This is a genomic window from Neobacillus niacini (assembly GCF_031456445.1).
In the GTDB taxonomy this organism is placed as follows: domain Bacteria; phylum Bacillota; class Bacilli; order Bacillales; family Cytobacillaceae; genus Neobacillus; species Neobacillus niacini_I.
This window is the reverse complement of sequence record NZ_JAVDUQ010000035.1, coordinates 1-57,671: the sequence shown is the minus strand read 5'-3', so window position 1 is coordinate 57,671 and position 57,671 is coordinate 1. Positions and strand designations below refer to the sequence as shown.

The window sequence follows — 57,671 nt, the reverse complement described above, 5'->3', positions numbered from 1 at the left end:
TTTATCCAGGAGTTGGTGCACCTACAACCACTTATCGGGATATTATCCATAATGAGGTTTTAAAAGTAGTAGACTTTGCAAATCGTGGTCAAAAATCGGCCAACTTCCATGTCTTGCGTGAATCCTCTATGCCGGCATTATTAACGGAGAATGGATTTATCGATACTTCGAGTGATGCAGCTAAACTAAAAAACGCAAGCTTCTTAACATCAATCGCCAGAGGCCATGCAAATGGATTAGCAATAGCCTTTCATTTAACGAAAAAAACGACAGTCCTGTACAAAGTCCAGATTGGTGCATTTAGTAAAAAGTCAAATGCGGACGACCTTGCAGCCGAGGCAAAATCAAAGGGCTTTGATGCCCTGGTTATTTTAAAAGATGGCCTGTACAAAGTCCAAATCGGTGCGTTCTCATCAAAAGAAAATGCCGATGATCTTGCTGAAAAAGCTAAGAGGGCTGGCTTTAATGTGATTGTGTATCAAGAATAACTCTTTTAATGAATAAAATCCCTGTGATTATTGATCCAGGGATTTTTCTCATTTAAATCAAAAATATGAATTTTACGCTTTTAAAATAAATCAATAAGTAATAAATTGGGAAATATTAAAATTAAAGGAAAAAAGAGCTGTTGAGATGAAGAAATTAAAGGAAGTTAATAAAAGATGGATATAAAAATAAGTGGATTCCAACTATTTGTGTTAATCGTTTTATTTGAAATGGGAAGTGCCATTCTTTTTGCACCTGGATCTGAATCAAAGCAGGATGCGTGGATCAGTATTTTGCTCGGGTTAGCGGGGGGGTTATTACTCTTTCTTGTACATTACCGATTATATCTGTTTTATCCGGATTTGCCTCTAACAAGTTATATTCGAAAAATTACTGGAAAATGGCTTGGAACGATTATTGGATTGTTGTATATCATCTATTTTTTATATCAAGCAGCAAGAATTTTGCGTGACTTTGGGGAATTATTGGTTACGACGGTTTATACAAGTACTCCACTTTTTATAATTAATTCGTTAATGGTTTTAAGCATTGTTTACGCATGTTATAAGGGATTTGAAGTGGTTGCCAGAGTGGCCGAGTTGTATTTTTACTTTATTTATCTTTTTGCAATCATTGGATTTCTGATGATTATGTTTTCTGGATTAATCCATATAGAAAATCTTCAACCTATACTTGAGAACGGTTTAAGGCCCGTACTAAAAATGTTCTTTCAACAAACCATTTATTTTCCTTTTGGTGAAATGGTTGTCTTTACAATGTTTTTACCCTACATAAATGAAAGCAAAAAAGTAAAAGTTGTCTGTCTAGGTGCAATGATTTTAGCAGGAATCAATATTGTTATTACCTCTGTTGTTAATATATCTGTTCTTGGGGTTGAACTTTTTACACGATCTAATTTCCCTCTTTTCTCTACCGTAGGAAAAATTCAAATTTCCAGTTTCATTCAAAGACTTGATCCTTTTTTCTTGATTTATTTAATTATTGCTGGATTTTTTAAAATCACTCTATTTTTTAATGCAGTATTAATAGGAATAGCGGATATCTTTAAATTTGAAAATCACCGGAAGATCATATTTCCTACAGGCTTAATCATTTTATTTTTATCGATTACGATTGCTGCCAATTATTCGGAACATATAATGGAAGGTATAATGGTAATCCCATTGTATTTACATTTGCCCTTTCAAATTATTATTCCCTTTATTCTTCTCATCATGGCCTACTTCCGTAACAGGCGACAAAAACAGATTAAAGAATATAAAAATGAGTGAAGAAAGTCATTTTGTGCCTGCCCCCTGCTGCGTTGCTTTAAAGTACCGGGGGTCAGACCCCAAATCCCCCTAATGAAACAAGATTGTCCCAAAAGCGTTACAAATTCTACATGGTATTTTATTCCTAGGTCTGTTAATATCAAAAAGGAAGATAAATACAGTTCCATTACGTATGGATTATTTCTATAATACGAATTTGATAAATATGTATTCCATTAAACTATTAAAAAGGCAGGATTCGAACAATGGATAAAAAGATCATTTTATTATCTGCTTGTTTTCTTACGTTTATGGCAGCTCCGATTGCGGCAAATGCTGAAACTGCCCGCTCTACCCCTCCAACAGATACACAAAAACAAATCGAAAGCGATTTATCAGCGATTAAACAACAAAAGCTTCTAGTCCAGGAAGAAATAGAAGTGACTGCAAAAAAAATAAAAGCCCTTGATCAACAAATCACCTCATCAAAGGAAAAAATTCATATAAAAGAAAAAGAACTAAATGAAATTCAAAGAAAAATGGACCATCTTAACAAAGAAGAAAAGAGAATCACCACCCTACTTAATAATAGAAAAGATGAATTTAAGGACAGGGTCGCTGCCTATTATCGAACAGATGGTCAAATGTCATTTTTAAATGTGATTTTATCTGTTAATAGTTTTGGAGAGTTTATCGATCATTTTTTTGCCTATGATAAAATCGTAAATGAAGATAAGAGATTTATTGAAGAATACATCGCTGACCAAAACGAAGTAGCAACCATCAAAGAAAAGGTTCAAACATTACAAGACTCCACATTGAAAGAAAAAGAAGAATTAGAATCGATAAAAGCCAACCAAGAGAACAATAAAAAGGAAAAAGAAAAATTATCCCGGTTCCTTGAAAAGAAGAAAAAACAATTAGAAAAAGAAGAAAAAGAAAAAACAATCGCACTTGAATTATTACAGGAAAATGGCGAGGCAATCCTTGATTTGATCAATCATAATGGCAGCCAAAATCAAGGAAATGTGGAAAAAATCAATTCGATTATCGTCCCATTCGTCCCTGATTCCCAAAAACTTGAACAGGAGAAAGGTGTTCCCGCTTCTATTACTCTAGGTCAAATCATCTTAGAAAGTTCGGGTCGTTATAACGGCTTATCCGGGCTCGCTTATAAAGCCAAAAATCTATTTGGAATAAAAGGAACAGGAACAGCGGGATCGGTTAAAGTGAAAACAACAGAATATGTAAAAGGTGAAAAAATCGAGGTAACCGCCGAATTTGCCAAATATGAAACCTACTATGATAGTATGCTAGATCATGCAAATCTATTATTAACACCAAGGTATCAAAAATATTTGAAGGATGTTACCAATATTGTAGATTACGCACATGGCATTCATGACGCAGGATATGCTACTGACCCAGAATATGCAGATAAATTACTTAAGATTATCTACCAGTATGACCTATGGAAATTAGACCAATTGAAATAAAATCACCTTTTGAAAAGAGGTTTGAGCAAATTGATTCAATTTCAAGAAGTAACAAAAGTATATCCGAATGGTGTACATGCCCTAAAAAAGATTAACCTCCAGATTTCAACTGGTGAATTTATCTTGATTATCGGCGAAAGCGGTGCAGGTAAATCCACCCTCAATAAATTAATAACAAGAGAAGAAAAATTAACGGGCGGTGAATTAGTTGTAAACGGAATCAACGTATCGACGATAAAAGATAAGAAAATCCCTCAGTTAAGAAGATCCATTGGGATGGTTTTTCAAGACTTTCGTTTGTTATCGAAAATGACCGTTTATGAGAATGTCGCTTTTGCACAGGAAACTATTGGGGTACCGATAAACCTGATCCGAGACAATGTTTATCATTCACTAAAAATGGTGGGGCTTGAATCGAAAGCAAATGATTTCCCAAAGGAATTAGCAGGAGGAGAACAGCAACGGGTTGCCATCGCCAGAGCGATTGTCAACCACCCGAAAATGATTATCGCGGATGAACCAACTGGTAATTTAGATAGTAAAAATGCATGGGAAATCATGAAAGTTTTTGAGTCCATCAACAAACTAGGGACTACAGTTATCATGACCACTCATAATAAAGAATTTATTGAGCATTCAAACAAACGAGTCATTTTAATCGGCAATGGAAGCATTCTTCATGATCATCAAAGGAAGGTGCGAACAAGTTGAAAGAGAATACTTACTTGAATCGGCATATCAGGGAAGGAATCAATAATTTTAAAAGGAATGGCTGGATGACCGTTGCTTCCGTCAGTTCTCTAACTTTGATGATTTTCCTCATAGGGGTTACCTTCTTGCTATTGGTAAATTTAAACCATATGGCAACGAAGGTGGAGAAAAATGTAGAAATACATGCCTATCTGAAAAATACGAATTCTGATGATGTGAAAATTTTAACCAGCACCATTCAATCCTATGACCATGTCTCGTCTGTTACGTTCATCTCAAAACATGAAGGTCTTCAAAGTTTTATGAAAAACTTAGGAGATGAAGGAGCAGCCTTTCAGACATTAAAAAACGATAACCCGTTAAATGATGAATTGGTAATTAAAACAGAGCAGCCGAAAGATGTAGCCGGTGTCGCCAAAAGAATAGAAAAATTTGCACAAGTGGATAAAGTGGCATACGCTAAAAACGTCGTTGGTCCCCTGGTTACCTCAACAAAAATAGCCCGTTTGGCAGGGACCATCTTTATTATTTGTCTCACGTTGGCTGCTGTTCATTCTATAACGAACACGATAAAAATAACGGTATTAGCAAGAAAAGAAGAAATTCAGCTGCGAAAATTAATTGGAGCCACAAACGGTTTTATCCGTCTCCCTTTTTTTATAGAAGGTTCGTTCATCGGACTTTTGGGGGCGTTCTTGGCAAGCTTATTTACCGGGATTGGGTATTTCTTTGGTTATGCCTATTTTAGCAAGTATATAAACATTGACTTTATCGACTTGCTCTCCCCTCTTCCGCTCATTCCCATTTCCTGTTCAATTCTTCTTCTTTTTGGGGTCTTTATCGGAATTTGGGGAGCAACATCATCATTAAGACGGATATTAAAAGTTTGAGTTTATTTTCCCTTTGGAGGTGTCATTCTGGCCCCCCTCTCTAAAGTGATTTTTTAAATGTATAATTCCAAGAGTTGAAATCAATGATATAAACAGACGAAAAACGGATTTCAAAATTCTGCGATTAAGCACCCAAGGTGAATGCCAATAAAAGGTATATTTATACACATACAATTTCAAAGGGTCACTTTACAATCCTACGGTACTGAAAAGGGATCGCCTTTTCATGACGATCCCTATTTTAAAGATTACTTTTCTTTCAGTTATTTGTTTTTTGATCCTGACGACTCACAGCTCTTTCCTTTGCATCTTGAGAAACTTGCTGTCCATGGTTGGTCGTTGCTGTTGGATTTGAAGTTGCCGGCGGAGTCGTGGTATTGTTTTTCTTGCTCGTCGAGCCTGTTGTCTTTGCATTTGAATTCATAGTAGTGTTAGTAGCAGGTGGTTTTGTGCTGGCAGTTTTTGGTTTTATACTGGCAGTGGTATACGTAGCCCGAACTGTCGTTGAATTCTTTTGAGTTCCCGTATTGACTTTGCCGTCCTTGTTTCCATTTGTTATGGCCGTTTTAGAACTGGCAACATGATTAGTACGTGTACTTGGCACGTCTTTTGCTTCGGTTGTAGATGTTAAATCCTTCACCGATTTTTCCGTTTGATTTACGGCATACGCCATTTGCTGTGGTTGAACCTTCTCCGTTTTTTCCGCTTGGTTCATGTCATCTTCTTTTTTGTGTTTTTGAACTTTCCCCTTTTTTTCTGCCGGTTTCATGTGATCGGTTGGTTTCTGAAATCCGGACTTGATAAAATCTCCTTGCACGATTTGTTTTAAGGTATCTTTAGGCAGCAAGGCGTTGGCAACAGAAAACGTAACGGCTCCCACTAACACCATGGTGAGGGCTCCTTTGGTAAGTTTGTTCATTTGTTTCTCCTCTTGTCTTTTTACGCGCGATTACCTTACAAAATTCGACTAACCTTAACAGTTTGTGGGGGTTTAAGGATAGTCATATTTTCTTATTTTACCCATCTTCTTTAAGACAATAAAAACCAAAAATATAGGCCGATCACATCAAAAAAATAAAATTATCTTCCCCCACCCCCATAATCCTACAACGACTATCTAAGTTTTTAAAGGTAGTCATTTTTTGTCGAAAAATCACTGTCCGCTGAAGGCGGATATTTCTCTCAAAAAGTCAACAAACGGTGCCTGTCACCTAAAAAAAGGAGGAGTTCTATGAATCGAATTTTTAGGTGGATGGTTCGATCATTGTTTGCGCCTGTCACGGGAAGTGGCGGTGCAGTCGCGAGTACACTTGGTTTTTTCTTGGGTTTTTTACCTTTATATAGTGCCAGAATTCCATTATTGCTTGCAGTTTCTCTCTTGTTTCGTCTAAATATTATCGCTTTATTCTTTGGAACCTTGATTACCATCTTTATTCCGATGGTCCGTCATTTACCGTTCCTGAATTTAGAGGCTTGGGAAGGATACATGAATGAGTGGTTATCCTCTACTCTAAAAACGAAAATACAAGTTTCACAATCCATTACAACTGGAATTCTAGGAGGATTAATTGGTCTTGTTTGCTTCTTTTTCTTCCATTGGTTCTACAACTTAGGGTTGAAAAAAAGCGAACGAAATCAAGAACATGTTTTCCTTGACTCGGCCAAAAGACGCTGGTCTATTATTATCCGAATGACGACAGGCTTCAGTGTGTTCATTCTTTTAGTCTCGATGATTTTTATTGATAGCCTTTTTTCGGATCCGATTTTTCCTGAACTGCACCTGAATCAAACTGCCAAAACGAGCGGGATTGTGCCAATGAATCAACCACTTAATGAAAAACAGCTTGCCACGCAAGTTCCAAAAACGAATCCTACTCCGCTCATGCAAAAAAGTAATGTTCAAGGAAAGGAATTGAAAAGCAAACAAGAAGTCTATGGTTATTACGTAAACTGGGACGAAAATAGCAAAACTTCATTCAAAAAAAATATTGATTCGATTACAACTTTAATTCCGGAGTGGCTCCAGCTAACTCCCGACCTTAGTCTAAAAACCAGCACGGACCCATCCATTACAGCAGAAGCAAAAAAACACCAGACAAAAATTCTGCCGTTAGTAAATAACTTTTTTCATAATAAATGGGACGGTGAAATGCTTCACCGGTTATTTACAACTCCATGGGCTGAGGATCGTTTTATTCAACAATTGTTGGCTTACGTCAGAACCAATCACTTTGACGGGATCAATATTGACTTTGAAGAAATCCAGCCAAGGGACAAAGCGAATTTAACTGATTTTATCGATAAAGTCTCGAAAGTATTTCATCAAAACGGTCTAATGGTCACAATGGATGTTCCGCCAATGAACAATAATTTTGACTATGCATCCCTTGCAGCTGATGTTGATCGGATGATGGTCATGCTTTATGATCAACACAACTCCACGAGTAAACCTGGACCTGTAGCACCAACAGATTGGCTAAACGAGAGTATAAACCAGCTCCAGTCCGCTATCCCTTCTGAAAAATTAATTGTGAGTTTGGGAAACTTCGGTTACGACTGGCAAGAAAACTCGAAGTGGCCTGCAGAGACGCTTACCTTTGGGGAGATCATGGAGCTCGGAATGGGGACGAACCTGCAAATCCATTGGAATAAGCAGGCAGGCAACCCTTATTTTCGTTACAAACTAGACGGTGAAAACCATATGGTTTGGTTTTTAGATGGTGCAACCTTTTATAATCAAATGAAAGCTGCAATGGCAAGCGGTTCAAAAGGGATCGCGGTTTGGCGCCTTGGCTCTGAAGATCCTGCCATCTGGAATTACATGAATCAGCCAAAGAAAATAGACAATCCAGCCAATGCGATAAAAACTATCGTCAGTCCTGATCCTGTTCAATATACAGGGGATGGAGAGATTTTAAAAATTGCTTCACCATCACAAAATGGAAAAAGAACGATTGTAGCCAATTCACAGGGTTGGATCCAAAATGAAACCTATTCGCAACTACCAATGCCTTTTGAGGTAGAGCGTTATGGCAATGTGGAACGGAAGAAAGTCGTCCTTACGTTTGATGACGGACCGGATCCAAAATACACACCACAAATATTGGACATTTTGGATAAGAATCATATAAAAGGGGCCTTCTTTATCGTTGGTCAAAATGCATTGCAACACCCGGAACTGGTGAAAAGGATGTATAGGGAAGGCCATGAAATCGGCAGTCATACCTTTACCCATCCAAATGTTGCCTCCACTTCACCTACACAAACAAAAATGGAGTTAAATGCAAATCAACGGCTTTTTCAGGAAATTACAGGCCATTCTATGAATCTTTTCCGTCCGCCGTATGTGGCTGACGCTGAACCGAGCTCAAGGAGCGAATTGCTGCCGATCCTGCGGGCGCAGGAAATGGGCTATACTATGGTCGGTGAAACCATTGACTCTGAGGATTGGCAAAGACCGTCCAGTAAAGAGATTGTTAACCGGGTATTAGAGCAGCTGCCGGAAGGAAATGTGATTTTGATGCACGATGCCGGGGGTGATCGCTCCAATACAGTAAAGGCCCTGCCGATGTTGATTAAAGAACTTAAACAACGTGGCTATACCTTTACCACGATTGCTCAGCTGATCGGAAAAAGTAATCAGGAGATTATGCCCCCTGCGGATGAAGACCGTCCTTATTTTGTTTATGACAAGGCGATATTTATGCTCGTTCAAGGCTGGAGACTGGGGTTAAGCATCCTGTTCTACTCGGCGATCGGACTCGGGATCCTGCGCCTCGTGGTCTTTGTTTTCCTTTCGAGGAAACAAGTAAAAAGGGTTAAAAAAACGGTGATTGACCCAAGCTTTACCCCTTTTGTCAGTGTCGTGATTGCGGCGTATAACGAGGAAAAAGTTATTTGCAAAACGATTGATTCGATTTTATCGAGTGACTATGCAAACTTCGAGGTGCTGGTCATTGATGATGGCTCAATGGATCTTACCGCTGGTATTGTTGAAAAAAACTATGCCAACCATCCTCAAGTACGATTAATTAAAAAATTGAATGGTGGTAAATCTTCGGCGGTGAATCTTGGGTTTCGAGAAGCAAAAGGAGAAATCGTGGTGGCGCTTGATGCAGATACAGTCATTGCGGAAAATGCCATCTCCCTACTTGTGAACCATTTTAAAAATGAGAAGGTTGCCGCTGTTTCAGGGAATGTGAAGGTCGGGAATAAGGGAAACCTTCTGACAAACTGGCAGCATATCGAATATGTGACCGGATTTAACCTGGAAAGAAGAGCTTTTGCCACCCTCAACTGCATTACGGTTGTACCTGGGGCAATTGGTGCCTGGAGAAAGGCAGCGGTGGAAGAAGCAGGATACTTTCAAGAGGATACTCTGGCAGAGGATACTGATATCACTCTTACCCTTTTACGCCAAGGGAAAAAGATTGAATTTGAAGAAAGGGCCTATGCCTTTACAGAAGTGCCGGAGGATCTGAAAAGTCTGGCGAAACAGCGATACAGATGGGTTTATGGCACCCTGCAATGCCTTTGGAAACATCGAGGTGCCTTATTCAATAAAAAACATCCTTCATTAGGATATATCGGACTGCCAAACATGTGGCTTTTCCAATATCTTTATCAAACCATTTCGCCTATTGCGGATCTCTTGTTCATTGTCGCCCTTTTTGGTGAACACCCTGGCAGAGCATCCATTGGATTTATCCTGTTTTACTTACTGGATTTTGCTACTTCTCTTTATGCGTTTCGATTGGAAAAAGAAAGTCCTAAACCGCTTGCTTCCTTGTTCCTGCAGCGCATCCTGTACAAGCAACTGATGACATACGTCGTAATCAAATCGATTTTCTCGGCTATTAAGGGCGTTACAGTTGGATGGAATAAACTAAAGCGAAATGGTAGCGTAACACAGGAAGCGTATATGACGAAGGTTGAAGAAAATATGTAATGGAATCATGATACAGGTCCTTCCCGTTTTGGGAAGGGCTTTTTTCTTGGAAAAAAAGCAGGAAAGGCTCTCCAGGCGGCAAATTCCCCTGCTCCCATTAACAAGTACAATAAACACCACATGATGTTACTCGATTTATGCATTTTTTCTTCGAATCCATCCAACAACCAACAAAAGCAAGGGAATCCCGATCATGTTGACGGGAAATACAAATGGAAGCAAGTAAAACTTGTCAAAATACTGGCCGAATATCTGGATATTTTTAATCGACACAGCCATAACAAACGAAATAGGAGCAAGAAACCATACAACCTTTCGCCAATCCTTCAAGTGCAACCATTGCGCCGTTCCATAACAAGCAAGAAACGTATATAACGCCAGCTTAATAAAGATACTAAAAAACCAAATGATCACAATTAGAATATCCACATTTTGAATGAATTCCATTACCGATATGAACCGACTCATATCGTAAAATGGATACAAAAGCCTTGAAGGCAAACCCGGGCCGAATGTGAAAATCACCGCAAATGTTCCGATCGTTACCATGGAAACGGCCAGTCCTATTCCCCACATCGACCGTGATGGCGCTTGGTCCGGTTTGTCCATAAAAAAGACGAACATAGTCATCATGACAGACTCTCCAAAAAAAGAGGCCATAGGAGTATAGGATGCTTTAAAAATAGCAGGCAAGCCAGAATCTTGATAAATGGGAAGCATATGATGCCAATCCATATCTTTCACACCTAAAAATAGAATGACTAAAATCATCAAAAGAACCATTGGACCTACTATTTCACTTAAGCGGCCAATCCCTTCGACCCCGCCTTGGTACATGAGAAAAATCAGCAGTAATATGGTGGTAAAGACAATGACCCACAAAGGTGTCTTATGGAACAAAGCGGTAATAATGAAATCACCAAATTCACGGATGATTATCCCACACGCCGAGTACCATAGAAGTAAATAGGAAATCATCAGCAGCTTTCCAAACCATTTACCGAGAATGGTTTGACTAAATTCAATCATGGTTTGGTTCGGATACTGCGAACCGAGTGTGGCTGCGAAAAAAGTGATAGCGACGCCAACAAGCCCTGCAATCACCATCGACATCCATGCATCCTGTTTTGCCTCACGGATTGTAGCTGATATAGTCAGAAGAAGAGAATTTCCTACTTCAAATGTGAACATCATCCAAAAGATTTGCGTCCCAGAGATTTTCATTGAATTTCTCACAATCCTAATCTCCTTATTTTTTGATTTTATCTTGCTCTAACTGTAACGACGGTCCGGTCAGACCCACACGTCGAATCGTCAGGTTGGCATGGACAGAGACCTGTACCCTTCGAAATTGGCTGCCCCAATTTCCCTTTAATCCTTTCCATTTAGATGGATATTTTTGATGAATGGCTTCTCCCAAGCCAAAGATATCGGTTCCATATTGTTTTTGAACCTTTTCGATGATTTCGAAAGCTTGTTTTTCAGCCTCTTTTTCCAATAGACGTTCTAAAAGAGTAATATTTTTTGGCTGCGTAAGATCTAAATTCGTATTATTCTCTCGGATGATTCCTTCACCAGAAAGAGCTATGTCGAACTTGATGGTATGTCCTTGAATTAAGGGTATAATTTTGCTTTCAATTTTCGTCATATATAAACTGGCATTTCCATTTCCTTGCGGCACATTGGCAGTAAGTGTCAGTTTGCTTAAACGATTGACTATCCAAAGAGAGGTTGATCCTTCCTGTTTATTTAAAAATCCAATCAATTTAAGGTCTTTGTTAAAAATCGCCCCACCTACAATTTGAAATCCTTTGATACCCGTTTGATCTTGTTTATTAGAACTATGGACCAGTTCAATAACGGGCAAGATTGGGGTGATGCCGTCACTCGTGGCGGCTATAAGAAAATTTAATAATGACGTATCTCCTAATCCACCCACTTGCTTATGTTCTTTCAGCGCCCCCAGTGCAGGGATATTTTCTAAAGGGTGGGATACTTCGAGAAACTCCTTCGCCGTACTCCCCTTGACAATGAGTGCATCTGCCCGCAAGCGAATTTCAGGATCGCGGCTATAAGTATCTAACACGGAAGCGAGGCCGCGCCTGGCCAATTGTTCTCCTATCACAATGACCCGCCGGTGTCCCCGAAAGACCTCTCTTGATAATTTCGTCTGCATATCTTGTACAGCTTGCAGTGTGTCCTTTCCGGTTCCCGATTCGATAAAAAATGACTTTCCTTTTTGGCCTCCTCCTCCACTCTGACTTATTCCGAAATTTGAAGGGATGATAAATTGAGCAGTGATCCGAATCCCGTTATTCTTTGCTGCATCAAGTCCCCAGCCCAATTCTATCCCAAGGTCGTTTAACTCCGTACGATCCCAACAGCCTGTTAAGAAAAATAAGGAAGTGATCAGTATTAGACAAAGTGCCTTTTGTTGGTTCATTTTGTCTGGTCTCCTCGGTTCGGGCCGGGTTTTTGGCCATCTGGAATACGCATTTTCTCTTTTCCCGCTATCTGCATAGGGCGGTGTGTCATTTTCCAGCGGGGGGTTCGCATCAATACATCCTTCAATTCACGTGGAATCTGAGGAGCCACTGGGCTTAGATAAGGAATACCGAAAGAGCGTATGTTATTGAGATGAATGATAATCGCAAGTGTTCCACAAGCAACCCCAAAAAGCCCCAACATTCCAGCCACTAGCAGCATCGGGAAGCGTAGTACCCGATAGGCTGTACCCAAGTCGTACCGTGGAAAAGAAAACGACGAAATGCCGGTGGTTGCAACAATAATGACCATAGGTGCCGAAATAATACCAGCTTGTACAGCAGCTTGCCCAATAACAAGTGCTCCCACGATACTGACAGCAGATCCAATATGTTTTGGCAACCGAATGCCTGCTTCCCGTAACCCTTCAAATAAAAATTCCATCATTAATGCTTCTACGACTGTAGGGAAAGGGATTCCTTCTCGTGCGGCTGCAATGCTGATAAGCAAATTTGTCGGGATTAATTGCGGATGATACGTTGTAATCGCAACATAAAGAGAAGGGAGTAGTAATGAAATATTTATTAATATAAAACGAATCCATCGAATAAAGGTTGAGTAGATGGATCGTTCATAATAATCCTCTGCTGCTTGTATTCCTGCCCAAAACGTCATAGGAACAATCAAACTAAAAGGGGTATTATCTACAAAAATGGCGACTTTCCCTTCCAATAGGCTTGCACACAAAACATCCGGCCGCTCGGTATTCTGAATTTGCGGAAAGGGAGAAAAAGGAAAATCCTCGATAAACTCTTCTATGAAAGCTGATTCTAAAACTCCATCAATTTGAATTCGTTGAACCCTTTGGCGAACTTCCTCCAAAACTGAATTTGAAGCAATCCCCTCAATGTATGTAATCATCACATCTGTCTGCGTTAACTCCCCAATCGAATAGGGCTCCATTTTTAGTCTTGGGCTTCGTATTCTTCGACGAACAAGGCTCGTATTTACCCTGAGCGTTTCAGTAAACCCGTCCCGTGGACCACGAACAGAAAGTTCGGCAGTAGGCTCTTCAATATTACGTTTATCAAACCCTTTTAAATCAGAAAGTAGTGCTTGACTTTCCCCTTCTGTTAGAACAACAAGATTAGCTTTTAATATTCCTTCAATGACCTCACGAACCTTTGAAACAGTCCTTACTTGAGATAAGGCGATCAGCTGATCTTGGATGATTTCCCCTGTTGTGTTTACATTCTCTAATCGGTTAGGCAGTCCTTCAAACATCATCGGTTTCAAAACAACCTGTTCCACTATTTTTGTGTCCACTAATCCATCTATATAAATCAGAAGCATTTTGGTTTGTCTACGAACAAGAATGGGTCGGAAGACAATGTCCGAACAATTTTCAAAAACTTGTTTCAAAACCTGTTCATTTACGGATATATCCGGTGTAAGTACCTCATCTTGAATATTTAGGGGCAATACGTCGTTACTCTCCAGTTCCTGAATGGCTTTTTTTAAAGGCTTCATCTTACGAATTTTTTTCATCATATTCCCCCCAATATATGATTTATAAAATCTAACTTAAGAAAAAGCTCAATATTCCGTCGTTAAAGTGTCTCACTCCCCTTTGAAAATTATTCAATTATCTCCAAAAAATCCTAGGTTAAACCAAAACTTAAGGAATACTCTTCAAATACTGAGGATTCATATGAATTATTTATGAGGGAACGTGACAACTTTTGTGAATATTTAGGAGCCGAAAAATCCTGGAAGCATCAAGCGATTCTTTTAAATAAAGAAGAAGCCAATACAGAATTTTGTAATCGTCTTATGAAACAGGGTTACGAAGGTTTTGTAATACAAAATACACAACAGCCTGGTGACGTTAAATACTTGTACTGCTTTTTTTCGGAAGATTCTCTCCACATTGCAGATGTCATACCTGTAGATTCTTTACAGTAAAAAATAGCTCGTTTGAGCAGCCCATTTCAACAATCCATTGTCTATCTAATTCCCCGTGCTTTTTTGGTTTTGGGTCCAACCATACCATCTGCCCGTAAATGATGGTCCTTTTGAAAATGATAGACCGCTTTTTCAGTGTTTAGTCCAAATCCTTAAAACTAAAAGAAAAGAAGATTCGCCTCTTCTTTTCTTTTTAAAATTATTCACCATCATTATTTTTTCTTATTGCTCTTTTGATTATTATTTTTTGAACTATTGTTTTTGCTATTTTTATTGTTGTTTTTGTTTTTGTTATTGTTATTTGAGCTTTTTCCCATCATCATCACCCCTTCATAAAATAGAATGTAGTAATTTTACAGCGTAATATAGAGTATTCAGTTTCAGAAAAAGTTCACAAAAAAAGGGCGGGATTGTCCGCCTGTTTTTGGCCGATAGGAAAGCATTCCTATCAGGCATAAGTGCAACTGCGCCTCTGTCTTCGCCCTTAGGGGCTCGTCAGTCGGCGAGTTTTCTTTATTCTAAAATCAGAAGTAAAAAAGGACTACCTCAAAAGTAGCCCTTACATTCACCAATATTAACCTAACCGGAACACAATTCCGTGTCCGCCCTTTGGATACTCCCATTTAATATTTTGATGCGGGCATCCAATCCGGCAGCTGCCACATTCATGACAGCCCTCGTACCCAACATGCATACGGATATCTTCCCATTTATAGACCTCTGCCGGGCAAAAAATGGTACAGATTTTATCAGGACATTTCGTTAAACAAATATCATTGTCTTTTACATGAAGATGAGATTTGGTATCAGCGTTAAAGCGAACAAGATATTGCTTTTCTTCGATCGACTGAAATTTTTTCTGTTCACTCATTATTTCATCACCTTCCAGGCTTTATAAACATCACGGGCAAGTTTCATCTTTTCTTTCGCAGACCCCAGGCCTCTTATGACTTTCTTTTGTTTCTCCCATTTGGACGATCCATCAACGGTAAACATTTGACTTGCAGCTTTATTGATCATTGGAATATACTCTTCAAAATATTGCGGGAATTTATTAAAATGATGGGTTGAATCTTTATATTTTTTCATGTCCTGGCCGACAAATCCTTCATACAATTTTTCTCGATAACGGCTCAGCATACTTTCAGAAAAGTTTCCTGCTCGCATCGCTAATAGAACCGTTTCTGCTGCTAATCTCCCGGACGTCATCGCTAAATTCGAACCTTCCCGATGAATGGCATTGACCAGTTGGGAAGCATCCCCGATGACAATAACTCCGTTTCCGACAATTTTCCCCATTGAATTAAAGCCGCCCTCTGGGATTAGATGGGCTAAATACTCTTGCGGCTCACTACCTTGAATATACGGGCGGATCATAGGATGGTTTTTCACATATTCAAGTAAGTCATATGGTTTAATTTTATGTTTGATCATCCCGGATAGAAGTGTCCCGACACCGATGCTTAATGTATCTTTATTGGTATAGAGGAATCCGGTACCGAGAATTCCTTTTGTGGCATCTCCAAATAATTCGATCGTGCAGCCCTGATTTTCTTCGAGGTTGAAACGGTCTTCAATGACTTTTTTATCAAGCTTCAAAATTTCCATGGTGGCAAGAGCTGTTTCTTCCGGTTTCAGTTCCTTATGAAACCCAAGCTTTTGAGCTAAGAGCGAGTTTACCCCGTCTGCTAAAACAACGACGTCTGCATAAATATCGCCATCCGGGCGGTCCGTTCGGACACCGACCACCTTCCCGTTTTCCACAATACATTCCAAGACAACAGTTTCGTTAACTAAAATGGCACCTTGCTCGACTGCTTTCTCGGCAAACCACTGATCAAAATTGGCTCTTAATACGGTAAAGTTATTGTAGGGTTCCTTGGCCCACTCCAATCCTTTATAACTAAAGGTGACGGCAGACTCCTTATCCATCATCATAAATCGTTGTTCGACGATGGGGCGCTCAATCGGCGCTTCCTTATAAAACTCGGGGATAATGTCCTCCATCATTTTTCGATAGAGGACACCCCCCATGACATTTTTGGAACCTGGATATTCTCCCCTTTCAATAAGCAAGACATTTGCGCCACCTTTTGCTAAATCATGCGCACAAGATATCCCAGCGGGGCCTGCCCCGACCACAATACAATCAAACTTCTCCGGCATAGCTCTCTACCTCCTCTCTCGATAAAGCTTTCTTAAATTGTTCGATTAATATAGGTACAATCTCAAAGGCATCTCCAACAATTCCATAGTGACAAGATTGGAAAATCGGTGCTTCGGGGTCTTTATTAATGGCAATGATCAAACCAGAGTTTTTCATCCCGACGACATGTTGAATGGCACCAGAAATCCCTATCGCAAAATAAATTTTTGGCGTGACCGTTACCCCGGTCTGACCGACTTGATGTGGATGAGCAATCCACCCCGCTTCCACTACATCACGGCTGGCACCAACGGCTCCGCCAAGCGTTTCGGCTAAATGGTGCACTAACTGAAATCCCTCTGCACTTCCCAACCCTTTTCCCCCGGCAACGATTATGTCTGCCTCATCGATTCGGACTTTTTTTGTGGTTTCCTTCACAATTTCCAATACTTTTGTTCGGATATCTTCTTCTTTTAGGGAAATAGTTTCCTCGATGATCTTGCCTGTTCTGCCTGATTGGGGAGCCAGCGCTTTCATGACTTTGGCACGGACCGTTGCCATTTGCGGACGATATTTTTTACAAAGAATCGTCGCCATAATATTTCCGCCAAAGGCTGGGCGGCTGGCCAAGAGCAGACCGGTTTCCTCTTCTACATCCAACTCGGTCGTATCCGCCGTTAATCCGGTTGGCAAATCGGTGGCAACTGCACTCGCCAGGTCTTTTCCGGTTGAGGTCGCTCCGTAAAGGATAATTTCAGGTTTATATTTATAGGAACAATCAAGAAGCGCCTTCATAAAGGATTCTGTCCGATAATGTTTAAAAATTGGCTGGTCGTAGATATAAGCAGTATCTGCTCCGTACTCAAAAATCGTCTTTGTTAAAGATTTAATATTTTCCCCGATTAAAACACCCGCCAGCTCACAGCCGCGTTTATCGGCCAATTTCCTCCCTGCTCCTAATAGCTCGAGGGAAACTGGGGCAATTTCCCCGTCTTTTTCTTCGATAAAAACCCAAACCCCCGTATAATCCTTAAAATCCATTCCTTATCCCTCCTTGACCGTAAACAATTCTTTCTTTTCAAGAATAACGGAAATCAATTGGTCCACTTGCTCCATTGGTTTGCCTTCTAGCATTGTTCCCCCGGCTGGCGACGGCGGGGCCCAAACTTTCGAAACAATCGTTGGGGATCCTTTTAACCCAAGCTGTTTAATATCCACACCCTCCAAGTCATCAACAGACCAAATGACCGGCTCGTATTTCGCTGCTTTTAACATGTTCGGAAAAGAAGAATATGGCACATCATTGATCGTTTTTTCAACAGAAAATAAGCAAGGTAGAGTAGACTTAATCACTTCATATCCGTCCTCCAATTTTCGGTTGACAATGGCATACCCCTCCTCTTTATTAATTTCGACCACTTTGTTCACCGAAGTAAGCGGCGGTATTTCGAGCCGTCTTGCAATTCCTGGTCCGACTTGTCCCGTATCTCCATCAATGGTCATCTTTCCGCAAATGACGAGATCGACCGGATTGGTTTTTGAGATTTTCTCCAGTGCCTTTGTCAGAGCATAACTGGTTGCTAACGTATCCGCTCCGGCAAATCTTCGGTCTGTGATTAAATACCCTTCATCAGCTCCAATTTCAATACATTTTTTAATCGCTTTTACCGCTGGTGGCGGTCCCATCGTTAAAACGGATACCGTTCCTCCATACCTTTCTTTTAGCCGGACCGCCTCTTCTACCGCATGGGCATCATAAGGATTTAAGATGGCAGGAGCCGTCCTCCGGTCCATGGTGTTGGTTTTTGGATTCATCTTAATGATTTTCGTGTCAGGAACTTGTTTAATACAGGCCACAATATGTAGCATCGAATCCCTCCTTATCGTTAGAAAAGCTCAAGGCATTGTGTAAGTGGCCAATAATGGAGTAGCTGCCTCTATGCTTTTCGGTTTTATGGATGTCAAGCTTAAATGAATCACTTGATCACATTAACCCTCGTGCGGCTTGATGCCTGATTCTGTTCTATATATGCTTTTTATGAAACTAGAAAACTTGTACCGATTTGGACATATAAAATGGCTATTCCCTTTTACTATATTAAAGGACCTGTACTTACATTCGGATTTTTGTAGATAAATATCTTGTTATTACTATTAATTTGTATCAAGCAGATTTTTTAGGCGGTTTACGGAATGGTTATCGCAAACTGGTTTTCTGAATTTCCTCATGCCAACAAAAACCGCACAGTAAAAATCACTGTGCGGTAAATTAAGTATTTAAAAAAAGGAATGCAGGATCTTAGAATTAATTATTCTTGCAAACAACTAAGCGATACCCATGTCCCACCTAGCTATGCAAACTTCCTTTTAACCAGGCACGGGGAAGGTAAGGACCCACAGGGATTTGGATTAAGCTCGTTTTTCCTTTCGAATTGATTCTGTAAAGTTCATCACATTGGTTCACATCGAATCCCAGCAGTGGATGCCCCCCCATTCCTAAAGCACACGAAACCAAGATCAGTCGTTGCAGGAGAATGCCTGCTTCCATCTGTTGAATCCGATATCCTCTATACCCAAATTTCTCTATGAGGTGATTTTTGTCTCCAACTACATTCAGGCAGAGCGGCACTTGAAACAGATTTACATTAGGCATTGTTAATCCATATTGTAAATACTCCCGATAATCCCCCTGTGTTATTCTGCAAAGTCTATGAGCGCATTTGTCATAGGAGTAAGCACCATCTGGAACACCCTCCACATTAGTAAAGCTGCCGTACAAAAAAACACGAGTCTCAAGCACCCCATGTGTGTCGCCAAGGTCATTTTGATAAGATAAGGAAAAAGTCTCCTTTAATAAAGTGGATAGTTGTGTTTGACTGACTTTATCCATCATAAAATCAATATCAGGGCAATGCCTCTCTCTGCAAATAGCTACAAGATCGTACGAAAAGGTCTCTGTAAATGGCAGCATAATGAATTCCGTACCTTGGGATGGCCAAGCACGACGATCTTGTATTATCTTTACAAATGACTGTGTTGTTTCAAGCATTGATGCCTCATTCATCTCTTTTAACACCGGGTAATCAATGATTCTCTTTGAACGGTTATAGGTTTCATGCTTCAGCAATGGCACTTCCTGGGATAATTCAACGGCAGAAACATTTTCCTCTTGATTATAGTCGTCAACACAATAGATGGATGGATGAATGGATAGTGGCATGACAGCATATACACTTTCATCCTGTTCGGATAGCCCAAGTAAATGATTGATAGACCGATCAAGAAATTGGTAGCATACCCGTGAAGAGAAGCCTATCCGACCCGCCACTTCTAATGCTTGCCCAATGACCACACCGGCATCTAACCCTTGAAGCCTATAGGAAAAATTATTGTATTTATAGAAATTTTTCCAAAAGAGTGTTGAGACAAAAACCGTACAGAAACAGTCAGAAAAATCAATGCTTTTTCCAAGGCTTCTAAATAAGTAGGAATCGTAATTTCCTTCTCTCAGCAAGAAGAGGCGATGATGTGACACGTCGTAATGGTAAATTCCCGTTGGTACATCCGCAAGCTTTACATACACATATAATTCATTGGGATACAACGCCCCTCCCGAAGGAACAAATCTGCGAAATAACTGGGCATAGCTAACATCAGCTTTTTCATTGGTGACATCGATGAAAGCGGATTGAGCGTAATGGGTAAGGCCGTATACATACCATAAGAAAGACCCGAGCTCCTCTAGTCCGGGTTCTGCCTGAGCCTCTCGTCCAGTGAGAGTTAAAGGAACATCTCCGGATAGTGGAATCTCAGGCAATCCGCGGTACAGTTTATAGGGAAGCGGTGCGTCCTCCCAATCTACTTCCCAATCTGGCGGAGCCAGTTTTTCCGTATCAAAGTGAAGATTATGCAGAAATGTTTCTAGGTTCAATCTTACACCTCCTACTTTTCATTATGGGAATGGGTGAGGATATGGATTAAGCTGTTCATACGACAACGGTCGTTTGGCATATCCAAGCTTCATTGGTACTTGAAGGACCCTTTCCAGCCCTTGGACCCGGGTAAGGTGATGTCCGAATGTCATCGGCAGCATACCAGGAATCAATATCTTTACACAGAATAAACCGTTCCGTTTGGTGATTGGTGTCGTTTGGTCCACCACAATGACCTCGAGGTCTGATTGCCGGAACTTCTGAAGAAGATCCAAAAGATCATCCTTCAAATCGGTATTCGCCGGAGGCAGTTTAAATTCCTCAGCAAACGTGCGTAATGGCCGCTGATCATCCAATAAAAAGTTCAGCCTTTCCTCTGCTTCCCTTAGTCCGTAGAGGAGACCATGGTCCTCCATGTTACGGACTGCAAATGGATCTTTTAGCATTTCTTCATATTTCTGCCGGTCTGCCTCCAATATTTCGTCGTGCCTAACCATCATTCCAGCGAGCTCGTAAATCGAGCTTTTTACAGCTCTTACTGGATCAGGATTAGCACCTGCTGCACAAATAAGGTTCACTCCCTTTGATCTTCTATTTTTTGCCACTGCCCAAACGCTGGGAATCTCCTGTTCCAATGTCGAATTGTAAAAATACAGGTCATATCCCGCCACCTCACGAATACGGTCGACCATTAGCTCTAATTCTTTATCGTTAGCAGAACGAGGATCAAGACGCGGAAGGGGCAGCTGTGCATACCATGTCATCAAGAACGAATCGCGCTCGACAACCTCCATAATCCCATGAAATATGGCTTCCTCCAAGCTCCCTCCTAATGCACAGCCGTTGGAGGTTTCATAAACAAAGCCCTCTCCATTACCTAAACTGTAGTATGCGAGTAACTCAGGAACCAGTATCGGACGTTCTTGAATTAACGAATAACCCCAGACCCAATTCATTGGGTGATCAGGATGAAACGGTTTAAACGGAAAATGAGGCTTTGCATATTGATCCTGGTCATGCAACCCTACGCTTGTCGGATTTAATGCTATATGCTTTAAATTATGGTAACTATCACAAACCATCTTCCTTTTTCCTTGAGGCTCGATTCCGCAATAACGCTCCAACCCCTCCAAAATCGCCGTTAGCTCACTCATTTCATAAGAATTAGATCGGCCGGCTACCCCCTCGTTTCCACCAAACAACGGCATGTTAACCAAAACATCTGCAAACGGGAGCCTGAAATCCGCCATTTTTCCATTCATGATTCCAGTTTGAAAATCCAGATAGTCTTCTACCAGCACTGTTTTCAATTCATCCATCGAACGGCAGCGATAGCCAGCACCATTTAATTTAGGACTGGACTCTAACTTAATTTGAGCTAATTCCGGTGTGTCTTCAGGTAATGGACTGCAAATCGGGCACAATGGATCAGGCAAGAAAAGATGACTGGAATTCGTTAACGTTTTCAGATTGGTAATGAACATCTTTTCTTCTAAGGTGGAGGATTCTCCTTGAAGAACTTTCTCCACTTCGTTCCTGATGAAGATGGCCATTTGTGATAGTCCCGAACGCGTTGACCATGCATCACGCGTAACACCTGCTCCGGCTGTCAATCTAGTGTGAATCTCCGACATTTCAAGGCGGTCAGGTCCTGCTAACAATCGCCGTTTGTCAGCACAGCGAGAACATCCAGGCGTGGCGGGCCTTACGAAAGGACCAATGATTCCCTCACCAAACGAAACGAAACCTCGAAGCCAAGGGATCCCGGCGGTCCTGAATCTCTCATCCGCTTTTCGATGTTTGGTTGGATGCCAAGCATCGTCGAGCACCAGAGCCAATTCTGTTTCTTCGGGAATCTCATCAAAAATGCTTTGACGTCTTACTAGATAGTTAGTGGACAATTGATTACAGACATAACCTGCTAATAAACCGTCTCCGTCAATAAGGATCTGTGCAGTCATTTGGAATCCCCCTCTCGTACCTGCACACCGTACACCCCTGCCAGCCCTTCTTTTAAAAAAGGCTCAATCGACAGATCATAGACGAATAGCTGTTTGCTATTTTGATTCAAGACCTGAATGGAAGATTGGAAAAGATCCAATTGTGTCATTTCCTCACAAGAGGGGACCTCGAGTTTGGTTTCCTTTTTTTCCAGATAAATCATCGACTCCTTCTCTTGTTTCTCTACGAAATTTTTCTGGTTTTGAGCATACAAAAGTGCTTGCTGCAATGTATTTCGCAAGGCCAATGTTGTATTTAAACCTGTCCCAGTGTACCAACAGCCATTTGATCTTACCCATACCACAGGAAAGCCCAAAATATCCTCTTTTAAACCAATGGCCGGTGAACCGTTCAAGGTAGTCAGGGCATTTAAGTAAAATCGGCATCTGTTATCTTCTATGGCTCCCATTGGCACACCAAAAACTGTATTCAAGTGATCTCCTTTTCTATTTTTCAATTCTTCATCCAAATAGGCTTGCAGCCCTCGACAAACAGCCTCTGCGATGGTTTCCCCTGAACCAATCCCAATAAATCCCTCTGGAAGATTTGCTCCAACTTTATCTGTCTGATTTTTGAAGTCATAAACATGAGAAGGATATATCATTTTTGAAACATACATTTCAATGCCCATCAATCCGGCATTTCTTCTGGCTTCTTCATGTGTCAGGCCCAAACAGACAACTTCCGGCAGCAGTTCTGCCGGCCCCCTTGACACTGGGTTAACGGACTGAACATAGCACTGGGAAAGAGGAAGCTGTGGCAAATTTCGTTCCTCCCAGGTATGGAAAATACCGATTTCTTCTGAAGTTAATCGACTGAAATATTCAAGTAAATCCTTTTGCTCATTCCTGTCTGATTCTTGCTTCAGTCTTACATCAAGATCTTCAACCAGTTCGGGTTTACCACTTTTAGACATTACGGAGGGATGTGGAATGAATGAAAGCCAGTCACCTTCCATCGTTTCAAGATTCAGCAGATAAATTTGATTACTTTGGTTTGAACCTGCGATTCCTGTAGCCTTCTTGAAAAATTCGAAGACAGACACATTTGCCAAAATCGCTCCTGATGTGGAAGAGAAAGACTGAGGTTCCCCATCGGCTTCCACGACTGGTTGATGAATTCTGCGCCATGCAGACTCGAAGCATCCCTCTGATTCTGGATGCGTTAACGGACCGAAGAATCCCAATTTTTCTAAACAGATGGCAGGGAGAAATGCCTTCTTTTCTTCTTGGCAAACCTGATTTAATTTCCTTAATTCATTTACATTTCCATCCTGAGATACATACAGAATCCAATCATAGGGCTGAACTGCTTGTTTCCAAAAATTTTTCCCCGCCCCTTTATGATAGGGCACTTCCTCCAACTCAACATCGGAATCAATTTTCCTCGCATTTTGCACCAATTCATTAAGCCGCAGCCTATTGGTTGGAATTGGTTCTGTTATCACGACATTTAATTTGGGCAATCCCGATTCCATTAGGGCGGAAACCAACGAGATCAGGAAGGGGCCAGATCCGACAGCCAGAACCTTAGCCTGACGATATTCTTGAAATTGGTAAGCACCCGATTCCACAAAATTCTCGATGAATTCAATTTGTGATGCAAATTTTTCAAGAACTTGACGATTTAATTGATGGGGAATATCTTTGCTTACATCGCGAACAAACCCATTCTTGTACAACGTTTCTGCGATCTCATATACCCTGTCACGGTACGGTCCGGTTAATCCCTCTGTTAAAGCTTCTAATGTTTGCTCCCCATTAAACATCGGCAGCAATTTTTCAATCCACTGATAGATGGTTTGGCCTTCCAATCGGAATGAGCTTACATTATTTCTAAAATAAACACCACCCTTTGGATCAGGGAGAAAAAAAGTATCCCTTTTAGCCTTCAAACGTGAGGATGAGGTAAGATTTGTCATTCAGCTCCTCCTTATTCCTAATCTTTACTACTTGCGCACTATCAGTTTATGTACGACTTTTTGTCCAATATGATAAAGTGAAACTTCAATCAGTGGGGGTTTTTTCATTCCCCACTGATTGTTAGTCCCTTTCTACTGTCTCTAATATCAAGGCTGTCGCCTTGATAAAGAGACAGTACGAACCCGATTGGTTCAACTAAGCCTCCGCTCACGCTCTGGCAAGTTTCACTGTATCTCACCAATCGGGCTTTTACGGGCAGGTGATCCCCCACTTATGCTTCCTGTTTCCACTAAGCCTTGAAGTGGGGGGCTTACTGCCCGTTAATACGGGATAAACGTAGTAAAGAAGTGCCCCTGCGGCACAGGTACATGCAGGGGCACTTTGTTTCACAAAATCATATTTTTTAGCAAATTCCCAGAATCCAAACCCATTAAATAAATCCGAAACCGATGCCAAAACAGCTAAAACCAAAACAGCCAAAACCAAATCCAACGCAACCAAAGCCACCACAGCCGCCACAGCCGCCACAGCCGCCACAACCGAAGCAGCCTCCACAACGAAAGCCAAAGCCTCCACAACGAAAGCCAAAGCCACCACAGCGACCAAAACCTCCACATCGACCAAAGCCACCACAGCGACCAAAGCCTCCACAGCGAAACACGCGCGGATCCTGGCTCTGTAGATTCATTGGAACTAACTCACCAACTTGATAAGGATCGATTCCCAACCCTTGCAGTTCATTATGAAAATTCAGCATTTTTTCCTCCCCTTTGTACTTATAATCAGGTTTAAGGACACCTGAAACCAGAGTTTAACGAAGTGTAATTTGTCAGTTTTGTGTAAATGGAACCAACCAATCCTACGTGAACTCTCTTCAACAAATTATGATTCTTTTTAGGTTGCTGTTACTGATTTAAGCGCCTATTTCACGTTGTAAAAGCCTAAAGGATGTTTTTTCATTCAGTAGGCACTTATGGTGGAATAACTCTAGCCTGTTATAAATCTCAACGTAAGATTTCTTCCAATGGGGAGATTTAATAGGATAAAAGTCAAAAGCTTTTTTTAATACAAAATAAAGACCCGCCAACCATAATGGGTGAGAGTCTTTGAAATGGTGATAAATAACGTTTTGAGAGAACATTTAAATCCATTACTCCAATTTTTCACGTTTAATTTGTTGTTGTAGATAAATAATATCACTATCATTATTTATTTTTTCAGGAACGATTTCCTCATCCCCTGGCATCAACCTCCACCCTTTATTCAGAACAAAGCGGAGCCAAGAACCTGCAAGCCAAGAAGTAATGAGGGCTAACATAACGAGAATGCCAAAGAAATCTTGATTAATAATCCCTGCTGAAAATGCAACAGTGGAAAGAACAATCCCCGGACCTCCACGTGCATTCATGGCCATCGCAAAGTTCATACTTGTGATCCGGTCCTGACGAATCAACTTACAAGCAAGAAATACAATGATGGATTGTGCAAGTGTTGCAAATAACAAATATTGGATAAAAAAGATGGGATCAAAGTGTTTCGCCAGATCTAATTTTAGTCCTACAACTGCAAAATAAACGGGAATAAACCACGAAAATGAAATGTGGAGGACAGACTGCTCTAATCGTTTGAACAACGTAGGTGGTAAAGCCATTTTTGCCCCGATCCCGGCTAAAAGAGCTCCAAAAATGGTATCAATATTCAAATAACCTGCAACAGAAGAAACAACAAACATGATAAATAAAAAATATCCTACATGAGAGGCTCTAAATAAAAAATTCCCGTTTCGAATGGTTAGATTTTTAAACAAAAAGCGGAGAGCAATAATGGTGACAAGTATGAACCCCACTGTAATACTGATGCTCTTTAAAATTGTACCAGCTGTAACGGGTCCCCCATGCCCCGCAACAGCAGTAGCTATTCCCAGAGCTACCCAAAGCAATGTATCATGAACACCAGCAATGGCGATTACAAGCTTCGCAAATCTTGAATGCATGATTCCCAAGTCATTGAAAATTTTAGAGATAACAGGTATCGAGGTGACAGCAATCGAAATGGCAACAACAATCTTGATGGCAAATACATTATTGGCTGGACCAAGAAACTGACCAAAATCAATTAAATAAGATGCTAACCAACCAAGGGCAAATGGTAGAATGGTCGATGCAAGAACAATAACAGTAGTTATTTTTCCATCACCTTTTTTAAATTTCGTGTGGAATTTTAAGCCTGAACAGAACATAAGTAATGTTAAACCAATTTGATACATTAGCCCAAACATGCGATCTTCCTGCGGAAACCCGGCAAACAGCCAAGTAAAAGTATGGGGATAAAAGTAGCCAAGCAATGTTGGTCCCAAGATAATTCCTGCTGCCACTTCACCAATCACTCGTGGAATCATTAACCGCTCAGCAAGAAAGCCGAATAAATGGGCGAATGCTAACAAGATGGCAGTGGCCAACAAAAAGTGACTAAGTTCTATAGAACTAAAATCAAACAACCCTAAACCCTCCTTAAATTTTGTACTCAACATAACCTATGTGATGTTGTACAAGTTTGTGGAGGCAAATGACACGGACAAGACAAACTCTTTTAGACATCTTCTATCTATAAAATGTAAAAAGGTAAAATATTGATGATTGAAAAAATGGTTGATTTTTTAAAATTGAGGATTAAAGTAATACTCTGTGGTTTTGCAAATGACTTAAAAGAGGATGAATGAGATAATTCGGTCTTGTTGCATCTCCTGGTGAAACAGGAATGCGGCTCTCAGTACTGAAAATGAAAAACAGCCAAGTTCTGGCTGTAAGTCTAATGGAGCTTTCAATTTTTATTCCTTATCTCCCACGATTGCCTCTTCAATTTTAGGTTTAGTTAGTTGCTTTGACTTATTCGTTTCCCTTTCGAATCCAGGTTCCGTAGTGCCGGTTGACATTAAAGGCTGTTGAACAAGTTCTTGATCTTTATCATGTTTGGTCATTCTTTTTCTCCTTTCAAAGATTATTCAGGAAAATTGGATGAACTTTGCTCTTCTACATTTCCATTACCCGCCTCAGACTTTCGCTTCGTTGTTTCCGGAAAACTTTGATGACCGAGCTGAGGATAAACGGGATCATCTTTCATAACCGCTATCAACTCTGGTGAAAAAGGATTGTTTACATTTGGTTGGTTATTCTTCTTCTCCTGCACGATTTTTCACCTCCAACCTCTATTTTCTTCTGTAACAGCTTTTTTTATTTATTTCTTGCAATGCCTAGATTCCTCAGAATGCAACACGCAAAGATATTCAAAACTTTGTTTATAATTTTCATGCTTGTCCATTCCGACATAAATCGACTTTGAATATATTATAGTAGCTTAAATAGACTCTCGGAATAAATAAGCAATTCATCGAGAGGCTTGTAAAAATTTTACTGGGAATTCTGTCCGAAATATCTGATGTAATCATCGGTTTCATTGTATTTTTAAAAATGTGTATGCCAAATAAACCTACATCTATCATTTTTAAAAAAATCGACTAGGTGAAGGCTGTTTTCGTAAACTTTGTTGCTTTTAGAGAAGTGGTTGATTTCACAAAATCCATTGATCAATGGATGAGATTTCAGGTAATCTCATCGTCATTCATCTTATTTTTTAAATAGTAATCTAGCAATTCCGGATAATCAATTATTTCTTTTATTCCCATATCACTAAGACAATAGGTCCCTCTTTTTATTCGATGGAACCAGCCATAGTAGTTTTTTGTTAAGATGGATGAGGTTTTATCCCCCGTCCCCATTTGAATAAGAGCCTTTGGTGATAAAGGGCCATATTCCCGCAGGTAACCGGCAATTTGAATACAATTTTCTTTATAAGCGGTCATAATTTTTGTCCGATTACTTCCGCCGATATTAAAGTCTGCACTCCGACCGTTAATTTCTTTCAGAATTGCTGCTCTCTTACCCTTATTTTGCCCCCTGCTTTTCTTAGTCTGAAAGGGTGTTGGATGAAAAATAAGATCAGCTTTTAAGCCTTTTCCTGAGGGAGAAACAACAATAAGACCCAACTCCAGCCTTCGAATAAAATGGCATTTATCGGCCCAACGCTTAGAATTTAATCGATACTTAGGTTTGGGGATTGCCACGTAAACCTTTTCCGTTATGCGTTGCCGTTTTGCTGCTTGGATGAGTAAATCAACACTAAGCGTGAGCTTTAACTCAATAATCGCCAATTCATCCTCTTTCATAGCAACCATGTCACAGTCTTTGACTTCGCCGTATACATCATATCCCTCTCGTGAAAAATATCTTTGTACGGGTTTATATAAATCCTTTTCTTGTAACTTTTTACCTTCATTCATGATGGAGTCACCATTTCTATTTTCTATACCTATCATTCTAACATCGAAACGTCAAAAAGCATCCACAATTTTCTGTGGACGCTTTTTGATTATATCTGAATCATTTAAGGAGAACACATGAATGAATCACAAGGAATGTATTCACCGACTGTTTGACTATTAGCGGACTTTTTCAGTGGATTCACTTTATTCCGTTCAAGGTAAAGATGTTAAACAGTTGCTTAGGCGAAGCAAGGATCATTAAAATAAATAACCTCGGTAAGAATCTTACAACCTGAGATTTTCTTAAAAGTTTCTCGTGCTAATTCTTCTGAGTCAAATTCAAACATTTTCGTGTTTTCTTTTTCATAGACAGTGATTATCCACATCTAAAATTCCTCCAAATTAAAAGATACTTTTATTATTTACTATACCTTCGCACTTAAATAATTAGTTTGTCAGCATCATTAGTGATTTGCCGTTAAAAACGCGGCTAGTTCTTTACTTTTTTGTTTTCGTTCTTTTCGAATTCTTGCTCGTTCTGGTGCGGTTTCATATAATTTTCTCTCTTCCACTGTTTCAGGAATAACTTGTGGAATTCTTGCTGGTCGCTTTTGTTCATCAAGTGCAACAAACGTTAATAATGCCGTCGCCGCAATTTTACGGTCACCACATTTTAAGTCTTCCGCAATGATTTTTACAAACACTTCCATCGATGATGTACCCGTCCACGTCACATACGATTCAAAACAGACGGCATCTGTTGTTCGAATCGGGTGTAAAAAGTCAACAGAATCAGTTGAAGCCGTTACACATTCTCTTCGGCTATGGCGTGCTGCAGAAATAGATGCCACTTGATCCACATCACTCATTAGCCGACCGCCAAATAACGTATTATGATTGTTTACATCATTTGGGAACACACGGCTTGTTCGTATTACTCGTGATTCTCTGCAGTATTTTGTTTCCATAATCACCACTCCTATAGTCCGATAATGCTTTTTACCCTTCTAATAATAAAGTTTCAGGATCTTCTAGTAGTTCTTTTACAGTGGCCAGGAAGCTAACTGCTTCTTTTCCGTCAACGATTCGATGGTCATAGGACAAGGCGATATACATCATTGGACGATTTTCCATTCGTTCTGCATCAATGGCAATTGGTCTTGTTTGAATTTTATGCATACCCAGAATACCGACTTGCGGAGCATTCAGGATTGGCGTTGACATTAACGAACCAAAAACACCGCCGTTTGTAATGGTGAATGTACCCCCTTGAAGCTCTTTTAACGTGAGTGCATTGTCACGTGCTTTTTTACCAAGGTCGCTTATTTCCCCTTCAATCTCTGCAAAACTTTTTTGATTTGCATCACGCACAACCGGTACAACTAAGCCTCCAGGAGCCGCAACTGCGATTCCGATATCATAAAACTTTTTAAGAATGATTTCATCATCATGAATTTCCGCATTTAATAACGGGAATTGTTTTAATGCTGCTACTACAGCTTTTGTAAAAAAGGACATAAATCCGAGACGAACTTCATGTTTTGCAAAAAACGCATCTTTCCTTTTAGTCCGTAAATTCATAATCGCTGACATATCAACCTCGTTAAAAGTCGTTAACATGGCTGCTGTATGTTGAACTTCCACAAGACGTTTGGCAATGGTTTGACGACGCCTGGACATTTTGATGCGTTCAACAGGCTTTTCAAACTCCACTTGAGTTTTGGCTGGTACTATACTTGGAACTGCTTTTTCAACTTTTGGTTCATTTATAACTGGTTCCTGCGTATGTGCTTTTACATCATGTGGTCTAATTCTTCCAAGCGGATCGCTGCTGCTTACTTGTTGTAAATCGACACCTAATTCTCTTGCTAGTTTTCTAGCTGCTGGAGAAGCAATTGGTCGCTCTGATTTTGGAAGCTCTGATGTTGACTGGATATTTGCCTCCTTTGGCGTTTCAGCTTCTGCTTTTTCTGGAACCTCTGTTGATACCGCAGATGCGGCGGCAGCTGCCGCTGACTCATTTTCCTCTAAGATCGCGATTACTTCGCCTACTTCAACCGTATCACCTGGTTCTTTTAAAACCTTTGTTAATACACCTGTAAATTCTGCACCAATTTCTAAGTTAACCTTATCTGTTTCTAGTTCAACTACGCCTTCCCCTTTGTTTACTTTTTCACCAATATTTACAAGCCATTGTAAAACCGTTCCTTCAGAAATCGACTCTGCAAGTTCTGGTACTTTAATTTCAATCATGTTCGATATCCTCCCTGATCTATGAAAACGTACTAAAATTTCAATTCATGTAATTTTTTAACTATGGCTATTTTCGCATAGATTGTTGTTTTTCGTATAAGTTCATCAACCCGTATAACTATATGCTTCGTGGCATCTTTTCGTATGAATATTTGCGAAAATTGCCTACAAACTTAGTAAATGAACCTTATTAAGCTCCAAAAGCAACAAAGTTTACGAAAAGAGCCTTAACTATACACTAAAACTTTCTCATCTTTCTCTTTGTCTAGTAATGGATTTCGATTCAATGCTTGTTGAACGATTTGCTCTTGTTCTTTTTTATGAGCAGCCGGATCTCCACCTGCAGGACTCGAACGATCCGGACGACCTATATAGGAAACTCTTAGTCTTCCAGCAGCAAGTTCTAGTAGAATTGGCAAGACAAAATGCCATGCGCCCATATTCCGTGGTTCTTCTTGCACCCAGACAATCTCTTCTAAGTTCGGATATCGTTCTAAGATTACTTCCACTTTTTCTTTTGGAAATGGATATAATTGCTCAATGCGAATGATGTGTACCTCACTCAAGTTTTGATGCTCTTTCCTTACTTCGACTTCTGCTGCTAAATCAATCGCCATTTTACCTGTTGTTAACACTAACCGTTTCACTTTGTCTGCTGTTTTTCTAAGCATAGGCTGTTCCAAAACGGTGTGGAAATGACCTTCACTTAGATCTGTACCAATAGAAGTGGTAAGCGGATGACGCAGCAGACTCTTTGGTGTCATAAGGACTAATGGCCGGATAAAATCTGTTCCAAGGGCAAGTGCTTGGCGGCGTAATAGATGAAAATATTGAGCTGCACTTGTTACGTTTGCTACCGTCCAATTGTTCTCAGCTGCCAATTGTAAAAAGCGTTCCGGCCGGGCACTTGAGTGCTCTGGACCCTGTCCTTCATAACCGTGAGGCAGCAGGAGAACGACCCCAGATTTTTGGCCCCATTTGGCTCTTCCAGCTGAAACAAATTGATCAAATAACGCTTGAGCGGTATTTGCAAAATCACCGTATTGCGCTTCCCAAATCACAAGTGTTTCAGGAGCAAAAACATTATACCCATATTCAAAACCGACAACCGCTGCTTCTGAAAGCGGACTATTATGAACAGCAAACGAAGCACTGGCTTGCGGAAGAGATTGTAAGGATGAAAAGGTATCATTCGTTTCAGCATCATGAAGAACAATATGTCGGTGCGCGAACGTTCCACGCTCAGAATCTTGACCTGTAAGCCGTATAGGTGTTCCTTCTTTTAACAGCGTTGCGAAGGCTAAACTTTCAGCTAACGCCCATTCAATTTTTCCTTGTTCATCCAAAGCATTCCTCCGGCGCTCTAGGATGCGCTTTAATTTTGGATAGACCTGAAAGCCTTCTGGCCACTTAAGTAATTCACTATTTAATTCACGTAGTGTATCTAACTCTACACTTGTGTCAATCGTTGGAATACCATTGGCAATAACCTCTGGTACATCTATATCATGTGCGGGAGAATCCTTCTTGTCAGAAACACAGTCAAACTCTGATTGCAATGTCTCGTGGACCATATGATTGATTTTTTCGATTTCTTCTTGACTTAGAATCCCTCTCACTTGTAATTGATCCGCATAAAGCGCTCTGACCGTTGGATGCTTCACCACTTTTTTATATACTTTCGGCTGGGTGACTGCGGGATCATCCATTTCATTGTGTCCGTAGCGTCGATAACCAACCAAGTCAATTAAAAAGTCCTTCTGGAAACAAACTCGGTAACGATAGGCAAGGTTGATTGCTGCCAAACAGGCTTCTGGATCATCTGCATTCACGTGTATAATCGGTATTTCGTAACCTTTCGCCAGGTCACTTGCATATTTCGTGGTCCGAGAATCCTGACTGTCCGTTGTAAAACCGACCATATTATTGGTAATAATATGAATCGTTCCCCCTGTTCTGTATCCTTTTAAACCTCCTAGATTCAAGGTTTCAGAAACAATTCCTTGTCCTGGGAATGCAGCATCACCATGGATTAAAATCGGTAACGCTTTCGAAGCATCTCTTTTAGGGGAACCAGGTTTATTTCGTTCTTCCTGGGCAGCTCTTGTATATCCTTCAACCACTGGATCAACAAATTCAAGATGACTTGGATTATTGGCTAGTGTAATCCGAGTACGATGTGCCCCGGGCTTTTCAATGAATCGATTATAACCTAGGTGATATTTCACATCCCCGGACCAGCCTTCAAGCAACTCCGTGTTGTCTTGGATTTCGCCTGGCTGTTTAGTGGAAGCGTGTAAAAACTCAGCAAAAATCTTGTGATAAGGTTTTTCTAACACATGTGCCAGTACACTTAAGCGCCCTCGATGGGCCATTCCAATCACCACATTGTGTGCACCGTCCCTGGAGCTTTCGCGAACTACTTCATCCAGCATCGGAACAAGCATATCTACGCCTTCAATCGAAAATCTTTTTTGACCAACAAATGTTTTATGCAAAAATTGTTCAAAACCTTCAACCTCTGATAGACGTTTTAATAGCGCTGATCGCTCTTCCTTTGAAAGCACTCGATTTAGTGAACCCGTCTCCACCATCTGACGCAACCAAATTCGCTCATCATTTTGATGAATATGGTCAAATTCAAAGGCTAAAGAAGAAGTATAGATCGCATTTAATTTATGGAACGCATCCCATGCAGTTTGGATTCCGTTCGGTGCCCCTTCCCAAACTAACTGAGCAGGAATCGATTTTAAATCATTCTCATTTAATCCATATTTCTCTAGTGTCAGTTGATCTTGATCGTTTTTAGTCTCCTCTAAAGGATTGATTTTAGCGGAGAGGTGACCGTTTGAGCGCAAATCGTTCAATAGTTCAGCTGTTTTAAGTACCTTAACCATATCTTGCATAGTAAGAGAACTTATTTGTAACGAATGGCTTGTTTCTGTTGTTTCATTGGTTTCAACGGAAAGTGGGTTACCCCATCTTTCAAAAAGTTCTTTTAATTCCGAATCAATTGGATCTATTCCTTTTACATACTGTTCGTATTGTTCCATCACATAGCCAAGGTTTGGACCAATAAAATTTCCCCATGGCTTTTGTTGGTTATTCTCTTTTTCCATACCCAATACCCCCATAGTGTGTCTCTTCCTATATTTTGGGTCCTCATTTATAGATTATTAGATTGCCTATGGATAAGGATAATGTAATAATAGGAATAATAAAAATGCCAAAAAATTATAGTTACTTATAAGAAATTTTTATATGGGAAAAATAGGGTGGAGATAATGAATTACCGTGATTGGGAAATACTAAAGGTCCTTCATAGTCAAAAAAATTTAACAAAAGCAGCTAAACTTTTATATATTACACAGCCTGCATTAACGAATCGCCTAAAGCATATACAAGAGGAAATGGGTGCTCCGATCGTCACCCGTGAAAGCAGGGGAATCCATTTTACCCCCCAAGGAGAATATCTGGTCCATTGTGCGGAAGAGGCACTAGAACATTATCAAAAAATAAAAGAAAATATTTTCAATATGAGCCATAACAAAGATAACGAAGTGGTTGGTACATTGAAATTGGGCGTATCGAACTTTTTTGCGAATTATAAACTTGCCCAGATTTTGAAATTATTTAAAAGGCAGTATCCTCATGTGGAATTTAAAGTGATTACCGGTTGGAGCAGGGATGTTTCGCAGCTTATTCATAACAAAGATGTCCATCTCAGTTTTGTTCGTGGAGAATATAGTTGGCGGGGATTATTGAAACATCTCTTATTCGAAGAAACCATTTGCGTGACATCTAAGAATGAGATTAACATGACGGATCTTCCTCATCTTCCTAGAATCGATTATAGAGGGGATTATTTATTAAAATCATTAATTGATAGTTGGTGGTCAGAAAACTACACACAACCACCATTTATCAGTATCGAAGTCGACCAAATTGATACTTGTAAGGAAATGGTTATAAATGGTTTAGGCTATGGAATCTTGTCTAGCCGGACACTTACAGGAATTGATGGCTTAAATAAAATGGATTTAAAAGATGAAAAAGGGACTCCAATCTTGCGCCGAACATGGATCTATTACCATGAGGAATCTCTGCAATTAAATGTGGTAAAAGCGTTCGTGCAATTTATCAAAAGTTTAAATTGGGAAGACATATAATAAATGGTTAAAGGGCAAGGCAAATAAGCCTTGTCCTTGTATTTTATATCCCCTTCGGCCGTCGGTGATAATCCGTTTCAATTCCTTTTTTCCAGCTTCGATCAATCTTTTTACCGCTTCGAAGGTTGTTGACGGCTTCATTCACCGCTTCATAATTTAGTTGTGTTCCTAATTCGTCAGCATGGTAATCAACCTCGAAGTCCTCGGTGATTCCAAATTTAGTAGCGGTAGAGATCGCATCAATATTGGCTCCAAGGAACAAGAATTCCCAGTCATATTTCTCTCTTTGATACTGCACCATTTTTTTGATTTTATCCGTCGTGAACTCCTTGCTGGCATTTTCCATTCCATCTGTTGTAATCACAAACAGTACTTTTTCGGCACGCTCAGCCTCGCTTGTTTTCTTTTGTACATTCACTATTTTTTGTATGGTAAAGCCTAGTGCATCTAATAGCGCGGTGGTCCCGCCAACTTCATAATCTTCCTCCGTAATGGGAGATATTCCCCTTACCATTATTCTGTCATGTAAAAATTGGTAATCGTGATCGAACAATACCGTTGTAACAATGGCTTCCCCTTCTGCTTTTTGCTGTTTCTTGAGCATGGCATTAAAGCCACCAATAGTATCTGCCTCAAGACCTGCCATGGAGCCGCTTTTATCTAAAATAAACACTAACTCTGTTAAATTCTCTTTCATCATCATTATCCTCCGTTCTTCGATATACAAAGGATAACAATTTCTCAAAAAGAATGGGTCGCTTTAAAAGCGACATTTTAAGCTCCGAGCAATGGCTGGTCAAAAGCAAATAAGGCTTCATTGATTTCGTGGATATTGTATTTGTTTTGGTGAATGAAGTACTCAATAATGACATCAAACTTACTGCTCCGTGACAAGGTATAACCGGCCGCAGCCAGCAGTTCCATCGTTTCCTCAATATCCAATTGAAGTGCAATGGCGAACGCAACGGCGGTTTTCTTTTTTGGAGTATAATCCATTCATTGCGGATTTTTGAGAATAAGCGCCGGTCAAGATTCGCCCTTTTATAGGTATCGAAATCCGTCATTCCTTTTTCATCTATCAGTCGAAACAGCCGCTCGGAAAAAGATTCATCGAGGTGATCCAACAGGTCTACTAAGGAATACTCGGCTTCTTTAAATACGTCCTGCTGAAGAATTTCGACCTCTTGCCGTTGTTCCAATCTATATCGTTCTTCTCTGTTTCGGTTGAACGTATCTTCTGCTTCCTCTACATAATGCTCATCAATATATTGATGAATCGAAGTAAATAGCTTCTTGCTTAAACCAAAAGATTTTTTGTCAAAAACAACTAGATAAACGTGCATATCATGATGGATTAAAAAGGAACTGATCGTGGAAACCGCAATCCTTAATGCTTCCTCTTTTGGATAGCCATAGATGCCCGTCGAAATGAGCGGAAAGGCAATGGAATCACATTGATGATTTTTGGCCAGCTCTAAAGAATTATGATAGGATGCCTTTAACAAGGCAGCTTCTTGATGGGATCCACCTTGCCAAATCGGTCCTGGAGTGTGAATAATATATTTTGCCTCTAACTGAAAACCATCAGTGATAACAGCTTCGCCTACCGTGCATTCCCCGATTTTGTCACAAGCCTCTTGTAACTCTCTTTCGACTGCAGCGCGAAAAATAGCTCCACAAACACCTCCACCCATTTTCAGTGCTGTATTGGCAGCATTCACAATCGCATCGACCTTTATCTTCGTAAGATCATGGCGAATAATTTCTAACGGCATAATTTCTCCCCTTTTCAATAAGCGCTATTTTCTCTATTTTACCATCCAAAGAGAATGAAGGAATTTAAAATTGGACCAAAAGAAAAAAGAGCCTAAAACGGCTCATTTATATCATATAAAGTTTTAATTAAACACTCTTAACAAGCTGCTTTATTGAGTTTAATTTAGCAGAAAGCTCCAAAAACCATTCCCTATCCCCTGTTGATAATGCTAAGTCGATAAGATATAGAATTTGTTCCTTATTGATTGCTTTGGAAATGGGCAGTTTACTAGCCCGTTTACTGAAAATTGGAATGGTTTTTCCAATCATTTCATGATTGTCGCTTGATACTACTTTTACCTTCACGATTTCCTTTGGAATATCTTGTGACTTCGATTCAATATAGCCAATGAATAATTCCCCATTCCGTGAATTTCCCTTAATCCAATCCCCTATTTGTATAGTAGCATTATTTTCGGACATCATAGTTTTTCACCTTCTTAAATTATTTTGAAATACAACAAACTGTAATTTTTTTTATTACATTTTAATTAAAAGAAAATTGTCGCGAAAGCCCGCTTATTTTTCTTTATTAACCAGATCGACAACTTCCTTGATACTATAGTTCCTTAAATATTCACCCAAATGTTCTTCAGCACCTATGAAAATGTTAAAGAGAACTTTGTGCATGTTTGCGCCAACAATACACTGTTCATTTGAATCAGGACATTTAGGCTGCAAGGCACCTTCAGAAGTGATCTTGTATATATCCCAAAGATTCACTTCACTTAAATCTAGAGCGAAAATAAAGCCGCCCCCGATTCCCTCTTTCGATTTTATAAATCCATGCTTTTTTAACAAACTTAGTACTTTACGAATGCGTACCGGATGGACACCGGCACTTTCTGAAATAGCATCACTTTTTGCCATACGGTCCGGCTGCAGCGCAAGAAAAGTTAAACTATGAATGGCTAGCGTAAAATCACTGTTCATGGTCTGCCTCCTATGCGATAAAACATTTTATGTCGCTTATATTTTCTGCATCTTTATAATAACATTTGGTACTGTAATAGTAATTTTTTACAGGTTAGATTGTCATATTAATTTGCCATTTTTTGCAACTCATTGTTCAAAAACGTTCGCAGTTTACGGGGCAGAAAACTGCGAATTTCTTCGTCGTTATATCCAACCTGTATTCTTTTCTCGTCCATGATTATGGGACGGCGCAACATTTTAGGATGCTCAATGATTAATTTATAGAATTCATTAAGCGGAAGAGATTCAATATTGATATTCAATTCTTTGAAGGTTTTTGAATTCGTTGAAATTATCTCGCTAGTTCCTTCTTCTGTCAGACGCAGAATCGATTTAATTTCATCTACTGTAAGGTGATGAGTTAAAAGGTTTTTTTCAATATAGTCAATATGATGATCCTCAAGCCAAGCCTTTGCTTTTCGGCAAGACGCACAGCTGGTTGTTGTATACAAAGTCACCATAATTATATACACTCCTCTAATATATATTTGCAAACAATTGGTACCAACCCCAGCTTTGGGCGGTAACTCAATGTTTGTTTGATCAATCGTATTCATTTTTGTTACTTTCAGATCTTTAGAAATAATGTAATAAAAATAATTACAGTTTGCCAATAATACAACATAAGATATTAGAATCTGTAATTTTTCCATTTGAAAATTACTTTGATTTTCGTCTCATCCAACCCATTTTATAAAAGGCTATACTGTAAATTTAATTGTTACAGTTGATTTCGTCAATAGTTAATTTATGGTTTTACCTAATTTTTCGTATCATTATTTTTTTGCGGCCTCCAAACCAGTACAAATTAAACAAAAATATGGAGTCATTATTATTTCATTAGCTGTATTAATTCGATTAATTTTTTAAAGACAAGGCAACAAATTTTTCGGTTTGCCGATTTTACAGGGAGAATAGCCTTTTTCATAAATTATCCATACATACCTTTGCTTTTGTTTCTGGTGTTAATGGTGAAAAAGGTGAAGAAAAAATGAAATAAAGTATCATTTGTTTGGTTGGTTGTGTGCAAAATGAAATCTTCTAGGAATGGGCCCTAATGATGGTTTTTGATTTGGTGTAGCATTCAAAAATGATTGGCGTAATTGAAAAGATACAAAAAGAGCATGAGAGTTTCTGTGGCTCTTTTTGTATATACATTAAAATTTATCATATAAACGTTTGTTACTTAGCTCAAACTAACCTGTTATGAATCTCCCATTTGTTCAAAGAAAGCCTGATCCAACAGAGCTCGAGTTGACTCTCATTTCTGATTTTCATACAGATAAAAAATATAATCTGTTGGAACCCCTTTATATCCTAACTGACTTAACATCGCTGTGATGTTTCCGCGATGATAGGTACCGTGATTGGCTACATGCTGAAAAAGTTCTTCGTAGCTTGTGGTTAGTGTTCCAAAGCTTGGATGGTGGAGAGTAGTAATAGCATCCAAATTCTCAAGAGAATTCTTAAACTCTCTGAATTTGTTGCCTAATTGAAAGTAGCTGTTCTCCAATTTCTCAAGGCTTCTTTCAAGATTTTCTTCTTTTAATCGGTTGACCTCTTCGACGATTTTTTCAAAAGGGTCCCCTTTAATGGCCCCTAACCAGACAAAATCGACTTGATATAGGTGAAAAAGGGTATCATACAACGTTGGAAATACACTTTGGATTTCTTGAAAACAAACTTCTTCTGGCAGTTCTTTCAAATGTTTATAGATCAGCTTATTTGCCCACAAATGATACTCGAAAAATGAAACCTGCACAGGTTTCCCTCCCTTTTTTCATATTCGTGAAATATATGTATATTCTATATTTCATTACAAATCCCTTTATTTTAACAGAATTCGGTGGCAACTGTTTCCTCCCCCTAGATTAAAAATTGAGATAAAGTCTCATTTTCAAGTAAACGTGATTGGATATTCCACTAACCATACATTTGTAGAGGGAGTTCTTTTTTTCTGATCCCTTCTATATGTTATAAAAACTGTTATCGTTCCAAAATAAAAGAATGACTTTTCAGCCATTCTTGGGATGCTGCTATATGATGGAAGCTTAATATTCCATGTTTTTGTCCTGAATATCAATTATTTCATTATAAAACGCAGCCAATGCTGTCGAGACATAAGGAACCAACCACAAAAACCCTATTCCTAATGTAAATAAACAAAGAATAGCCCATCCAATAAAACTTAATCCTAACAAGAAATATTTCCATTTGTACCCATTCATTCTTCTTCTGCTCTCCGTTATTGCCTCAAGCATGGAATATTCGGGATGATCGCGTAATATGAAAAAAGTTTGAGAGTAAGCAATACTTTTTATAATGCCAGGAATAAACAGTAATAATGACCATAAAAACACAAAAATCCCTTGAATAATAGATACTCCGATTAGTTTTAATGACGTTTTTCCATCCTTATAGATGGAAAAAGCATAGGGAATTTCCGGATTGCTTCCCCTTACCACCGCTAAATAAAACCAATTCACGCCAATCGTAAAAGGAATGAGAACAATGGAAATGATGATACTTGCAATATCTGCACTTATTGGTGTCTCCTCTTGATTAAACCATTCAGCAGGCCCACCCTTCAATATCATTTCAATGATGGAAGGTAAAAAAAAGTTTAGCAGGAATAAAATGAACGTTAGTAATACACATAATCCCCATTTTCCATTTAAAGATAATTTTGCCTGTCGTTTGAGTTGTGAAATGCTTAAATTCAATTTTCTGTCTCCTTTTTTCTTTTATAAATTACCAAATAACCCCTTTTATTACACCTCACTTCCTATTAGTATTTTAGTCAACCAAGCTTGTAATACACAAATACCAATTTTATATTTTTTATAGAGTGTATGTAAAATTTTTTTTTTTATTCTTTAATCTTTTTTCGAGGATAATTTCCTTTTAATGGTGAATAACAAGAATTTATATCCAAGTGATAAATTTGTAAAATCACTAGAACAAAAATCACCGAATTTGATCCATACATTTCTTAATTCCTTCACACCACGATGCCGTAATAGTGCGGGTTTTGGCTTTGTTCGAAAAACTACAAACTTAACGAAAACAGCCTTACATCTTATTAATTTTGGTTGTATTCGTAAACTTTGTTTTTATTTATCCAAAAAGAAGAGTGGCTGATTTCCGCTCCACTAAGGGAAGCTTCCTAGAATTATCATCGCAGGGACAGGCTGCCTTTTGCCTGTCACGAGGATGCTCGCTTTCCGCGGGGCGGGCGGTGTGCCTCCTCGGCGCCTGCGCCTGTGGGGTCTCACCTGTCCCGCTGCTCCCGCAGGAGTCTCTCACCTTCCGCTCCGATCAACTTCTCACAAACACACCAAGTAACAGAGATGATTTCGAGCATAAAATCTATAAAGCAATATAAAAGCATTGCTCTAATTATAGGGTTTTTAATTTGGACAAAGGATTTTTAATCACCAATTAAAGCCCCTGTTACTTGAATAAAGAAACAATTTGATCCAACATCTCCCACCCAGTTAGTTTAATACTGTTATCCCATAAGGTTATAAATTAAAAATTGAAAACAATAAGCACCTAAAGAACTAATACTTGCTACTAATGTGGCAATTGATAATAAAAGATTTTGAACAGATTGTTTCCTTGAACGGAACAAATAAAATACATAAAAAATATACTAATTAAAAAATAGAAAATCCATAGTTTGTTTAGTGTAAAAAGATTAAAATTGATGAGGTAAACCACTATGTAAAAAATATTAATCAAAAGCATTATGATTAAGAAAGATTTTCTCAAAAACTATCTCCCCCATCGTTTTCAAATTTATTCAAATTACACCACTCATGGTGTGTTTTTGTTAAACTTCTTCTTTTTACTTTGTATTAAATCAGCGGGAGAAGGTGTGAAAAAAGGGGAGAATTTACTCTTAAATCGCCACCTCAAGCCATCCTAATCGTCTGTGGATGCGTGTGCTTTTTGAATTGCTCTTCTTCCACTTATAGGATTCTAAGATGACACAAACAAGAACTTGGAGAGTTTCCAAGTTCATAGTCATTTGTTATGAAACGGGAATCATTTTAATTAGTAAAGTAAAATACAGCCGAACTTTATAAATAACTTCTATAGTGATATAGCATTGCTGCAAAAGTAATGATGGTATAAGCCAATGATGTAAAAAAGGCAATATTAGGTGAAAATTCAAACTTTTCTTGTTCAGCCTAGCTTTACCAGACTCAACTAAACGCCCCTTGTCGATCTAATTCGGAATACCATCATTGTCGATATCTGTATCTAACCAAATAGTTTCGCCGTTTTTCCACGTTCGATCAAGCATATCTTGGTCAAACCAAACATCTATATTGTCAACAGCAATTAAAAATCTCCATCCTGGTGCTAAAGCAAGATACTTTTTTATATTTGGTTCCCACTCATTAATATGTGCTATATAAAGAGGGACAAAAAAATCAAGGTCTTCGGAAAATTCTTCTCCTGCCCCCGTTTAGTCAAAAAGAAAAGCTGACTTATATTGCAACTTAAACTTTAATAAATTTTTATTATTTCTAATCAGCACTTCTTCGTTTATGTTTTTCATTTATGATTTTCTTGTTAAGAATCCTTACTTTGCCAACCATTAGCAACCTCATATCTTCTACAATATACCTTGCCAGCTCTTCGTCAGAAATGTCATCTCCATCAATATCAAGACGGAATTCCTGCCCTTGAATTCCACCACCATTTGTAAATTCGATTTCAAAGTCGAATTGAACTCTTTTATCCATTTCGAATCCACCTTAAACTTAGTTTTAGAATGTTATGTATATTCTGTTATTAACAAACAAATACCTTATTCCACTCTTCCACTCCCATATAGTTCAATAAGAAAAGGTGCCTAAATGACAGCTTTATCTTCTGCAACTCTTGCACCCGTTAGTTTAAGTGAAAATCTTTACAATCTTTTTTTACCTTAACAAAATCTAATCCCTTGATGTGTAGGGGCATATCAAAAAGACGCCTTCTTACTAAAGAAAAGCGCCCGATACTTGAATAAACATTTTACTTATCTTAGCTGGAACATGCTTATTTTCTAATTTATACTTCATCTTTACTATTAATATAAGAATGTCTAAAAAACAAAAATAAAGGTAGTGCTAAAGATAATCCAACTGTAAACAGAGATAAAAGACAAATCCATTTTTCTTTAATGTTATACTTTCGTGATTCATTGAACATAAATACCAAGAAAACAACACATGAGATTATAAAATCAACTGCAAAAAAGGCCGATATCGTGTTAGTAAATAATAATTCCATTAATAAACCTAAATCAAGTCCATTATCCCTGAGGAACTGAATAAAAAAATAATACGGAAAAATAGTACCAATTAGCCCTAAAATTAAATATAATTTTTTCACTGGATAATTTCCCCTTTTTTAACAAAGTTACTATTAGATTACCATAACTAATTCTAAGATCGTTCAAAATATATATATTATTGAAGATTCCTTTACTAAACAATCTGGCCCTATCATGAAAAAGGACGCTAATCCATATTCCGGAAATGCGCCCTTTTCTTGAATAAACATGAAGCTCATATTAGTCGATATTGTGGAAGCAATTAACAAATTCTTGCTGGTAATGTTAAATATCGTAGAAGAGTGATTACTTTGGATCAACAATTGTTTGATTAAAGTTATCCGTTAGCTCAAAGAAAGATCTGTGGAAACATCTCTCGAACCTCAACAAACATAACCTTTTTGAAGAAAAAATGGATTACTCTTCTCTTGCCTATTTATAATGATACATTTTCAGAATACCAATAAAAAACATAATCAGTCATAACTGAAGAATCACCCATCTGATGTAACATAGCTGAAATATTTCCTCTATGATAGGTTCCATGATTCACAACGTGTAAGACCATTTCTGATATACTTGTTTCTCTTAATCCTGCCCATGGATTATCCAACATTATTCTCTTTTCCATATCTTCCTGTCTGTTCAAAAAGGATTTAAACCGAGATGTTAAAGTGTGAAATTCCATTTCTAAGTCTTCAATGGGCAGTTTCTCAATCTTTTCTTGAAGTTGAAATGAAGATTGCATTGCTTCATTCATACTCTGACCTTCGAGGGTATTAAGCCATCCATATTCCACCAAATAGAGATGCGATAAAACCTTTGAAACAGAAGAAAAGACACTTTTCATTTCCTTTTGATATTTCTCAGGAGAAAGTGTCTTAAGATGATCAATAATCCGTTGATTTGCCCATACATGATAGTTATATAGATTTTCTACATGATTTGCCATACAATCGCCTCCTTATCATCACATTTTTTATATTCTTTATCAGAATGAATTATTCCTTTAGATATTATTACTTATCTGATGAGATCTTCAACTAAATGGCCCGATTGTGGAATAAAGCTAATGACGATTGTTCAACTAAACTCCCTCAATAAAGAAAGCAAAATCTCCCGATTTCTCCATTTTCCTTAGATTTTCATAGTGTTTTACCTTGCGGTAATCATTTAATATTTGGGTGTACATTACTGAAAAGGATAATACTGGGCCATTTGAGAAAAAAGACTTTTAGCCCGCCAGCCAATCACTTACAGAAATTGGTGGATGAGTTAAAATATGATCGCACTGGTGGATGTCCACATTTCTCATGGAGGTCAACCCTCCCATGCCTCACAGAGTCTTTGCTCTCAAATTCCTTCGTCCAACCTTTCCATGAGGTGGATGTCAGCCATGATGCCCCACAGGGTCCCTTGCCCGTAATTTAGTTGCTTTGCCGACTAATCCGTGCTTCAAATGTACCCAAGCCTTAAAAACATGAAGCTACTATTTATTCTAAATCTAAAACAGAATCAAGCGGCTATTTCTACTTTCTTTGCTACTGACAAATGAGGAATATCCTCTAACATCTTTTCTTCACTAAATTCAAATTGCTTTTTACTTATGCTAAAGAAAATACGGATCAGTTTATTACATAAAGCAATAAGAGATTGCATCTTCTTTAATGGATTATCAGAACGTTGAGTATAGTAAGCATGTAATGCTTTAAAAGCAGAATTTTTTGCAACCAGAATCATACACACTCTGAACAATAAGGCCCTCAGTTTCTTACGGCCCCTTTTTGTAATCGTCGTTTTTCCCTTATGCTTACCAGATGTATTTTCTTTTAAACTTAAGCCAGCCAGCTTAATAATTTGTCGGGGATGAGTATAATCATTAAGGTCACCTACTTCCGCAAAGAAACCGGCAACCGTATCCCTTCCAACTCCTTTAATAGCTAACATCTGTGGTACACCTGGTATTTGATCAAGTAAAATATCTATTTTTGCATCTAATTCTTCGAATTTAAGTTGGATTAATTCATATTTATCAAGTAAAGTTTTTAGCTCCAGTTTAGCCATATCAGAGCCTTGCCGAAGTCCGATGGACTTACCAGCTGCTTGCTTTAACTCTCGAATCTTATTAAGCCCCACACTCCGGGTAACGGCTTTTCTTAGGTGGGTAAGCAGTTCTTGATCAGAGAATTTTATTATTTCATGCGGTAAAGCATATAGTTTTAAGAATTGTAAGGCTGCCTTCCCTTCCCACTTCTTAAAGACCGTTAGAAATTCTGGAAAGTACCGGTCAATCCAGTTGTGAACCTGTCCTTGGACCGTTTGTAGGTCATCCGTTAGAAGATCGCGTATTTTCTTTGCCACCCGGAGCTCGGCATACACTCCTTGCGGTATTGTAGGTTCAGAGTATCTTCCGTCCTTGACCAGCTGGGCAATGACTTTTGCGTCTTTTACATCATTTTTAGTTGGTGAATTATCATCGAGTTCCTTGCTTTTCTTTACGTGCAAGGGATTGACTACTACAAACTTAATCTTATTTTCTTTCAGAATATGTGCCAGGTTGAACCAATAGTGGCCAGTTGGTTCCATTCCAACCATCACTTTTTCCATGGCTTGTTCTCTCTTCAGTTCAGAAATCCATGTAATAAAATGCCCGAACCCCTCTTTTGTGTTTTCAAAATAGCAAGGTGATCCGAACTCCATTCCTCTAAAGTCCTGGGCACGTGCCACATGCTTGAATTTAGCAATGTCCACACCTATAATAAGTGTTTGAGAAGTTATTTGAGCGATCTTCTTATTTTGGTTATAATTCATTTTAAAGCCTCCTGGTATTTGAGTGTTGTCCTTTTCGCTGGCCAGCTTCAGGACACTCTTATTCTACCAAGAGGTTATTTTTTTGTTCAAACCTCATTTTCACTCATTACAGGAATGCTGCCCCTATAATGCAATAAGAAAAGCTGCCACAATGACAGCTTGATCTACAACTCTTGCACCCTTTTGTTTAAGAACAATATTTCACAATCTCCCTTTCACTATCCCTTTATAGTAGCAAAAACACAAGTCCTATTACTGTTAAAGAGAAAAGTAACGGGATTGCACAACCAACTCCTAAACAGCTGGAAAGCAAATTATAAATAGACCAGCGAGTTTTTTCTCCCCTGGTCGGATTTTCTTCAAACGCTTTAGGTGTATATGTCCTAATCTTTTTCATCGTTAAAATCATCCCTGTGTATTTATATACATAATAATTCTCTGCTTGTTTTAATTAACCTTCTTCATCTAAACTGACAGTTACTTCAATAAGAAAAGCTGCCGAAAATGACAGCTAATCTTTAACTCTTGCACAACTTATCTTTCAGTTTTGCTTCTTAATTGTTTTATCAGTTCAATTACCACAAAAACAAATATAATTGCTCCTAATGTACCGTATACATATCTGTGGTCTGTAAAATTCAATATTGATACAATCAAAGATAAAATTGCTGAAATCATTAACCTTATTTGCCCCATACTATTACCTCTTGTGTTTGTTTCGCTCAAGCACCCGTTACTTTAAGTATAATTCTTCACAATCTTGTTTTAAGAACACCACAAAGTTTCCACAACAAAGCTAACGGAAATCTCTAATGGAGAAGAAAAACTTAAATAATCTATAACATTTTTTCATATTTAAATAACCGAAGTTTTTCTGTAATTTGTACTTCACCTATTTTTAAGTAACCTAACTTTTCATAAAAGTGGTGATTTCTTTTGTTTAAATATGGAGTATATAAACTCCAATCTTTTATCAAAGGGAATTCCGACTCGATTAATTTGATTAACTTACTTCCAAGTCCTTTATTTTGAAATTCAATTTCTAAGAATAATTTGCTTAATCTCAATCGGCTGTCATCCAATGGTCGAATATCTATTGCCCCAATAATATCGTTGCCCAACCATATTGTGTAATGAAAAAAACGTTCAATGTTTTCTATTAATTTCTCAGCTGTTTCATTTACTGGAGTAGAGTCGTGGTCTTCGTATAATGCATAATCTTCAGCAAAAACTTCTTTCTGAATAGCTAACAATTTTTCGACTTCATCCAATTTGGTTCTCTTAATTCTAACTTCCACTTGTGATGCACACCCTTATTAGTAAATAATGTAATATTTCAAATAATAGCATAAATATCTGTGATAAAAACAAAAATCCATTCTTTTTTACCTAATTCTTGTTGAACTATCCTGCCCCGATAGTTGAACAAGAGAAACGCAGCTACGACTCTTTGCTAAACTTAAGCACCCGATAGTTTAAGAAGAAATCTTTAAAGTTGGAAGTCAAATCATTTAAAGTCCCATTCAATATTTATCTGATTTTCTCCGCCAACTCTAAAATAATTCCCTCTGGACCACGAACGTAGCATAACTTATAACTTTCTTCATATTGCTGTATCTCACTAAAGATTTCCGTGCCTTTCTTTTTCAATTTTGCAACAATAGCTTCAATATCTTCAACAGCAAAGCAAATATGTCGGATACCCAGAGTATTTGCAAAAGGTTGCTGAATATCTTTTTCATCTGACGGCGTATAAAATTTGACTAGCTCTATCCATGCCTGACCATCTGGCATCGCCAATCCTACACATGCCGTTTTAACATCATTAAGCCCAACTATTCTGTCCAACTGTTCTCCATCCAATTCCCATTCCGCTTGCACTTCAAGTCCTAAATCAAGAAAAAACGCTTTAGCCTCTGAAAGATCATTTACGTTTATACTCACATGATCTATTCTATTGATCTTCATATCTCATACCCCCTATATTCCTGTTATTTTCAATACCTGTATTCGTGTAAGGTTTGTTTGAAATTCTAATTCGCTTAAAACAGAAAATATCCTTCTTCAACAAACCTGCCATTTTAGTTCAATAAGAAAAAAAGGCTGCGTAATTAGCAGCCAGATCTTTAAGAAAACGCCTGTCCTCATAGTAAGTATATTAGTCCAGAAATCCCCAATGAAATTACTCCTGCCAAACCAGAATACAATGCTATTTTAGATCTGAAGTTTCTATGTTCTCCTGTTTCTGAATGAAAATTTGCTCTCTGTTGTTGTTCATTAGTCCATACTCCCATAAAAATTCCAGAAATAATAATACCGACTATCCCTAGGATTAAAAAAATTGAGACATTTAAACTCCCACCTTCTCATTTCCTAATTATGTATATTCTAGAAATGAATACAAATCCCTTCTTATACTAACCTGCCCTTTAGTTGAGCAAGAAAAAGGGCCGCAACAGCGACCCTCTGTTAAGCTCAAGCACCCTTTAGCTTAATAAGAATTTCTTTAATTGTTAATTATAAGAGAAAACTGGAATGGAGGATTTTTATGAGAAAAAGCCTTTTCATATTTATTGCCTGCTTAACCCTTTTCTCTTATTCACCCGTTAAAGCTGAAACCGTAACTAAAAATGATATACAGTTGCGTGATGACTTAATTCTAATTTTGCTTTATCCCTCAATTCAACAGGAATTGAAGAAGCAATATGGCGAAATTAAACAAAATTATTGTGGTAAAATAACCCAAATTAAGAAGCTGCCACAAGGCAGTTACTTATTTAATGTCACCGTGCAGGTAATAACATTTGAAGGTGCTCACGGTCCTCCCAATGATTTAGTGACGATCACTTTTAGTAATGAAAAAACCATAGAGTGGCAGGCTATTGATTTCAAAAGAAGAAGGTTAAAGCCAAATGAAACTAAATGCAGGCATCCTTTGTAAAAAGGGTGTTTTTTCTTCGGTTATATTCTCAAACTGCCCCGTTAGCTTTAGTACAATCCTTCACAATCTCCTCGATAAATACCCAATTTTCTTTTAAAACGATCCTCCACAATCTGGCCCTATACATAAAGAAAGAGCGTAATTCTAAATTCTAGAATTGTCAGCAATAGGTAAGCGTTTGATGTAATCTCCGGCTTTTCCCCTGCTCCACACGGAACGTGCAAGTTTCCCCGCATTCCGCGTTCCATCTAACGGTATGTACTAGATTATAAGTTCCATGTTACTCGTATAGTTGGGGTTATTAGATTAACTCCATTCCGCATTTTTCACGGTATTTGTTAATCTTTTGAACCATTGGCGTGGTTATACCCAGTTTAGTTATGAGTATGTCAATCGTCTGTTTGTCCGTTTGATGGATTAACTTATGTACCTCTTTATGGAGAATACGCAAATTATTGAATTTATCATTTCCACCAAGGTGTTTCGGGATATAGTGATGGCAGTGGACATCACTGGCAGAAAGGAAAGTGCCAGTGATTTCACATTTCCCCATTTTCATACTGTACCGACTTATTCGATTATCCATATATTCGACACTTCATGTCAGAATGGTCGATTTCATCAGAACAGAAATTTCACGTTGAATATCCATATGAAGCTGCTTGTGTATACATTCTCTTCCTGCTTCTGTATAGGGAGTCAGACTTTGGGTAAAGTTCATATTGTTCCTTGTTTTTACATTGGCAAGAGGAAATAGGTAAACATTAGCTACTTTAAACGTTTTGAAACTCAAACTGTAAAACTTTTTGTAGGTGGGTGGTGGGTTTGTAGGATGTTCATATTTCCCGACAGATTTAAGACGATTGTACATAAACGTTCGCAGATCGTAAGCTAAACGTGAGAACTCAAGATTGACATGCGTTGCTCGATTGAAATAATTATGGATTCCTAAAACAAAACTATTAAAGAGTAGTGCATTTTGTGCGGTCGGTGAGGCTTTCAGTTTTAGAATATGCTTTTTTGCCTCTGATTTGATTTTTTGCTTTTTATTGGCTTTTATACCTGTATGCGCTACTCGCTTTTTCCCTTTCCTATTCGCACGGATGGTGAATCCAAGAAATTCAGATTCATGTTTTCGTAGATTTATAATCTTTGATTTTTCCGGCGAAATATCTAGTTTTAGACGTTCTTTTAGGTATTGCCTCACGGCATGAACCACTTTTGTGCGGTTTTCCAATCTCGACAGAGAATTTTAAAGTCGTCCGCAAAGCGGACTAGGTACCCTTCTTTAAGTTTGGTACGCTTTTTGGCGTACCTTTCTCCTTCTCTTGTTTTGAAGAATTTATTCAAAGGGAAGAATTCCCATTGGTTCGGCTACTCATTGGTCTAAGTCATTGAGTACGACATTTGAAAGTAATGGCGATAACAAGCCGCCTTGCGGCGCGCCTTTTGTAGGTATTCCTTCACCATCAACTTCAGCTTTTAACATTTTGGAGATACACGCTAAGACCTTTTTATCTTGGATACCCAAGTTCCATAGTTGTTTTATCAGCAATGTATGGTTAATATTATCAAAGAACCCTTTTATATCAATGTCAACAACATAATGAAGCGACGCTTGATTGATGAGGTATTGTACTCTTGCCATTGCATGATGGGTAGACCGTAAAGGTCTAAATGCATAACTATGTTTATAGAATTGCGCTTCTCCTATGGGTTCAAGTACTTGTTTAAAACTTTGTTGTATAATTCGGTCGAGAATACAAGGAATTCCAAGTGGTCTCCATTTGCCATTATCTTTTTCAATAAGTTTACGTCTGACTTTCTTTGGGCGATAGTTTTTTAGTTACTTTTGAATCTCCGTTACTAATTCGTTTTCTGATATCTTTTCAATGTCATTGATGGTTTTCCCATCCGTTCCCGCAGTCTTTGAACCTTTGTTGGACTTAATGGTACGATAGGCTAACAAGATGTTTTCCCTTGATGTAATAATATCGTATAAATGCTTAAAAGATTCTTGTTTGGTGGCCTTACCATATAGGTCTGTAAAGGTTTCCTTCATGCCGTAGTAATCCCAATATCGTAGAGTTTGCACTGTGGCATCCCTCCTCTTCGAGGTGATGTTCCCACGTTCCTACCCGATCGGTGCAATACACGTTTGGAAAATAATCGTTCAATTTCGTTAGACTTGGGGCTGTTCCTCCACTCCCATTACAGGAGATTCATCAGTCGTGCCCCTACCCTCACAAGGATGAATGCATTTCAACTTATGCCTTATAGCAACCGTTTCAGGTGACAGCCCTCGTTTCAACGTTCCTTGCTTTCCAAGTCCCTTACAACGTAGCTATCCGTTCTAGACGTAGGCGCTCCCTATAAGCCTGTGAGCTGGATACCGCCATTGTTCGGTATAGCGTTTTTCAGAGGGCGCATTTTTACTCAACACCACTCACCCCATCGTTAGATGGGACATAAGTTTCCCTATGTTCAATCTTTAGACCCTTACCTTCGGAAGTTCGTCAGTTCCTATATAATGAAACTATTCTCACCGTATCTAGTTTTTCAGCCGTGCGGCATATCCGTTGGCATACCTTTTCTTAAAGAATGGCTTCAGCCTTCGTTCTGCCGAATCCACCTGTACTTCAGACCTCATAACCTGTCAGTTATAACGCATGCAGGAGTATTGACGGGATGGTTTCGGGAAACATGGTTCCGTCATTCCCATCCTCCGTTGTAAAGTTAGGATTAATCTTCGATAATCCCCTGTATTTCATGTGGCAAGACATTTATAACAGAACTTGTCGATCGGCGCCCGATTGTTGAAGATTAATCTTTAATTCCAAGTCGAATATGAAGTTTGGTTTTAGAGTATATCATCCTAATCTCTATTAAAGCCTCTCCAGCGGGGAAGTGTCCAGCACCGTGCTTCTTCATCTACCACTTAAAACTTTAACTGAGGAGTGCGGATAAGACCTCAAATTTGGCAGAGAAATGATTATGGTTCCAAGGATAATCGTCAATGCACCTATACCAGACAACCATGAAAGAGTTTCATGATAAAAAACGACTCCCAGCACCATAGCAAGAATCGGTGAAACAAAAAGCCAGGTAGAAGGGAAAACAGTGTTTGTCTTAGAGACAAGCCAGTAATAGAGACTATGTCCGCCCATTGATCCAACTACTATCAAATAAAGAGACGATCCGATTGCTGCCGGACTCACTAAAGCAGCCACTTGGAAATCCTCAGTCACAAGAGACAAAATCATTAACAGGATCCCGCCATGCATCATTTGAACGGCATTTAAAGCAATCGGGGAAATTTTATCAAACTGATTGATCACCCTTTTCGAATAAATCGTTCCTGATGCATAAAACACCTCACCTACCATAATTAAGAGACAGCCGCCAAGCACCAAGGAATTAACAAGAAAAGTAAAGCTCGGTAAAATGAGGAGAAAGACCCCCGCTATTCCTACGAAACATCCAATAAAGGAACTCGAATTTGCTTTCGTTTTTAAAATAAAAGTTTGAATCAGCAGTATCATCATCGGCCCGGTAGCTGATAAGACGGCTGCCGTTCCTGACGGGACAAACTGCTCTGCCCAATATAATGTGGCAAAAGTACCAAAAGTCAGCCCAATCCCCGTCAATAGCATCTCCATACGAAAAAACATTCTTAGTGTAGTCTTTCTTTTTAACATCATGATGGCAAATACAATCAAACCTGCTAAAAAAAAGCGAAGGCCAGCTGAGAAAAAAGGCGGCACGCCTGCATCAATCCCTATTTTTATCGCAAGAAATGTCGTACTAAAAATCAGACACATAAACAAATAACCAAACAATACCATGTCAATTCCTCCTTTTTGCTCCATTATAGGTGAAAGATAATAGAACAGATGAAAATCATTAGACCAGATCAAGGAGAAACATGCTAAAATCAAAGGGATGGGGAGGGAAAAAAATGAATGGAGATTACTTATTTAAACAAATATACGATTATGTATTACACCGAATCGAACTCAATGAATGGAAAGAAAATGAAAAGCTCCCTTCAATTAGAAATTTAGCCGCTGAGATGAAGGTTCATCGCTTAACCGTATTAAAGGCCTACCAGCATCTTAAACAGGAAAATAAAGTCTATGTCAAAGATAAATCTGGCTATTATGTCCAATCCCGTGAAATTAATTACTTAGAAAGCCTGGAAAATCCGATCGTTTCTGCATATGTGCAAAAAAATCATTTATCGGAAATCCATCAGATCCCTGTTTCCTATCAATTTTCGCAGGCATTAATTGACCCTAATCTTTTGCCAAATCGCTTCATATCGGACTATGTAAAAAAAGTTTTTGATCTCTACCCAAAGGTTCTCTCCACCTACTCCACCGTTCAAGGCGATCATGAACTGCGTCAATCACTTTCTAACTATTTTAATCAGCATTATAAAACGATTACACATCCAGATCAGCTATTAATTACGGCCGGTTCCCAGCAAGCCATTCATCTGATAGCCCAGGCATTTGTAAAATCAAGAGACACTATCCTTTTAGAGCGGCCGAGCTATAGTTCTGCCATTGATATTTTTCGAGCACAAGGAGCCAATATTGTAACCGTCGATATCCATCCGTACGGATATGATTTAGAGGAGATTGAATTCATCATGAAAAAACACAAACCTCGTCTGTTTTATCTGAATCCAACCTTCCATAATCCAACCGGATACACGGTCCCATCGGCTCAAAGAAAGCAATTAGTCCAGTTAGCCGAGCACTACCGCTGTCTGTTAATAGAAGACGATGCTTACTACGACATCTTTTTTGATCAGGAACCTCCGCCGCCCATGTATACCTATGATACTTCTGGCATGGTGATTTATATCAAAAGCTTTTGCAAATATGTATCACCAGGGTTGCGAATAGCCGTCATGATGAACGGTCAGTCTTCCGTGGTGAAATCACTGCTAGCAGTAAAATCATTGGCCGATAATGGATCACCGCTTTTAAATCAAAAGATTTTCCTGCATTACTTTTCATCTCCAAGGCTGCAGCAACATGTTGAGAAACTGCGAATTGCGCTGCAAATACGAAAGGAAATCATGGAGGAAGAACTGTCCGTTACTGATTGGCAATGGACCAGCCCAAATGGTGGCTTGAATTTATGGGTACAGCTCCCAGGCAGCCTGTCAACAGAAGACTTATTGGTCAAGAGTCTGGAGCAATCAATATCCTTTGTTCCTGGTCAAATATGTGACCCCTTAAAGGAGCCATCCTCTTGGCTTCGGTTAAGCTATTCCTATGCCAATGAAGAACAAATCTCGGAAGGACTTAGGAAGTTTATTAATTTAGTACGCTCTACTCAATAAGGTGTAGCGTCAAGAAATTGCTTTTGCTGGCAGAACCACTTATTGTTCTATCCTGCTGTCGTTAGGTGAAATCTTCAAAATCTCAAATTACTTTTTCTAATGAAATGCTAATTCTCTTTTTTGGGCTTTAGAGAAATCTTCGTAACCTTTAAAGTCCTCATACATGTCAAAATCATATGCCACATATCCGAAATATGTTGGACTTAAATCCCGGGGAGTTGGTAGAGATTCTGACCATTTCGCAATGATACTCCTAAAATTACAATACATCCTTCTTTTTCCACGGACTTTCTTTTTTCTTATCATTTTTAAAAAAGCTCCTCATTGTCATTTTTTGTTTAGCTTTTAAATTTTAGCAGTTCAATTATAAACTTGTATATATTCAAAACAACACCATTTCTTATGCAACTAACCATTTAATTCAATAAAAAAAAGTCTATTTTATTTTCCTGACACCATTCAATCGCAATTTGTTTAAAACACTCGTCTTGACATGAATACCATTGTTCTTCTATTCCAAAATCTATAATTTTGTCCTTAAATCTTCTAAAGGCACCCTTTCCCCTAATTGCCCTTAATAAGGATTCTTGCTTTCGTTGTTCACTTACAGTTAGGCAAAAGTTTTCCATTATCTCATATTCATTCACATCATATTTAGTAGGTAATTCTATATAATTTTCAAAGTTTTCAACCACATCGATTGCAACCATTCTATTTTCACGTTCCCATTCAGGTAAATGATCAAACGGTTTTTCGTCTTCAGCAGCTCTCAAGTCTTCCGATGTCACTAACACTATTTCACCCGTTTTAATATTTAGTAAGAACGTGATTCTTCAAACTGTATTTCCATTTCCTCGATAATATCTTTCAGTTTGACTTGTATACCCATAATTAGATCACCTTTTGATATTTTTTACTAATGCACCCAGTTAGTGAAATAAGGCTTAAACCTCTTCCTGATATATCTCCGAACTTATTGGCTTTAAATTTAAAGGTATATTAAACTCCTGAAGGTTTTCTATATGATTAAAAAAAGTATCTAAATCATCATAATCCATTGACCATTCTGTTGCCTCTAACATTTTTAACTCTTCGGTAGGTTTAAAATAAAATAAACAGTGAAGTTGTTCCATATGGTCGTACTCGTCTTCTTCAAAGATAGAAAACTGACGTACAAAACCAAAATGAAATAGTTCTTCTCCAGTAAAATCATAAATACCACATTCAAATAGAATTTCCTTATCTTCTTCCCCCTCTACGGGTTCTTTACAAAATCCCTTGAAACATCCCAAATTTTTTTAATATCATCAGTGTCGTCACCAATCTTATCTTTAAGGTGACTCTCAGCATTTCTAACCGTAATCATTCCAACACCTCCGATATTAATATGTATGTAACCCTTCTTAAAGAAAACTTGCCCTTAGTGCAATAAGAAAAGCTGCCACAATGACAGCTTGATCTACAACTCTTGCACCCTTTAGTTTAAGTGAGATTCCTCACAATCTCTCCTTAAGGAAAAAGACTGTCGTTCACATTTGTCTTTTTTTGTGAAATTTCTATTTGATAAAAGTTTAATTTGGTGTCTTTTTCCCAATAATCTCCTGTTTGTTTATCAAAAATTATTTTGTAATCATCCGACATTTTGATAAACTGATAACGATTTTGTTCCTGATGTATCTTAACAACATCATTTTTTTTGAATCTTAAAGATTGTGAAATAGGCCGAGAACCGAAAACAATACATAACCACAAAAAAAGAATTGAAAAAGACATTATGTTTTTATTCATAATTACGCCCATATTTTTCCTTTAATTATCTTTATTCTAGAACACTAATAATTAATCCTTCTTCCACGCCCCGATAATGCAGTAAACATAGTTTCACAAATGTGTATAAATATTAGCGTTTTCACAGTTTTTACTTGAGTATTGATTCATTAAGATTAATAAACATCGCAAAATTTGCCTGCCCCTAATCTTTGCCTCCGAAATGGATACCCTCACTTTATGATATTGTTAAAACACAAATAAAAAACGCTAAACTCCAATTAGATCGAGTTTAGCGTTTTTCGCTTTTTGTTCTATGTAATAGCCCACACAATTTCACCAGTTATGGCTGCTGCGTTCCCGCCCTGACCCGTTCTCAGTGTCCTTGTTGGACTTAAGTTCCGTTAAGAACTTACAAGACAAATATATCATCTATCTAAATTGGAGGATAGCTGTAAATTTTGGTAGTCCAAAAGAAACTAAAAATTCAATGATGGGGTTTATTCATTTTTTATCATTCATTGAAATATAATACTAGAAAGCAAAAGTTTCATAATATATAAATTTTGCTTTCGGGGGTGGATTTTTGTTCATGAAGAAAACGGCATTAACAGTCGCTGCTTTATCAATTGGAATATTATTAGGGGCTTGCAGCCATGATACGACCATTGATGATACGATCGATTCATTTGGTAAAAAAATAAATAGTATGCAAGAATTCTCAGCCGTATCTGAATATAAAACAGCTGCATATGATAGAACCAATAAAGAAATTCATCGGTTAAGTTCTAACAGTACATTAAACACGATGGTGAATTTTAAAAATAAAGAGGGTTATGTAAAATCCATTAGTTCAAAAAATACCGAGCATATTGACCCAAACTCTGTAATGTATATCAAAGACAAAATGATGTATTTAAAATCTTATGATAGTTGGTTAGCCCATCCTGTCCTAGACAAAGAATTTTCGGAGACATTAAAAATAAACGATTTAGCCTCTGTTTACTCCCAATTACAGCAAAATAAAAAGTACCTAGAATATGAAAAATCAGGAAAAAGGATCATATTACAAACAAAAAAACAAACGAACCCCTCTCTTAATAACAAAGAAATAAGTTCGATTTACGGTCCAATTTCCGACTCAGGTAAGGCGAAAGTGAAGTCTTATTCCCTTAAGCTTATCCTGGATTCTAGAACGTATTTTCCGGTATCTCTTGAAAGGAATATTTCTGTTTCGATCAATAACGTTACATATAAAAATAAAATCGTTACCCATTATCAACAATTTAAAAACGTAAATATAAAAATTCCAAAAGTAGCCTACGACACTCCTCGTTATGAATAATTTAAAATATATTTTTATTAAAAAACTCACTTTAATCAGCGAGTTTTTTTTATTCTTTCAACACAAGGATTATAATTTCTTGAACCTCTCATGACTGAAGTCACGAGATTCCTGCTTCATTGGGAACTGCACCACACTATGTAACGTCTTACACTCCCTCCATTGCCCAAAAGCTCGACAAACAGCATCTTGAGATGCTGACAGGCACAACCCGTAGTTCCTACGGTGAGGAAAAAATACAAATGTTAATTAAAAATTAGGCTACTTCTGAACTAGCATATAGTTCGTTTAAAATACGAATACCTTCTTCTTTAATATTTTTTGCAGCATTCACATC

General features: G+C 38.5%; 49 protein-coding genes and 3 pseudogenes (1 of these 52 running past the window's edge). 11 read left to right on the top strand and 41 right to left on the bottom strand.

What is annotated here, in order from left to right; all coding sequences use genetic code 11:
* From J2Y67_RS22450 to ftsX, 5 genes are all read left to right on the top strand, one after another.
* A protein-coding gene (locus J2Y67_RS22450; RefSeq protein ID WP_310177628.1) for an N-acetylmuramoyl-L-alanine amidase crosses the window boundary here: on the top strand, positions 1 to 488 show its 3' portion. It extends 274 nt beyond the left edge of the window; only the last 488 of its 762 coding nucleotides appear in the window; its start codon lies off the left edge, out of view; its stop codon occupies positions 486 to 488.
* Positions 489 to 662: 174 nt separating this feature from the next.
* The gene (locus J2Y67_RS22445) at positions 663 to 1,778 is read left to right on the top strand and encodes a GerAB/ArcD/ProY family transporter (RefSeq protein WP_310177627.1); all 1,116 of its coding nucleotides are present in this window, start codon (positions 663 to 665) and stop codon (positions 1,776 to 1,778) included.
* A 245-nt stretch (positions 1,779 to 2,023) separates the two neighbouring features.
* Positions 2,024 to 3,253: a glucosaminidase domain-containing protein gene (locus J2Y67_RS22440; RefSeq protein ID WP_310177626.1), complete on the top strand. Its 1,230-nt coding sequence runs from the start codon at positions 2,024 to 2,026 to the stop codon at positions 3,251 to 3,253.
* A 30-nt stretch (positions 3,254 to 3,283) separates the two neighbouring features.
* The gene (ftsE, locus tag J2Y67_RS22435; protein ID WP_310177625.1) at positions 3,284 to 3,964 is read left to right on the top strand and encodes a cell division ATP-binding protein FtsE; all 681 of its coding nucleotides are present in this window, start codon (positions 3,284 to 3,286) and stop codon (positions 3,962 to 3,964) included.
* A complete protein-coding gene (ftsX, locus tag J2Y67_RS22430; protein ID WP_310177624.1) occupies positions 3,961 to 4,854 on the top strand; it encodes a permease-like cell division protein FtsX in 894 nt (297 codons plus the stop codon). Before ftsE ends, ftsX begins: the two co-directional genes overlap by 4 nt.
* 259 nt (positions 4,855 to 5,113) lie before the next feature.
* On the opposite strand, the gene J2Y67_RS22425 is transcribed toward ftsX, so the two are convergent.
* Entirely contained in the window at positions 5,114 to 5,773 is a 660-nt protein-coding gene (locus J2Y67_RS22425; RefSeq protein ID WP_310177623.1) for a hypothetical protein, read from the bottom strand.
* Between the two features lie 312 nt (positions 5,774 to 6,085).
* On the opposite strand from J2Y67_RS22425, the gene J2Y67_RS22420 reads away from it, so the two are divergent.
* Positions 6,086 to 9,802: a polysaccharide deacetylase family protein gene (locus tag J2Y67_RS22420; RefSeq protein ID WP_310177622.1), complete on the top strand. Its 3,717-nt coding sequence runs from the start codon at positions 6,086 to 6,088 to the stop codon at positions 9,800 to 9,802.
* Positions 9,803 to 9,937: 135 nt separating this feature from the next.
* Here the strand turns inward: J2Y67_RS22420 and J2Y67_RS22415 are convergent, their stop codons facing one another.
* From J2Y67_RS22415 to J2Y67_RS22405, 3 genes are read right to left on the bottom strand one after another with little or no spacing between them, the layout of a single operon-like run.
* Positions 9,938 to 11,026, bottom strand: a complete 1,089-nt coding sequence (locus J2Y67_RS22415; protein ID WP_310177632.1) for a GerAB/ArcD/ProY family transporter — start codon at positions 11,024 to 11,026, stop codon at positions 9,938 to 9,940.
* A gap of 25 nt (positions 11,027 to 11,051) precedes the next feature.
* Complete coding sequence (locus J2Y67_RS22410) at positions 11,052 to 12,245, bottom strand: Ger(x)C family spore germination protein (protein WP_310177621.1); 1,194 nt, start codon at positions 12,243 to 12,245, stop codon at positions 11,052 to 11,054.
* Positions 12,242 to 13,837, bottom strand: a complete 1,596-nt coding sequence (locus tag J2Y67_RS22405; RefSeq protein ID WP_310177620.1) for a spore germination protein — start codon at positions 13,835 to 13,837, stop codon at positions 12,242 to 12,244. The genes J2Y67_RS22410 and J2Y67_RS22405 overlap by 4 nt, the downstream gene beginning before the upstream one ends.
* Positions 13,838 to 14,008: 171 nt before the next feature.
* Between J2Y67_RS22405 and J2Y67_RS22400 the strand changes: the two genes are divergently transcribed.
* Entirely contained in the window at positions 14,009 to 14,251 is a 243-nt protein-coding gene (locus J2Y67_RS22400) for a hypothetical protein (RefSeq protein ID WP_310177619.1), read from the top strand.
* A 41-nt stretch (positions 14,252 to 14,292) separates the two neighbouring features.
* Here the strand turns inward: J2Y67_RS22400 and J2Y67_RS22395 are convergent.
* The 17 genes and pseudogenes from J2Y67_RS22395 to J2Y67_RS22315 form a co-directional block, all read right to left on the bottom strand.
* Positions 14,293 to 14,388, bottom strand: a pseudogene (locus J2Y67_RS22395) (peptidoglycan-binding domain-containing protein); the annotation flags it as partial.
* Between the two features lie 437 nt (positions 14,389 to 14,825).
* Positions 14,826 to 15,122 (bottom strand): ferredoxin family protein, encoded by a 297-nt coding sequence (locus J2Y67_RS22390; protein WP_208025302.1) that lies wholly within the window; start codon positions 15,120 to 15,122, stop codon positions 14,826 to 14,828.
* Positions 15,122 to 16,417: an FAD-dependent oxidoreductase gene (locus J2Y67_RS22385; protein WP_310177618.1), complete on the bottom strand. Its 1,296-nt coding sequence runs from the start codon at positions 16,415 to 16,417 to the stop codon at positions 15,122 to 15,124. Before J2Y67_RS22385 ends, J2Y67_RS22390 begins: the two co-directional genes overlap by 1 nt.
* A complete protein-coding gene (locus J2Y67_RS22380) occupies positions 16,401 to 17,438 on the bottom strand; it encodes an electron transfer flavoprotein subunit alpha/FixB family protein (protein ID WP_310177617.1) in 1,038 nt (345 codons plus the stop codon). The genes J2Y67_RS22385 and J2Y67_RS22380 overlap by 17 nt, the downstream gene beginning before the upstream one ends.
* A gap of 3 nt (positions 17,439 to 17,441) precedes the next feature.
* Positions 17,442 to 18,266: an electron transfer flavoprotein subunit beta/FixA family protein gene (locus J2Y67_RS22375; protein ID WP_310177616.1), complete on the bottom strand. Its 825-nt coding sequence runs from the start codon at positions 18,264 to 18,266 to the stop codon at positions 17,442 to 17,444.
* A 478-nt stretch (positions 18,267 to 18,744) separates the two neighbouring features.
* Positions 18,745 to 20,328 (bottom strand): SagB family peptide dehydrogenase, encoded by a 1,584-nt coding sequence (locus tag J2Y67_RS22370; protein WP_310177615.1) that lies wholly within the window; start codon positions 20,326 to 20,328, stop codon positions 18,745 to 18,747.
* A gap of 21 nt (positions 20,329 to 20,349) precedes the next feature.
* Positions 20,350 to 22,290 (bottom strand): TOMM precursor leader peptide-binding protein, encoded by a 1,941-nt coding sequence (locus J2Y67_RS22365; protein ID WP_310177614.1) that lies wholly within the window; start codon positions 22,288 to 22,290, stop codon positions 20,350 to 20,352.
* Entirely contained in the window at positions 22,287 to 24,251 is a 1,965-nt protein-coding gene (locus tag J2Y67_RS22360) for a putative thiazole-containing bacteriocin maturation protein (RefSeq protein WP_310177613.1), read from the bottom strand. Before J2Y67_RS22360 ends, J2Y67_RS22365 begins: the two co-directional genes overlap by 4 nt.
* A 431-nt stretch (positions 24,252 to 24,682) precedes the next feature.
* A complete protein-coding gene (locus J2Y67_RS28095) occupies positions 24,683 to 25,009 on the bottom strand; it encodes a heterocycloanthracin/sonorensin family bacteriocin (protein WP_396954124.1) in 327 nt (108 codons plus the stop codon).
* Positions 25,010 to 25,402: 393 nt separating this feature from the next.
* The gene (locus tag J2Y67_RS22350; RefSeq protein WP_310177610.1) at positions 25,403 to 26,749 is read right to left on the bottom strand and encodes a cation:proton antiporter; all 1,347 of its coding nucleotides are present in this window, start codon (positions 26,747 to 26,749) and stop codon (positions 25,403 to 25,405) included.
* A 330-nt stretch (positions 26,750 to 27,079) separates the two neighbouring features.
* Positions 27,080 to 27,229 carry a hypothetical protein gene (locus J2Y67_RS22345; protein WP_310177609.1) on the bottom strand — a complete coding sequence of 50 codons (150 nt, stop codon included), beginning with the start codon at positions 27,227 to 27,229 and terminating at the stop codon, positions 27,080 to 27,082.
* Between the two features lie 20 nt (positions 27,230 to 27,249).
* Positions 27,250 to 27,438, bottom strand: a complete 189-nt coding sequence (locus tag J2Y67_RS22340) for a hypothetical protein (protein WP_310177608.1) — start codon at positions 27,436 to 27,438, stop codon at positions 27,250 to 27,252.
* 412 nt (positions 27,439 to 27,850) lie between these two features.
* Positions 27,851 to 28,624, bottom strand: a complete 774-nt coding sequence (locus J2Y67_RS22335; protein WP_310177607.1) for a DUF2161 domain-containing phosphodiesterase — start codon at positions 28,622 to 28,624, stop codon at positions 27,851 to 27,853.
* A 185-nt stretch (positions 28,625 to 28,809) separates the two neighbouring features.
* On the bottom strand, positions 28,810 to 28,956 hold the full coding sequence (locus tag J2Y67_RS22330) for a hypothetical protein (protein ID WP_310177606.1): 147 nt from the start codon (positions 28,954 to 28,956) through the stop codon (positions 28,810 to 28,812).
* A 78-nt stretch (positions 28,957 to 29,034) separates the two neighbouring features.
* Entirely contained in the window at positions 29,035 to 29,538 is a 504-nt protein-coding gene (locus tag J2Y67_RS22325) for an acyl-CoA thioesterase (protein WP_310177604.1), read from the bottom strand.
* A gap of 31 nt (positions 29,539 to 29,569) precedes the next feature.
* On the bottom strand, positions 29,570 to 30,823 hold the full coding sequence (gene odhB / locus J2Y67_RS22320; protein WP_310177603.1) for a 2-oxoglutarate dehydrogenase complex dihydrolipoyllysine-residue succinyltransferase: 1,254 nt from the start codon (positions 30,821 to 30,823) through the stop codon (positions 29,570 to 29,572).
* A gap of 227 nt (positions 30,824 to 31,050) precedes the next feature.
* Positions 31,051 to 33,942, bottom strand: a complete 2,892-nt coding sequence (locus J2Y67_RS22315) for a 2-oxoglutarate dehydrogenase E1 component (protein ID WP_310177602.1) — start codon at positions 33,940 to 33,942, stop codon at positions 31,051 to 31,053.
* A gap of 165 nt (positions 33,943 to 34,107) precedes the next feature.
* On the opposite strand from J2Y67_RS22315, the gene J2Y67_RS22310 reads away from it, so the two are divergent.
* Positions 34,108 to 34,992: a LysR family transcriptional regulator gene (locus J2Y67_RS22310; protein ID WP_310177601.1), complete on the top strand. Its 885-nt coding sequence runs from the start codon at positions 34,108 to 34,110 to the stop codon at positions 34,990 to 34,992.
* Between the two features lie 43 nt (positions 34,993 to 35,035).
* On the opposite strand, the gene J2Y67_RS22305 is transcribed toward J2Y67_RS22310, so the two are convergent.
* The 15 genes and pseudogenes from J2Y67_RS22305 to J2Y67_RS28090 form a co-directional block, all read right to left on the bottom strand.
* Complete coding sequence (locus tag J2Y67_RS22305) at positions 35,036 to 35,689, bottom strand: vWA domain-containing protein (protein WP_310177599.1); 654 nt, start codon at positions 35,687 to 35,689, stop codon at positions 35,036 to 35,038.
* Entirely contained in the window at positions 35,649 to 36,767 is a 1,119-nt protein-coding gene (locus J2Y67_RS22300; protein ID WP_463675870.1) for a macro domain-containing protein, read from the bottom strand. The genes J2Y67_RS22305 and J2Y67_RS22300 overlap by 41 nt, the downstream gene beginning before the upstream one ends.
* A gap of 127 nt (positions 36,768 to 36,894) precedes the next feature.
* A complete protein-coding gene (locus tag J2Y67_RS22295; protein WP_310177598.1) occupies positions 36,895 to 37,233 on the bottom strand; it encodes an IDEAL domain-containing protein in 339 nt (112 codons plus the stop codon).
* 93 nt (positions 37,234 to 37,326) lie between these two features.
* A complete protein-coding gene (locus J2Y67_RS22290; RefSeq protein ID WP_310177597.1) occupies positions 37,327 to 37,740 on the bottom strand; it encodes an RrF2 family transcriptional regulator in 414 nt (137 codons plus the stop codon).
* 107 nt (positions 37,741 to 37,847) lie between these two features.
* Positions 37,848 to 38,243, bottom strand: coding sequence for a transcriptional regulator SpxA (gene spxA, locus J2Y67_RS22285; RefSeq protein WP_310177631.1), 396 nt, complete (start codon positions 38,241 to 38,243; stop codon positions 37,848 to 37,850).
* Positions 38,244 to 39,043: 800 nt separating this feature from the next.
* A complete protein-coding gene (locus tag J2Y67_RS22280; protein WP_310177595.1) occupies positions 39,044 to 39,544 on the bottom strand; it encodes a DinB family protein in 501 nt (166 codons plus the stop codon).
* 289 nt (positions 39,545 to 39,833) lie between these two features.
* Positions 39,834 to 40,505: a DUF975 family protein gene (locus J2Y67_RS22275; RefSeq protein ID WP_310177593.1), complete on the bottom strand. Its 672-nt coding sequence runs from the start codon at positions 40,503 to 40,505 to the stop codon at positions 39,834 to 39,836.
* A gap of 1,511 nt (positions 40,506 to 42,016) precedes the next feature.
* A pseudogene (locus J2Y67_RS28190) lies at positions 42,017 to 42,241 on the bottom strand (immunity protein Imm33 domain-containing protein); the annotation flags it as partial.
* Between the two features lie 79 nt (positions 42,242 to 42,320).
* Complete coding sequence (locus tag J2Y67_RS22265; RefSeq protein ID WP_310177591.1) at positions 42,321 to 42,539, bottom strand: cyclase; 219 nt, start codon at positions 42,537 to 42,539, stop codon at positions 42,321 to 42,323.
* A gap of 310 nt (positions 42,540 to 42,849) precedes the next feature.
* Entirely contained in the window at positions 42,850 to 43,173 is a 324-nt protein-coding gene (locus J2Y67_RS22260; RefSeq protein WP_310177589.1) for a DUF2834 domain-containing protein, read from the bottom strand.
* 377 nt (positions 43,174 to 43,550) lie between these two features.
* Positions 43,551 to 44,066 carry a DinB family protein gene (locus J2Y67_RS22255; RefSeq protein WP_310177588.1) on the bottom strand — a complete coding sequence of 172 codons (516 nt, stop codon included), beginning with the start codon at positions 44,064 to 44,066 and terminating at the stop codon, positions 43,551 to 43,553.
* 563 nt (positions 44,067 to 44,629) lie between these two features.
* Positions 44,630 to 45,925: an IS110 family RNA-guided transposase gene (locus tag J2Y67_RS22250; RefSeq protein WP_310177587.1), complete on the bottom strand. Its 1,296-nt coding sequence runs from the start codon at positions 45,923 to 45,925 to the stop codon at positions 44,630 to 44,632.
* An 836-nt stretch (positions 45,926 to 46,761) separates the two neighbouring features.
* Entirely contained in the window at positions 46,762 to 47,223 is a 462-nt protein-coding gene (locus J2Y67_RS22245) for a GNAT family N-acetyltransferase (RefSeq protein WP_310177586.1), read from the bottom strand.
* A 232-nt stretch (positions 47,224 to 47,455) separates the two neighbouring features.
* The gene (locus J2Y67_RS22240) at positions 47,456 to 47,893 is read right to left on the bottom strand and encodes a VOC family protein (RefSeq protein ID WP_310177585.1); all 438 of its coding nucleotides are present in this window, start codon (positions 47,891 to 47,893) and stop codon (positions 47,456 to 47,458) included.
* Positions 47,894 to 48,069: 176 nt separating this feature from the next.
* The gene (locus J2Y67_RS28090; RefSeq protein ID WP_396954125.1) at positions 48,070 to 48,249 is read right to left on the bottom strand and encodes a DUF5316 family protein; all 180 of its coding nucleotides are present in this window, start codon (positions 48,247 to 48,249) and stop codon (positions 48,070 to 48,072) included.
* 224 nt (positions 48,250 to 48,473) lie between these two features.
* Between J2Y67_RS28090 and J2Y67_RS22235 the strand changes: the two genes are divergently transcribed.
* Entirely contained in the window at positions 48,474 to 48,866 is a 393-nt protein-coding gene (locus J2Y67_RS22235) for a DUF3888 domain-containing protein (protein WP_310177584.1), read from the top strand.
* A gap of 301 nt (positions 48,867 to 49,167) precedes the next feature.
* Here the strand turns inward: J2Y67_RS22235 and ltrA are convergent.
* A pseudogene (gene ltrA / locus J2Y67_RS22230) lies at positions 49,168 to 50,961 on the bottom strand (group II intron reverse transcriptase/maturase).
* 832 nt (positions 50,962 to 51,793) lie between these two features.
* A complete protein-coding gene (locus J2Y67_RS22225) occupies positions 51,794 to 52,711 on the bottom strand; it encodes a DMT family transporter (RefSeq protein WP_310177630.1) in 918 nt (305 codons plus the stop codon).
* Between the two features lie 113 nt (positions 52,712 to 52,824).
* On the opposite strand from J2Y67_RS22225, the gene J2Y67_RS22220 reads away from it, so the two are divergent.
* On the top strand, positions 52,825 to 54,222 hold the full coding sequence (locus J2Y67_RS22220) for an aminotransferase-like domain-containing protein (protein WP_310177583.1): 1,398 nt from the start codon (positions 52,825 to 52,827) through the stop codon (positions 54,220 to 54,222).
* A 96-nt stretch (positions 54,223 to 54,318) separates the two neighbouring features.
* Here the strand turns inward: J2Y67_RS22220 and J2Y67_RS22215 are convergent, their stop codons facing one another.
* From J2Y67_RS22215 to J2Y67_RS22205, 3 genes are all read right to left on the bottom strand, one after another.
* Positions 54,319 to 54,528, bottom strand: a complete 210-nt coding sequence (locus J2Y67_RS22215; RefSeq protein ID WP_310177582.1) for a hypothetical protein — start codon at positions 54,526 to 54,528, stop codon at positions 54,319 to 54,321.
* A 110-nt stretch (positions 54,529 to 54,638) separates the two neighbouring features.
* Positions 54,639 to 55,010 carry a UPF0158 family protein gene (locus J2Y67_RS22210; RefSeq protein ID WP_310177581.1) on the bottom strand — a complete coding sequence of 124 codons (372 nt, stop codon included), beginning with the start codon at positions 55,008 to 55,010 and terminating at the stop codon, positions 54,639 to 54,641.
* A 156-nt stretch (positions 55,011 to 55,166) separates the two neighbouring features.
* Positions 55,167 to 55,514, bottom strand: coding sequence for a hypothetical protein (locus tag J2Y67_RS22205; RefSeq protein WP_310177580.1), 348 nt, complete (start codon positions 55,512 to 55,514; stop codon positions 55,167 to 55,169).
* A gap of 1,067 nt (positions 55,515 to 56,581) precedes the next feature.
* Here J2Y67_RS22205 and J2Y67_RS22200 point away from each other — a divergent pair.
* Entirely contained in the window at positions 56,582 to 57,334 is a 753-nt protein-coding gene (locus J2Y67_RS22200; protein ID WP_310177579.1) for a hypothetical protein, read from the top strand.
* The last annotated feature ends 337 nt before the right edge of the window (positions 57,335 to 57,671 follow it).

Bases quoted from the DNA above. Each gene is read 5' to 3' on its own strand.
- J2Y67_RS22445 (WP_310177627.1), top strand. From the start codon at position 663: ATGGATATAAAAATAAGTGGATTCCAACTATTTGTGTTAATCGTTTTA.
- J2Y67_RS22440 (WP_310177626.1), top strand. From the start codon at position 2,024: ATGGATAAAAAGATCATTTTATTATCTGCTTGTTTTCTTACGTTTATG.
- J2Y67_RS22425 (WP_310177623.1), bottom strand. From the start codon at position 5,773: ATGAACAAACTTACCAAAGGAGCCCTCACCATGGTGTTAGTGGGAGCC.
- J2Y67_RS22420 (WP_310177622.1), top strand. From the start codon at position 6,086: ATGAATCGAATTTTTAGGTGGATGGTTCGATCATTGTTTGCGCCTGTC.
- J2Y67_RS22415 (WP_310177632.1), bottom strand. From the start codon at position 11,026: ATGAAAATCTCTGGGACGCAAATCTTTTGGATGATGTTCACATTTGAA.
- J2Y67_RS22410 (WP_310177621.1), bottom strand. From the start codon at position 12,245: ATGAACCAACAAAAGGCACTTTGTCTAATACTGATCACTTCCTTATTT.
- J2Y67_RS22405 (WP_310177620.1), bottom strand. From the start codon at position 13,837: ATGATGAAAAAAATTCGTAAGATGAAGCCTTTAAAAAAAGCCATTCAG.
- J2Y67_RS22400 (WP_310177619.1), top strand. From the start codon at position 14,009: ATGAGGGAACGTGACAACTTTTGTGAATATTTAGGAGCCGAAAAATCC.
- J2Y67_RS22390 (WP_208025302.1), bottom strand. From the start codon at position 15,122: ATGAGTGAACAGAAAAAATTTCAGTCGATCGAAGAAAAGCAATATCTT.
- J2Y67_RS22385 (WP_310177618.1), bottom strand. From the start codon at position 16,417: ATGCCGGAGAAGTTTGATTGTATTGTGGTCGGGGCAGGCCCCGCTGGG.
- J2Y67_RS22380 (WP_310177617.1), bottom strand. From the start codon at position 17,438: ATGGATTTTAAGGATTATACGGGGGTTTGGGTTTTTATCGAAGAAAAA.
- J2Y67_RS22375 (WP_310177616.1), bottom strand. From the start codon at position 18,266: ATGCTACATATTGTGGCCTGTATTAAACAAGTTCCTGACACGAAAATC.
- J2Y67_RS22365 (WP_310177614.1), bottom strand. From the start codon at position 22,290: ATGACTGCACAGATCCTTATTGACGGAGACGGTTTATTAGCAGGTTAT.
- J2Y67_RS22360 (WP_310177613.1), bottom strand. From the start codon at position 24,251: ATGACAAATCTTACCTCATCCTCACGTTTGAAGGCTAAAAGGGATACT.
- J2Y67_RS28095 (WP_396954124.1), bottom strand. From the start codon at position 25,009: ATGCTGAATTTTCATAATGAACTGCAAGGGTTGGGAATCGATCCTTAT.
- J2Y67_RS22345 (WP_310177609.1), bottom strand. From the start codon at position 27,229: ATGACCAAACATGATAAAGATCAAGAACTTGTTCAACAGCCTTTAATG.
- J2Y67_RS22335 (WP_310177607.1), bottom strand. From the start codon at position 28,624: ATGATAGGTATAGAAAATAGAAATGGTGACTCCATCATGAATGAAGGT.
- J2Y67_RS22330 (WP_310177606.1), bottom strand. From the start codon at position 28,956: ATGTGGATAATCACTGTCTATGAAAAAGAAAACACGAAAATGTTTGAA.
- J2Y67_RS22325 (WP_310177604.1), bottom strand. From the start codon at position 29,538: ATGGAAACAAAATACTGCAGAGAATCACGAGTAATACGAACAAGCCGT.
- odhB (WP_310177603.1), bottom strand. From the start codon at position 30,823: ATGATTGAAATTAAAGTACCAGAACTTGCAGAGTCGATTTCTGAAGGA.
- J2Y67_RS22315 (WP_310177602.1), bottom strand. From the start codon at position 33,942: ATGGAAAAAGAGAATAACCAACAAAAGCCATGGGGAAATTTTATTGGT.
- J2Y67_RS22310 (WP_310177601.1), top strand. From the start codon at position 34,108: ATGAATTACCGTGATTGGGAAATACTAAAGGTCCTTCATAGTCAAAAA.
- J2Y67_RS22305 (WP_310177599.1), bottom strand. From the start codon at position 35,689: ATGAAAGAGAATTTAACAGAGTTAGTGTTTATTTTAGATAAAAGCGGC.
- J2Y67_RS22300 (WP_463675870.1), bottom strand. From the start codon at position 36,767: ATGCCGTTAGAAATTATTCGCCATGATCTTACGAAGATAAAGGTCGAT.
- J2Y67_RS22295 (WP_310177598.1), bottom strand. From the start codon at position 37,233: ATGATGTCCGAAAATAATGCTACTATACAAATAGGGGATTGGATTAAG.
- J2Y67_RS22290 (WP_310177597.1), bottom strand. From the start codon at position 37,740: ATGAACAGTGATTTTACGCTAGCCATTCATAGTTTAACTTTTCTTGCG.
- spxA (WP_310177631.1), bottom strand. From the start codon at position 38,243: ATGGTGACTTTGTATACAACAACCAGCTGTGCGTCTTGCCGAAAAGCA.
- J2Y67_RS22265 (WP_310177591.1), bottom strand. From the start codon at position 42,539: ATGGATAAAAGAGTTCAATTCGACTTTGAAATCGAATTTACAAATGGT.
- J2Y67_RS22255 (WP_310177588.1), bottom strand. From the start codon at position 44,066: ATGGCAAATCATGTAGAAAATCTATATAACTATCATGTATGGGCAAAT.
- J2Y67_RS22250 (WP_310177587.1), bottom strand. From the start codon at position 45,925: ATGAATTATAACCAAAATAAGAAGATCGCTCAAATAACTTCTCAAACA.
- J2Y67_RS22240 (WP_310177585.1), bottom strand. From the start codon at position 47,893: ATGAAGATCAATAGAATAGATCATGTGAGTATAAACGTAAATGATCTT.
- J2Y67_RS22235 (WP_310177584.1), top strand. From the start codon at position 48,474: ATGAGAAAAAGCCTTTTCATATTTATTGCCTGCTTAACCCTTTTCTCT.
- J2Y67_RS22225 (WP_310177630.1), bottom strand. From the start codon at position 52,711: ATGGTATTGTTTGGTTATTTGTTTATGTGTCTGATTTTTAGTACGACA.
- J2Y67_RS22220 (WP_310177583.1), top strand. From the start codon at position 52,825: ATGAATGGAGATTACTTATTTAAACAAATATACGATTATGTATTACAC.
- J2Y67_RS22215 (WP_310177582.1), bottom strand. From the start codon at position 54,528: ATGATAAGAAAAAAGAAAGTCCGTGGAAAAAGAAGGATGTATTGTAAT.
- J2Y67_RS22200 (WP_310177579.1), top strand. From the start codon at position 56,582: ATGAAGAAAACGGCATTAACAGTCGCTGCTTTATCAATTGGAATATTA.